The 56533-nt window shown below is 51.0% G+C and carries 57 protein-coding genes (2 of these 57 only partly in view); 41 read left to right on the top strand and 16 right to left on the bottom strand.

What is annotated here, in order from left to right:
* Together G5B47_RS18580 and G5B47_RS18575 are read left to right on the top strand one after the other, a co-directional pair.
* On the top strand, window positions 1-36 hold the final stretch of the coding sequence (locus G5B47_RS18580) for a DEAD/DEAH box helicase (RefSeq protein ID WP_165101159.1). 3144 nt of this gene lie to the left of the window's left edge; only the last 36 of its 3180 coding nucleotides appear in the window; the start codon falls outside the window, past its left edge; the stop codon is at window positions 34-36.
* 47 nt (window positions 37-83) lie between these two features.
* Entirely contained in the window at window positions 84-836 is a 753-nt protein-coding gene (locus tag G5B47_RS18575) for a hypothetical protein (RefSeq protein ID WP_165101156.1), read from the top strand.
* 304 nt (window positions 837-1140) lie between these two features.
* On the opposite strand, the gene G5B47_RS18570 is transcribed toward G5B47_RS18575, so the two are convergent.
* Window positions 1141-1722 carry a GTP pyrophosphokinase gene (locus G5B47_RS18570; RefSeq protein WP_407945235.1) on the bottom strand — a complete coding sequence of 194 codons (582 nt, stop codon included), beginning with the start codon at window positions 1720-1722 and terminating at the stop codon, window positions 1141-1143.
* A gap of 790 nt (window positions 1723-2512) precedes the next feature.
* Between G5B47_RS18570 and G5B47_RS18565 the strand changes: the two genes are divergently transcribed.
* The 4 genes from G5B47_RS18565 to G5B47_RS18550 all read left to right on the top strand — a co-directional run bounded on the left by G5B47_RS18565 (window position 2513) and on the right by G5B47_RS18550 (window position 5169).
* Window positions 2513-3265 carry a zinc ribbon domain-containing protein gene (locus G5B47_RS18565; RefSeq protein WP_165101153.1) on the top strand — a complete coding sequence of 251 codons (753 nt, stop codon included), beginning with the start codon at window positions 2513-2515 and terminating at the stop codon, window positions 3263-3265.
* A 36-nt stretch (window positions 3266-3301) separates the two neighbouring features.
* Window positions 3302-4141 (top strand): TrmB family transcriptional regulator, encoded by an 840-nt coding sequence (locus G5B47_RS18560; RefSeq protein ID WP_165101151.1) that lies wholly within the window; start codon window positions 3302-3304, stop codon window positions 4139-4141.
* Window positions 4142-4187: 46 nt separating this feature from the next.
* Complete coding sequence (locus tag G5B47_RS18555; protein WP_165101148.1) at window positions 4188-4493, top strand: hypothetical protein; 306 nt, start codon at window positions 4188-4190, stop codon at window positions 4491-4493.
* Between the two features lie 97 nt (window positions 4494-4590).
* Window positions 4591-5169, top strand: a complete 579-nt coding sequence (locus G5B47_RS18550) for a xanthine phosphoribosyltransferase (RefSeq protein WP_165101145.1) — start codon at window positions 4591-4593, stop codon at window positions 5167-5169.
* Window positions 5170-6330: 1161 nt separating this feature from the next.
* On the opposite strand, the gene G5B47_RS18545 is transcribed toward G5B47_RS18550, so the two are convergent.
* The 3 genes from G5B47_RS18545 to G5B47_RS18535 all read right to left on the bottom strand — a co-directional run bounded on the left by G5B47_RS18545 (window position 6331) and on the right by G5B47_RS18535 (window position 9018).
* Window positions 6331-7281, bottom strand: coding sequence for a diacylglycerol/lipid kinase family protein (locus G5B47_RS18545; protein WP_165101142.1), 951 nt, complete (start codon window positions 7279-7281; stop codon window positions 6331-6333).
* 109 nt (window positions 7282-7390) lie between these two features.
* Window positions 7391-7729, bottom strand: a complete 339-nt coding sequence (locus G5B47_RS18540; RefSeq protein WP_025332943.1) for a DUF4870 domain-containing protein — start codon at window positions 7727-7729, stop codon at window positions 7391-7393.
* Between the two features lie 266 nt (window positions 7730-7995).
* Window positions 7996-9018 (bottom strand): serine hydrolase domain-containing protein, encoded by a 1023-nt coding sequence (locus G5B47_RS18535; protein ID WP_165101139.1) that lies wholly within the window; start codon window positions 9016-9018, stop codon window positions 7996-7998.
* A gap of 547 nt (window positions 9019-9565) precedes the next feature.
* Here G5B47_RS18535 and G5B47_RS18530 point away from each other — a divergent pair.
* The 7 genes from G5B47_RS18530 (at window position 9566) to G5B47_RS18500 (ending at window position 16527) form a co-directional block, all read left to right on the top strand.
* Complete coding sequence (locus G5B47_RS18530; protein WP_019913840.1) at window positions 9566-9754, top strand: hypothetical protein; 189 nt, start codon at window positions 9566-9568, stop codon at window positions 9752-9754.
* Window positions 9755-10059: 305 nt separating this feature from the next.
* On the top strand, window positions 10060-11106 hold the full coding sequence (coxB, locus tag G5B47_RS18525) for a cytochrome c oxidase subunit II (RefSeq protein ID WP_165101136.1): 1047 nt from the start codon (window positions 10060-10062) through the stop codon (window positions 11104-11106).
* Window positions 11107-11226: 120 nt separating this feature from the next.
* Window positions 11227-13065, top strand: coding sequence for a cytochrome c oxidase subunit I (gene ctaD, locus G5B47_RS18520; protein ID WP_165101345.1), 1839 nt, complete (start codon window positions 11227-11229; stop codon window positions 13063-13065).
* A 7-nt stretch (window positions 13066-13072) separates the two neighbouring features.
* Window positions 13073-13699: a cytochrome (ubi)quinol oxidase subunit III gene (locus G5B47_RS18515; RefSeq protein WP_165101133.1), complete on the top strand. Its 627-nt coding sequence runs from the start codon at window positions 13073-13075 to the stop codon at window positions 13697-13699.
* Between the two features lie 3 nt (window positions 13700-13702).
* Window positions 13703-14026, top strand: coding sequence for a cytochrome C oxidase subunit IV family protein (locus G5B47_RS18510; RefSeq protein WP_165101130.1), 324 nt, complete (start codon window positions 13703-13705; stop codon window positions 14024-14026).
* Window positions 14027-15120: 1094 nt separating this feature from the next.
* Window positions 15121-16026, top strand: coding sequence for a cytochrome c oxidase assembly factor CtaG (gene ctaG, locus G5B47_RS18505; RefSeq protein ID WP_165101127.1), 906 nt, complete (start codon window positions 15121-15123; stop codon window positions 16024-16026).
* A 36-nt stretch (window positions 16027-16062) separates the two neighbouring features.
* Window positions 16063-16527, top strand: a complete 465-nt coding sequence (locus G5B47_RS18500; RefSeq protein WP_165101124.1) for a DUF420 domain-containing protein — start codon at window positions 16063-16065, stop codon at window positions 16525-16527.
* A gap of 267 nt (window positions 16528-16794) precedes the next feature.
* On the opposite strand, the gene G5B47_RS18495 is transcribed toward G5B47_RS18500, so the two are convergent.
* Window positions 16795-17370 carry an NAD(P)H-dependent oxidoreductase gene (locus G5B47_RS18495; RefSeq protein ID WP_165101342.1) on the bottom strand — a complete coding sequence of 192 codons (576 nt, stop codon included), beginning with the start codon at window positions 17368-17370 and terminating at the stop codon, window positions 16795-16797.
* A gap of 149 nt (window positions 17371-17519) precedes the next feature.
* Window positions 17520-17822 carry an ArsR/SmtB family transcription factor gene (locus G5B47_RS18490; protein ID WP_165101339.1) on the bottom strand — a complete coding sequence of 101 codons (303 nt, stop codon included), beginning with the start codon at window positions 17820-17822 and terminating at the stop codon, window positions 17520-17522.
* 173 nt (window positions 17823-17995) lie between these two features.
* On the opposite strand from G5B47_RS18490, the gene G5B47_RS18485 reads away from it, so the two are divergent.
* From G5B47_RS18485 to G5B47_RS18465, 5 genes are read left to right on the top strand one after another with little or no spacing between them, the layout of a single operon-like run.
* Window positions 17996-18724, top strand: a complete 729-nt coding sequence (locus G5B47_RS18485) for a hypothetical protein (protein WP_165101121.1) — start codon at window positions 17996-17998, stop codon at window positions 18722-18724.
* Between the two features lie 44 nt (window positions 18725-18768).
* The gene (locus G5B47_RS18480; RefSeq protein ID WP_165101118.1) at window positions 18769-19176 is read left to right on the top strand and encodes a GntR family transcriptional regulator; all 408 of its coding nucleotides are present in this window, start codon (window positions 18769-18771) and stop codon (window positions 19174-19176) included.
* 3 nt (window positions 19177-19179) lie between these two features.
* Window positions 19180-20109 (top strand): ATP-binding cassette domain-containing protein, encoded by a 930-nt coding sequence (locus G5B47_RS18475; protein WP_165101115.1) that lies wholly within the window; start codon window positions 19180-19182, stop codon window positions 20107-20109.
* 3 nt (window positions 20110-20112) lie between these two features.
* On the top strand, window positions 20113-21015 hold the full coding sequence (locus G5B47_RS18470; RefSeq protein WP_165101113.1) for an ABC transporter ATP-binding protein: 903 nt from the start codon (window positions 20113-20115) through the stop codon (window positions 21013-21015).
* Window positions 21008-22285: an ABC transporter permease gene (locus G5B47_RS18465; RefSeq protein ID WP_165101110.1), complete on the top strand. Its 1278-nt coding sequence runs from the start codon at window positions 21008-21010 to the stop codon at window positions 22283-22285. The genes G5B47_RS18470 and G5B47_RS18465 overlap by 8 nt, the downstream gene beginning before the upstream one ends.
* A 113-nt stretch (window positions 22286-22398) precedes the next feature.
* On the opposite strand, the gene G5B47_RS18460 is transcribed toward G5B47_RS18465, so the two are convergent.
* Window positions 22399-23793, bottom strand: a complete 1395-nt coding sequence (locus tag G5B47_RS18460; RefSeq protein WP_165101107.1) for an aminotransferase-like domain-containing protein — start codon at window positions 23791-23793, stop codon at window positions 22399-22401.
* 107 nt (window positions 23794-23900) lie between these two features.
* Between G5B47_RS18460 and G5B47_RS18455 the strand changes: the two genes are divergently transcribed.
* From G5B47_RS18455 to G5B47_RS18440, 4 genes are all read left to right on the top strand, one after another.
* Window positions 23901-24278 carry a RidA family protein gene (locus G5B47_RS18455; protein WP_165101104.1) on the top strand — a complete coding sequence of 126 codons (378 nt, stop codon included), beginning with the start codon at window positions 23901-23903 and terminating at the stop codon, window positions 24276-24278.
* 21 nt (window positions 24279-24299) lie between these two features.
* Window positions 24300-25073 (top strand): PhzF family phenazine biosynthesis protein, encoded by a 774-nt coding sequence (locus tag G5B47_RS18450; RefSeq protein WP_165101101.1) that lies wholly within the window; start codon window positions 24300-24302, stop codon window positions 25071-25073.
* A gap of 259 nt (window positions 25074-25332) precedes the next feature.
* The gene (locus tag G5B47_RS18445) at window positions 25333-26685 is read left to right on the top strand and encodes an RNA-guided endonuclease TnpB family protein (protein WP_165101099.1); all 1353 of its coding nucleotides are present in this window, start codon (window positions 25333-25335) and stop codon (window positions 26683-26685) included.
* Window positions 26686-26736: 51 nt separating this feature from the next.
* Window positions 26737-27105 carry a DMT family transporter gene (locus tag G5B47_RS18440; protein WP_165101096.1) on the top strand — a complete coding sequence of 123 codons (369 nt, stop codon included), beginning with the start codon at window positions 26737-26739 and terminating at the stop codon, window positions 27103-27105.
* Window positions 27106-27338: 233 nt separating this feature from the next.
* Here the strand turns inward: G5B47_RS18440 and G5B47_RS18435 are convergent, their stop codons facing one another.
* Window positions 27339-28133 (bottom strand): SDR family NAD(P)-dependent oxidoreductase, encoded by a 795-nt coding sequence (locus G5B47_RS18435; RefSeq protein ID WP_165101093.1) that lies wholly within the window; start codon window positions 28131-28133, stop codon window positions 27339-27341.
* A 224-nt stretch (window positions 28134-28357) separates the two neighbouring features.
* Here G5B47_RS18435 and G5B47_RS18430 point away from each other — a divergent pair, with 224 nt between their 5' ends.
* From G5B47_RS18430 to G5B47_RS18420, 3 genes are all read left to right on the top strand, one after another.
* Window positions 28358-29218, top strand: a complete 861-nt coding sequence (locus G5B47_RS18430; RefSeq protein ID WP_165101090.1) for a helix-turn-helix transcriptional regulator — start codon at window positions 28358-28360, stop codon at window positions 29216-29218.
* A gap of 140 nt (window positions 29219-29358) precedes the next feature.
* Window positions 29359-29664: a YciI family protein gene (locus G5B47_RS18425; RefSeq protein ID WP_165101087.1), complete on the top strand. Its 306-nt coding sequence runs from the start codon at window positions 29359-29361 to the stop codon at window positions 29662-29664.
* A 52-nt stretch (window positions 29665-29716) separates the two neighbouring features.
* Window positions 29717-30424, top strand: a complete 708-nt coding sequence (locus G5B47_RS18420; RefSeq protein WP_165101084.1) for an aspartate/glutamate racemase family protein — start codon at window positions 29717-29719, stop codon at window positions 30422-30424.
* 43 nt (window positions 30425-30467) lie between these two features.
* Here the strand turns inward: G5B47_RS18420 and G5B47_RS18415 are convergent, their stop codons facing one another.
* Both G5B47_RS18415 and G5B47_RS18410 read right to left on the bottom strand, forming a co-directional pair.
* Window positions 30468-30707, bottom strand: a complete 240-nt coding sequence (locus G5B47_RS18415) for an aldo/keto reductase (protein ID WP_328804578.1) — start codon at window positions 30705-30707, stop codon at window positions 30468-30470.
* A gap of 61 nt (window positions 30708-30768) precedes the next feature.
* The gene (locus G5B47_RS18410; protein WP_165101078.1) at window positions 30769-31230 is read right to left on the bottom strand and encodes an SRPBCC family protein; all 462 of its coding nucleotides are present in this window, start codon (window positions 31228-31230) and stop codon (window positions 30769-30771) included.
* A gap of 386 nt (window positions 31231-31616) precedes the next feature.
* On the opposite strand from G5B47_RS18410, the gene G5B47_RS18405 reads away from it, so the two are divergent.
* From G5B47_RS18405 to G5B47_RS18380, 6 genes are all read left to right on the top strand, one after another.
* Window positions 31617-32093 (top strand): PTS system mannose/fructose/N-acetylgalactosamine-transporter subunit IIB, encoded by a 477-nt coding sequence (locus tag G5B47_RS18405; protein WP_025332966.1) that lies wholly within the window; start codon window positions 31617-31619, stop codon window positions 32091-32093.
* Window positions 32094-32115: 22 nt separating this feature from the next.
* Entirely contained in the window at window positions 32116-32919 is an 804-nt protein-coding gene (locus G5B47_RS18400; protein ID WP_025332967.1) for a PTS mannose/fructose/sorbose/N-acetylgalactosamine transporter subunit IIC, read from the top strand.
* Window positions 32912-33730 carry a PTS system mannose/fructose/sorbose family transporter subunit IID gene (locus G5B47_RS18395; protein WP_025332968.1) on the top strand — a complete coding sequence of 273 codons (819 nt, stop codon included), beginning with the start codon at window positions 32912-32914 and terminating at the stop codon, window positions 33728-33730. The genes G5B47_RS18400 and G5B47_RS18395 overlap by 8 nt, the downstream gene beginning before the upstream one ends.
* Before the next feature lie 31 nt (window positions 33731-33761).
* Entirely contained in the window at window positions 33762-34184 is a 423-nt protein-coding gene (locus tag G5B47_RS18390; protein ID WP_025332969.1) for a PTS sugar transporter subunit IIA, read from the top strand.
* A 1-nt stretch (window position 34185) separates the two neighbouring features.
* On the top strand, window positions 34186-35871 hold the full coding sequence (locus tag G5B47_RS18385) for an alpha-glucosidase (protein WP_038595491.1): 1686 nt from the start codon (window positions 34186-34188) through the stop codon (window positions 35869-35871).
* 116 nt (window positions 35872-35987) lie between these two features.
* Entirely contained in the window at window positions 35988-36743 is a 756-nt protein-coding gene (locus G5B47_RS18380) for a MurR/RpiR family transcriptional regulator (protein ID WP_025332971.1), read from the top strand.
* Between the two features lie 84 nt (window positions 36744-36827).
* Here the strand turns inward: G5B47_RS18380 and G5B47_RS18375 are convergent, their stop codons facing one another.
* The 5 genes from G5B47_RS18375 to G5B47_RS18355 form a co-directional block, all read right to left on the bottom strand.
* The gene (locus G5B47_RS18375) at window positions 36828-39704 is read right to left on the bottom strand and encodes a YhgE/Pip domain-containing protein (RefSeq protein WP_165101075.1); all 2877 of its coding nucleotides are present in this window, start codon (window positions 39702-39704) and stop codon (window positions 36828-36830) included.
* A 7-nt stretch (window positions 39705-39711) separates the two neighbouring features.
* Window positions 39712-40203, bottom strand: a complete 492-nt coding sequence (locus G5B47_RS18370) for an RrF2 family transcriptional regulator (protein ID WP_165101072.1) — start codon at window positions 40201-40203, stop codon at window positions 39712-39714.
* Window positions 40204-40544: 341 nt separating this feature from the next.
* Window positions 40545-41975 (bottom strand): radical SAM/SPASM domain-containing protein, encoded by a 1431-nt coding sequence (locus G5B47_RS18365; RefSeq protein ID WP_165101069.1) that lies wholly within the window; start codon window positions 41973-41975, stop codon window positions 40545-40547.
* Window positions 41976-42583: 608 nt separating this feature from the next.
* The gene (locus tag G5B47_RS18360; RefSeq protein WP_165101067.1) at window positions 42584-43624 is read right to left on the bottom strand and encodes an NAD(P)-dependent alcohol dehydrogenase; all 1041 of its coding nucleotides are present in this window, start codon (window positions 43622-43624) and stop codon (window positions 42584-42586) included.
* A 132-nt stretch (window positions 43625-43756) separates the two neighbouring features.
* Window positions 43757-44302 (bottom strand): TetR/AcrR family transcriptional regulator, encoded by a 546-nt coding sequence (locus G5B47_RS18355; protein ID WP_165101064.1) that lies wholly within the window; start codon window positions 44300-44302, stop codon window positions 43757-43759.
* 181 nt (window positions 44303-44483) lie between these two features.
* On the opposite strand from G5B47_RS18355, the gene G5B47_RS18350 reads away from it, so the two are divergent.
* The 3 genes from G5B47_RS18350 to G5B47_RS18340 are packed head-to-tail and all read left to right on the top strand — an operon-like array spanning window position 44484 to window position 47004.
* Window positions 44484-44813, top strand: a complete 330-nt coding sequence (locus tag G5B47_RS18350) for a carboxymuconolactone decarboxylase family protein (protein ID WP_165101061.1) — start codon at window positions 44484-44486, stop codon at window positions 44811-44813.
* A gap of 12 nt (window positions 44814-44825) precedes the next feature.
* Window positions 44826-45809, top strand: a complete 984-nt coding sequence (locus G5B47_RS18345; RefSeq protein WP_165101058.1) for an aldo/keto reductase — start codon at window positions 44826-44828, stop codon at window positions 45807-45809.
* A 22-nt stretch (window positions 45810-45831) separates the two neighbouring features.
* On the top strand, window positions 45832-47004 hold the full coding sequence (locus G5B47_RS18340; RefSeq protein WP_165101055.1) for an MFS transporter: 1173 nt from the start codon (window positions 45832-45834) through the stop codon (window positions 47002-47004).
* A 66-nt stretch (window positions 47005-47070) separates the two neighbouring features.
* Here the strand turns inward: G5B47_RS18340 and G5B47_RS18335 are convergent, their stop codons facing one another.
* Window positions 47071-47988 carry an AraC family transcriptional regulator gene (locus tag G5B47_RS18335; RefSeq protein WP_165101053.1) on the bottom strand — a complete coding sequence of 306 codons (918 nt, stop codon included), beginning with the start codon at window positions 47986-47988 and terminating at the stop codon, window positions 47071-47073.
* A gap of 192 nt (window positions 47989-48180) precedes the next feature.
* Between G5B47_RS18335 and G5B47_RS18330 the strand changes: the two genes are divergently transcribed.
* From G5B47_RS18330 to G5B47_RS18300, 7 genes are all read left to right on the top strand, one after another.
* On the top strand, window positions 48181-49164 hold the full coding sequence (locus G5B47_RS18330) for an aldo/keto reductase (protein WP_165101050.1): 984 nt from the start codon (window positions 48181-48183) through the stop codon (window positions 49162-49164).
* Between the two features lie 192 nt (window positions 49165-49356).
* Complete coding sequence (locus G5B47_RS18325) at window positions 49357-50832, top strand: family 43 glycosylhydrolase (RefSeq protein ID WP_165101047.1); 1476 nt, start codon at window positions 49357-49359, stop codon at window positions 50830-50832.
* On the top strand, window positions 50833-52194 hold the full coding sequence (locus tag G5B47_RS18320; protein WP_165101044.1) for an ABC transporter substrate-binding protein: 1362 nt from the start codon (window positions 50833-50835) through the stop codon (window positions 52192-52194).
* A gap of 84 nt (window positions 52195-52278) precedes the next feature.
* Entirely contained in the window at window positions 52279-53160 is an 882-nt protein-coding gene (locus G5B47_RS18315) for a carbohydrate ABC transporter permease (RefSeq protein ID WP_206107432.1), read from the top strand.
* 2 nt (window positions 53161-53162) lie between these two features.
* Window positions 53163-53996, top strand: coding sequence for a carbohydrate ABC transporter permease (locus tag G5B47_RS18310; protein WP_165101042.1), 834 nt, complete (start codon window positions 53163-53165; stop codon window positions 53994-53996).
* Between the two features lie 76 nt (window positions 53997-54072).
* On the top strand, window positions 54073-55818 hold the full coding sequence (locus tag G5B47_RS18305) for a sensor histidine kinase (RefSeq protein WP_165101039.1): 1746 nt from the start codon (window positions 54073-54075) through the stop codon (window positions 55816-55818).
* 30 nt (window positions 55819-55848) lie between these two features.
* Window positions 55849-56533 carry the start of a response regulator transcription factor gene (locus G5B47_RS18300; protein WP_165101036.1) on the top strand. The gene runs 899 nt beyond the window's last position, so 685 of the gene's 1584 nt are visible here — the first part of the coding sequence; the start codon lies at window positions 55849-55851; its stop codon lies beyond the right edge, outside the window.

Raw genomic sequence — 56533 nt, 5'->3', positions numbered from 1 at the left:
GAATTGATCGAGCTGCAGAATCAGGATTGGATGTAGCCCGGATCTCCAATAAAACAAGGTGAAGCAAGCCGCGGAGGGATGATATGACGGAGACGATGAACATGGTGCTGAAAGCCGCGCCGGGAGTGCTGACGGCCGTATGGACGCCCGTATCCGGCCAGGCCGCCGTTGACGATGCCGGCGGTGCGGGGACGGCGGGCTCGCCGCAGGCATCCCCGGAATTCCGGCAGGTCCTGAAGATGGAGGTATGGCCGCTGTCCCGGCGCCAGGAGGCGATCAAGCGGCTTGCCGGGAGTCCGGGGGAATTGTACGGCCTGCTCAAAGGGCGTCTCCCGGCATGGCTGGCCGAATTCGGGCTGTGGCCGGACGAGTCTGAGCTTGCGGTCCCGGATACGAATGACGAAGCCGCGAATAAAGAGGCAATAGCGAAGGTGAGGGAACGGTTGGCGAAGGAGCCGCTGACCGCGCTCGCGCTTCGCGGCCTGCCAAAAGGCGAGCTGACAGACGAGATCTTCGCGCTCTGGTCCCAAGGCACAGGCGGAGAAGCCGGGACGGGGCTGTCTGCCGAGCTGGGCAGACTGGAGAAGAAGGGGCCGGCGGTGTCCGCCGGAGAATGGCTGGCGGAGGCCTCGGCCGAGGGTTCGCTTCATCAGCCGGGCCCCGCGTTCCTTGAGGTTCGGGACCGGTCTGTTCCGGACTCTTCCTCCATCGCTCCTTCGATGGAGGACTGGAAGGCGCTGCTGCCGAATGTGCCGCGCGCGCAGGAGGGGCTGGAGCTGATTATGCGGCGGGCCGCCGAGGCTGCTGCCCGGAGGGCAGCGAAGCTGGTGAAGTGAGCCTGTTCTGCAGCTTGCGGCCGTTCCGGGACACAAGCGCATGCTGGAACAGGAAAGCCCCGCGGCTGTGGAAACAAGCCGCGGGGCTCTTTTTTGAAATATAAGAATGTATAAGCTGAGCGCTTATCCATTTGTCTTATAGTTCAACGAGAAACGGTACCTAAAAGCGATACTTGTATCACCGCTTCGGAAGCTTTAGCTCCTAAAAGGACGGCGAAGCCGTTTCTTCTTGTAAGGTGGAATTCAGCCAGCTTTCCCGGCGTTCCGGCAAGCCTCAGACCTTCCGGTCATAATCTTGTCCGCCTCAAGACAGATCCAAAATCTCCCTTCGCAGGCGAAGCATTTTCTTGTCCAGCTCGTCGGCGGCTCGTGCGGCGCTCTTCAGCTCATCCGCAACATGGGCCGGCAGCTGCTTGTCGTATTTATAATAGAGAATGTGCTCCATGCTCGCCCAGAAATCCATGGCTAGCGTCCGCAGCTGGATTTCGGCCTTTACCCATTTCGTTCCGTCCAGAAGAATGAGCGGCACGGCGACGATCACATGCAGGCTCTGATACCCGTTCGGCTTCGGCTGGTCGATGTAATCCTTGATTTCCAGCACGCGGATATCTTCCCTGGCGTTAAAATGATCGGCGAGCCGGTAAATATCCTTCACAAAAGCGCAGACAATCCGCATGCCGGCGATATCGTGAATATGCGTCTCAATATTCTCGAAGCTGAGGGCGTACCCTTTGCGTTCCAGTTTTTGCAGGATGCTCTTCGGCTCTTTGACCCGGCTCTTGATATGTTCAATCGGACTGTAACCGTCCCGCATCTTCCATTCGGTCTTCAGTGTCTCGACTTTGTTCTCAAGCTCTTTGAGGGCCAGGCGGTAAAGGGCAGGCATTTTCTTGAATTCGCCAAGCTGTCTGGACAGATCCTCGTTTAATTCCAAACGGCCCAAGTCCTGAACGTGAACCTGCAGTTGATCCAGTGTTAGCATTCTGCGATCTTGTTCTTTCACGGATACTCTCCCGAATTTAGTATTTATTCGCCCCTTCATTTTAACCGATGTGAACCACTGGATGCAAAATTTTCCATCTGTATCCAGTTTTTCATCCGCCCCTTTGAAGGCGCTTCGCGCTTATATTAGGAATAACGGCCGCGGGTTCGTCAAAAAAGCCCCGCTATTATAAGCAAAAAGCTTCCCGATGATCAGACTAATGCCAAACGGGCGCACACGGAAGCTCTCTAACCGAAAAGAAAAATGCAATCCGGGAAGTGGGAACGCTTACTTATTTATGGGCATTTATGTGCGAGTCGTCCTCTCCGTATCCCTTGTCGCGGCAGACCGTATCCTCCAGATTGACCTCGAACTCTTCCGCTTCGCCCTGCATATCCTGAACCAGCCTGTGTTAAAGGATACATAGTAGCTTTTTTTATCGTTGTCCGGCATGACAATCCCTCCAGCTTCGGCAGGATTTGTCAGCCTTGTTTTTATGTAATATACACGAGACGACAAATAATGAATCTGGCCGTCACATTTGGTATGATAGAGACATAGTTTCCGGCGGCGCCGGGTGCGAAGATTGTTTGACCCAGAGATCAAGTGGAAACGGATACCCTCCTGTAAGGCGGGCAGCCGTTTCATTTTCGCCGGTGCTATGTTTGGCTCATTGTGAGAAGGGGGACTATCTATGAATCTGTTGCAGCGCATTAAAGACGGAGCCACCCGGGTTAGCGAAAAAGCGCAAAACTCCGTGGAGATCGGCAAGCTGAACAGCCAAATTTCCGATATTGAGCACGAAATGGAAATGGAATTTCTGAAGATGGGCAAGATCTTTTATGAGGGATACCGCTCCAGGGATTTATCGCTGGCTGAAGGTCAAATGACAGAAATGTCCCGCTCTTGCCTCAGACTTCAGGATAAAATCGACGCTCTGCGCTCGCGCATCGCCGAACTCAAACATGAACGACTCTGCAAATGCGGATTTATTGCCCCGTTGGACGCAAATTTCTGCCCGCACTGCGGACGCAAAATGGAGCAGGCCGCAAGCGCTCCCGCTCCGGTTATTTACGATCCGGCACCGGATCGGCACACGGACGAACCGGACAGACCGGGGGCTTCGGCGGGGCCGCAAGAGGAACCGGAGCTTTATGACTACAGCCATGAAGACAGCGAGGAGGAGCTTCCGCTCCCGGCTCCGGTGGCGGAGTATGCCGGGAACGTGCAGGATACGGAGCGTGAACGCCGCCTGGCCGATGAGCTGGAACGGGAGCGGGAAAGGCAGCTTGAGCTCGACCGGCGTATCCGGGATTGGCAGGGTAAGGGTCACGAGGAGACGGAAGAAGACACCGGCCCGCGCGAGACGGTGAAATGCCAGATTTGCCGGGCGGACCTGCCCAAAGGCTCTATGTGGTGTCCGCGCTGCGGATCGGAACAGATTTAGCCTTGAACTCAGCCGGCCTTGGGAGGGATGACAGAAATGGAACAATTGCTGCTGCATCTGCGCAGTCTGGGCTTTACGGAAATGGAGTCCAAAATTATGGTGGAGCTGGCGGCGATCGGTCAATCCTCCGGATATGAGGTGGCAAAACGCCTTGGCGTCTCCAGGTCCAATGTGTATGCCGCGCTTCAGCGCCTGACCCAGCAGGGTTATGTGCGCTGCGGCGACGGAGAGCCGGCCCGGTATAGCGTTCTGGCCCCGGAAGAGCTCTCGAAGATGATCTCCGGGCGGGTTCAGGCGTCCCTCGCCTTCGTTCAGAGCGAAATGCCGCGCGGCGGCTCCGTCAGCAGCACCTTTTATAATGTGGAAGGCGAGCGCAATGTCATGGATGCGCTGATCCGCCAGCTTAACACGGCGGAGCATGAGATTGTCGTCGACGTATGGCGGGAGGAAGCCTCGCTGCTGCGCAGCGAGCTGGAGCAGGCGGAGCGGCGCGGGGTGAGGCTCCTCTGGGCTTTTGACGGCGGCAATGCCGCAAGCCCGTACTTGCAGTGGCCGCCTCTTGCCGGGATGGAGGAAGCCGAAGGCCGCAAGTTCTCATTCGTGGTCGACCGGCGCTGGTGCATGCTCGGCATGCGCGGCGGCGGGGATGGAACAGCCCAGGCGGTCGTGACCGAGCACCGGGTACTGGTGGACCTGCTGCTGGGCCATTTCATGCAGGAAATGGTGCTGTTCGAGCTGGAGCAGGATATGGGGCCCGAACTGGAACGGCGATACGGCCATCGCTACCGGAGCATTTACGGTAAATATATCGGAAGCGAAGACGAAGCGGAACGGATGGAGGCAGGGGCTCCGGGGAACACTCGGGATGGTGACTAGCCTTCAGCCGCAAATAGGCCAAACCATGCCAGGGAGGTGAAGAAGAATGGAGTGTATCGTTCATTTTGAAGTGCTGCATTCGAAAGGGCCCAAAGCGCTGCGGGGGCTGCTGTTTCTTGACGAGGGAGCGGCTCCGACCGAGAGCCAGCTGATTGACATGTTTAAGGACATGAAGTTCAATGTAAGGCTCAGCGACCGAGAGAAGCTGATATTCATCCCGGTAGACGCGGGGGCCGAATATTCCGAGATCCGGATCACCGGCTATGACGCGGACGGCAAAAAATCCGGAGAGGATCATGATTTGAAATCGATCGTCAGCAATCTGCTGCCGCCGAAGCCGTCAGGTCTTTGAACCGGCCGCGAAAGGCCCATTTTCTCCTCGCCGGACCTGAGGAAGAATGGGCCTTTCCTGCAGCCGCATGAATCAGGATACAGAAGGAGGAGTACATATGGAGCTCTTGAAGCAAAAGGTGAAGAACGAAGGCATTGTGCTCGCCAAAGGGGTTTTGAAGGTGGATTCTTTCCTGAATCACCAGATGGACCCGTTCCTGATGCGCGAAATCGGACGCGAGTTCAAGTCGTTGTTCGCGGGTGACAAGATTACGAAGGTGCTGACGATCGAATCCTCCGGTATTGCTCCGGGAATCATGACGGCGCTGGAGCTTGAGGTTCCGCTTATATTCGCCCGCAAGCAGAAGTCGCTGACCTTGACGGAGGATATTTACGTGGAGAAGGTCTACTCTTTCACCAAAAGAGAGACCAATGAAATTACCGTCTCCAAAAAATTCATCGAACCCGGCGAACGGGTGCTGATCGTCGACGATTTCCTGGCCAACGGCGAGGCCGCTTTCGGCTTGGCGCGGATTGTGGAGCAGGCCGGCGCGACGGTGGCCGGGATCGGTATCGTGATTGAGAAGTCGTTCCAGCCGGGGCGCGAGCTGCTGCTGAAAGCGGGCTACCGGGTGGAGTCGCTGGTGCGTATCGCGTCGCTCGAGGACGAGAAGGTGGCTTTTGTCGGGGAAGAGTAGGGCTCTTGGGGCCGTGTACCGGTGAGGTGCGGGGCGGAGCTAGGGAATGACGCGTCCCGGCCTGTTAGGCTGGCTGGCCGATGTGCTGGAGGGTGCGTCGGGTGAGGCCATAGGAGGCTGATGCGCGGGAAGGGCGCTGATTGAGGCGATGCGAAGGCCGATGCGGAGACCGATGCGGGGAAGGCGCGCCGGGTGAGAGGTCGGGATGGAGAAGCGCCCTGGCTTGTTAGGCGATCTGAGAGCCGGAAAGATGCTGGAAGAAACGGACCGGAAGGGCACCTGGTGAGGTGATGCGGAGACCAATGCGCGGGAAGGCGCGCCGGTTGAGAGGCCCGGGGGGAGAAGCACCCCGGCCTGTTTGGCGGGCCAGCGGTGGGCTCCGAGCCGGACCGACAGACAGGCTGACTGAAGCACGCGAGGGAGCTGATGAGGCGATGTGGAGGCCGATGCGGGGAAGGCGCGCCGCGGGAGAGGCCCGGGGGGAAAAGCGCCCCGGCTTACTAGGCTGGCCGAGCGATACGCTCCGAGCCCTTTGATCCGGCGCACTGCGAACTGGGCGTTGGTCGTTCATTTGGACAACGGGCGAAGAGCCCTCCCTATGTGCGGTTTCAGTATATTAAAGGGAAAAAGTCCCGTTTATTTCAGAGTAAACAGCCCTTATTGGAGAATAAAAGGGGATTTCTCCACTTTATTTTAGATTACAGCCTCTTTTCGAGCCTTTTGTCCGAATTAAGAGGGAGAAATTCCAGCTTAAATAATAAAAAAGGGATAAATGCTAAATTAAAAGGGAGTTTTTCCCTCTTAGTTTCAAGCCGGCCTCTAATTAAGCCCGGAAAGGGCCGATGGTCATCACCCGCCAAGTAAAGGGAGTATATGCAGTATAATGAATCGGGTGAAAAGGAGATCCTCCTTTAATGAGGATTGGGCCGCCGGACACCGGAAAAATAAGCAGCCGTTATAGCCGGGTGAAGTGGCCCGCTATAACGGCTGCTGTTTTGTTATCGCTTCCGGAGAGGGTGCCGCACTCGAGGAAGGCGGGAGGTACCCCGGGGGGCCGGGCTGGAGGCCTCCCGGCCCCCGGCGCGTGCCCGGGCGTGCGCCAGCGGCATCTGGCGCACCTGGCCGCTCCGCCGGCCGGGCGCCCGCCTCTCGCCGCGGGCGTCAGGCGCCGCCCGCGCGGCTGCCGGCGCCTTCCCGGGGCGCCGGGCCCCGGGCTGGGGGCGCGAGCACGGCCAGCGCCCCCGGCTCGCATCGCACGGCCAGCGCGCCGCGGCCGATGCTCTCGCCGTCGCCGATCGCAGGCTGCTCGCGATCGAAGTGCACCGCTGCGCTTGTCCCGCGCAGCATCGTCACGAAGGGCAGCGAGACATGGCTGCCCTTCAGCACCGTCGGGAACAGCCGCAGCAGCTGCATGCGGCTGCACCCGTGGACGACGCAGACGTCGAGCCAGCCGTCGTCCGGTCTCGCCTGCGGCGCGATGAGCAGCCCGCCGCCGTAGCTCGGCAGGTTGCAGACCGCCGCGAGCCAGACGTCCTCGAAGCGATGCTCCTGCCCGTCGCAGAGGACGCTGGCCCCGCAAGGCTTAAAGGTGATCAGCGTATGCAAAATGCCGATCAGATAGGCCAGCTGCCCAGCGTGAAGGGCGTTGCACAGCCGCTTGTACCGACTGGAATTGACGTTCTCAGCGACCTGGGCGTCGAATCCGCTGGCGACGGCGGTCAGCGTATAGACGCCGTTTGCGGCCAGCAGGTCGGCCGGAACGCGGATACCGGCCAGCGCGGCATCCAGTGCAGCCTCCGCCTCCAGCGGAATGCCGAAGGCGCGCGCGGTGTCGTTCCCGGAGCCCGCCGGAATGATGCCGAGCGAAACGCCGCGTGTCCTAAGCGCTTCCAGTACGCTGTGGATCGTTCCATCGCCGCCGACTACGACGCAGGCGCTCCACCGCTCCCAGCGGGAGAGCGCCTGCATGACATCGCTTCCTGCGCTTGAAGCGCTCCCGGTGAGCAGCGCTTCATACTCCGCCCCCCGCTCCTTCAGCATCCTCTCGATCCGCTGCCAGACTTTCCGCCCGGCTCCTCCGCCGGAACGCGGATTGATTACAAACAAGTACATTCCTTTTCCCCCAGGCCCAGATTCATGCTGTTGTCCTCTTTCATTGTACTGAAGGGAGATGGCAAATGGGAATGCTTTTTCATAGGCCGAAAGTTAGAGCCCAAAGAGCTTACAGACGCCGCAGCTGCCGCTCCGCGATATTGCCGGCCCAGGGCAGCTTATACCAGTTACCCCGGAGGGCGTGATAGGTCATCAGCAGCCAGATGCCGAAGCTGCACAGGAAGATGAGCGCCGCAAGCAGCGCGCCAATAAAAGGCAGCAGACCGGCGAGGACATGGCCGATCATGAGCGCGCCGTAGGCCAATAACGATTGGAGGGAGTGGAACAGCACGAACCGGCTGCGTTTCTCAAGGGCAAGAAAGACGATGCCCCCGGCAAAAGGGAACAGATAGCACAGCGCAGCCGCGATATAATCCGGCAAGCCGACGGATGAACGAAACGGGGACAAGGGCTTCACTCTCCTGTCATATGGACAGAAAGCGCCCGCGGGCACAGGCCTTGCACGGGCGCTTCCTCTATACAAGCGTATGAGCGGGCCGGACAAAGTATGAGCAGCGTTTAGGCTGCAAGCGGCTTTCTGCCAACCCGCCAAGCCTATGCTGCCGATCTATTTTGCCATTCCGCCTTATCCATCCAGCCGACCGATCCTTCCGATCCGCTTATCCCATTCATCCCAGTTCATCATCTCGCTAATTTAAGTCCGTTGCTCTCATTTCAGCCGTCTGCCATTGCCGGAATAATGTATTGTTCGACCAGTTTTCGGGGATGCTTCCAGTGACTGGTCTTACTCTCCGCTGTAAAGACGATGGCGCCTGAGAGCTTCGGCAGCAGCAGAATCTGCTGCCCGCCGTGCCCGTGAGCCAGCGAGAACGGCTGCCTGGACATGGTGCCTGTCCAGAACTGAAAGCCGTAATCGCCGTATGCCGGGTAGCCGGCGGTCTGGGCGGCCAGCGCCTGATCGAGCCAACCAGCCGGGATGACCTGCCGCCCCGCATACCTGCCGCCTTCCAGCAGGCACAGGCCGATCTTGGCCATATCCCGTGAGGTCAGATGCAGGCCGATATGGCCCATGCTGTGGCGTTCGGGACTCGGCAGCCAGGCGGCGTGCTGGATGCCGAGCGGGGCAAACAAATGCTCCATCGCATAGGCGAAGGCGTCCCGCCCCGTCGACTCCGTCAGTATCATCGAGATCAGATGCGAATCGGGGCTGCGGTACTGAAAGGTGCCGATGTTCTCCGGCACGATCGGCAGGCCGAGGGCGAAGGAGGCCCAGCGGCGGCTGCGGTGAAACTTGTGGATCAGCGGCTCGCCGAGCCTTTTCCCGGTTTTCCAGGCGAAGCCCGAGGTCATTGTCAGCAGATGGCGGAGCGTAATCTCCGGCAGCTGCTCCGAATGCAGATGCGGGACATGCTTTCCCAGCACCTCGATTACGGGGACGCCGGGTTCCGGCATTTCGCCTCTCCGGGTGGCTATTCCGGCCAGCAGGGAGGTCACGCTCTTCGTGGCGGAGCGGAGGTCGTTCAACCGGGCGGCGTGTCCTTCGCCGTAATACCGCTCCCAGATTAACCGGCCGCGGCGCGCGATCAGCATGCTGTGCATTTTCGGATATTCCCGCAGCACGGCCTGGTGGGCCTGCTCCAGCTTTTCCGCGCAGGTTCCCGTATCTTCGGGCTTCGCCATCGGAATATAGGGAACGGAGGAGTGGGGCGAGCGAAGCAGGGTAACCGCCGGCTTCATGGCGCGCTCCCTATGCCAGATTTTATTAATAAAGACGGAGGTTGCTCATGCATGGCATTCCCCTTCCAAGCCCTTAGGTTTCTGTTCACTATTAGGTTAACCAAATGTTTTCGGAATTTCTCACACTTGACTAATCCGGTGCGGGGAATTTATGCTGAAGTGGAACGTATGTTCCAAACGATTTGTAAAAAAAATTTACCATTTAGGCTTTACACGGGAAAGGTGGAAGTTGGGCGAGAATATGATACAATAAAACGATAAAGCCCGAAAGGAGTGATTCACAGACTTGGCTTTTCGGGTAATCACAGTGTCAAGGTGTTCTTTAGCACCTGAACTTTCAGCCCAAATCGCGACGAACCTGCTTCACAGATTCCCGATTCGTAGGCCCGGCTTCTGCCGGCTTATCACGGAGAATCGATAAATGCAAGCGGCATTCGGTCTTAAGGCATTTGCGAGCGCCCTTGCATTTCGAAGTTATGGCGGACTTTTCATCATGCATTCTCTACAACGGAGCATTCATTTTCAATGTTTTGGGAGGGAACTGATCATGGCAAGTAAAGGTCACAACGAAGTCAAGGAAAGTCTGCGGGAAATGACACGTATTTTCCGGCCCAAGGATCCGAAGAAATTCGTCAAAGAGTATGTCCGTAAATACCGGATAACGGGAGGCTATGAGGAAGAACTCACCATGGTTGTGGAGCATGAGCTCGTCAGAATGAATTCGTCAGTCTCTTAACCGTTCAACTTATCATTCCGAAAGGATTTTATAAACCGTGATTTGCGAATGCCGCAAAGAACGGTTTTTTTGTGTCGTCACACAAAGTTCCTGGATTCATAACCCGATCAAAACAAACCTTACTACTAATAATAACGCTTACAGAAACCGATTGCAAATGTTGATTTGACAAGCTTTTTTCTTATTTTGAAATAGATGTGAACGATTGACAAAACAGACCCTGAAAATTATATTAATAGTGATTGTTATAATTGACAGCGCAGGATAAGTGACCTAATTGAAATCGGAAAAAGCGGGGTTGATCTATGATGAGAACATGGCTCTCTGCAAGGCGGCTTCTTCCCCTGATCGCGGTGTTCGGAACGGTTCTCGCCGGCTGCGGCCGGGAAGACCTCTCGGTTCTAAGGCCTCAAGGTCCGGCCGCCGAAAGCTCTCTGGGACTCATGAAGCTTGCGATTTCCATCATGATTGTCGTGCTGCTGATCGTTTTTTTTATCGCGGCTTATGTCTTGATCCGTTTCCGCCGCAAGCCTGGGCAGGATGAAATTCCGGAGCAGATCGAGGGCAGCTTCAAGCTGGAAGTACTCTGGACGGTCATTCCGCTCATTCTCGTTATTGTGCTGGCGGTTCCGACGGTGAGGACGGTGTTCGCCCTGGGCGACAATCATTCAGGCGACAAGAACGCGATTAAAGTCAAAGTGACAGGCCACCAGTATTGGTGGGAATTTGAATACCCCGATTTCGGCATCAAGACGGCGCAGGATCTCGTTATTCCCGCAGGCAGGAACATTGCCTTTGAACTGACGACAAACGATGTGCTCCATTCCTTCTGGGTCCCCTCTCTATCCGGCAAAATCGACACCAATCCGACCGGAGCAACTAACCGGTTCAGCTTCAGCGCGCCAAAGGAAGGCGTATACCGCGGCAAATGCGCCGAGCTGTGTGGACCTTCCCACGGATTCATGGAATTCAAAGTGAAAGCGGTTAGCAATGATGAATTTAAGCAGTGGATCGAGGCGCAGCAAGCGCCCGCGGTGCTTCCCGAAGATCCGGCGCTCGCCCAGACCTTTAAGGATCAGTGCCTGAAATGCCACGCGGTCGGCGATCAGGGGCTGGCGGTAGGGCCGAATCTGACCGGAATTGGTTCCCGCGAATCGGTGGCCGGCATTCTGCTCAATGACGATACCCGTCAGGACGGCGCTCCCGTGGAGGAGAATCTTAAGACGTGGCTGCATGACACGCAAGGCGTAAAACCGGGCAACCGAATGCCTGACCCCAGCAAGGATATGGGCCTGACGGACGATGAAATCGACCGGATCGCCGAGTATCTGGCCAGCTATAAACTGAACTAGTTACGTAAGCCCTTACCAAGCGATACATTTGAAAAGGGGGTACGAACCTTGGCTCAAGCAGCGCATACCTTGGATCAACCGAAGCCTCTGGGGCATGGCGTCAAGCGGTATACCGGGCTGATGGACTGGATTACGACCGTCGACCACAAAAAAATCGCCATTCTGTATCTTTGGGCCGGCGGATTATTTTTCGGCATCGGCGGAATTGAAGCGCTCCTGATCCGGTGGCAGCTCATTAAGCCCATGAATGATTTTGTCGACGCCCAGACCTTCAACGAGCTGATTACGATGCACGGCACGACAATGATTTTCCTCGGCGTCATGCCGATTATCTTCGCGCTGATGAACGCGGTTATTCCGCTGCAGATCGGCGCACGCGACGTCGCTTTTCCTTTTCTGAACGCGCTGGGCTTCTGGACGTTCCTGTTCGGCGGCCTGCTGCTGAACCTCAGCTGGGTTATGGGCGGAGCGCCTGACGCGGGTTGGACGTCCTACACGCCGCTCTCTACATCGGCTTATAGCGGAACGCACGGCGTCGATTTTTACACGATCGGCCTGCAAATTGCCGGCCTGGGTACCCTGATCGGCGGCATTAACTTTCTGGCGACCATCATCACAATGCGCGCGCCGGGCATGTCGTACATGCGGATGCCGATGTTTGCCTGGACGACGTTTATTACGTCCGCCATTATTCTGTTCGCTTTTCCCGCGATTACTGTCGGCCTGGTGCTGCTGACCTTCGACCGGATTCTCGGCGCGAATTTCTTCGAGCCCGGAGCGGGCGGCAGCCCTGTGCTCTGGCAGCATATTTTCTGGATCTTCGGCCATCCCGAAGTCTACATTCTCATTCTCCCGGCCTTCGGCATCATCTCCGAGGTCATTCCGACCTTTGCCCGCAAGCGGCTGTTCGGCTACAGCTCCATGGTGTTCGCGACGATTCTGATCGCCTTCCTCGGCTTCATGGTGTGGGCGCATCATATGTTTACGACGGGTCTTGGCCCGGTGGCGAACGCGCTCTTTGCCGTATCGACGATGCTGATCGCCGTCCCGACAGGGATCAAAATATTCAACTGGCTGTTCACGCTGTGGGGCGGATCGGTGCGTTTTACCACACCCAATCTGTTCGCATCCGGCTTTATTCCGACATTCACCATGGGCGGCGTAACCGGCGTTATGCTGGCGTCCGCGCCTGCGGATTTCCAGTTCCATGATACGTATTTCGTTGTAGCGCATTTTCACTATGTGATTGTCGGCGGCCTGGTGATGGGCCTGTTCGCGGGGCTGCATTACTGGTGGCCGAAGATGTTCGGGCGCATTCTGAATGAGACCTTGGGAAAATGGACCTTCTGGACGTTCATCATCGGCTTTCATCTGACCTTTTTCGTCCAGCATTTTCTCGGCCTTATGGGCATGCAGCGCCGGGTGTTCACCTACCTGCCGAACCAGCATTTCGACACGCTGAACCTGGTCAGTACGATCGGGGCCGGGCTGATGGGGATCGGCACGCTGATTTTTCTGGCCAATATTGTGATCACATCAAGAAAGCCTCCGGATGCGAAGGACGATCCCTGGGAGGACGGACGCACGCTGGAATGGAGCATTCCATCGCCGCCGCCGGAATACAATTTCAAGCAGACGCCGCTTGTGCGCGGGCTTGACGCTCTTTGGAAGGAGAAGATGGCGGGGAACAAGGGAATGACGCCGGCCGAGCCGGTCGGATCGATTCATATGCCTTCGGCGACCCCGCTGCCGTTCATCATGTCGGTGGGCATCTTTATCGCCGGGTTCGGCTTTATGTTCAGCCGCGATGATTTCGGAAGCGGATTCGTGAGCTTTTTGTTCAATAACTATATTGTGACCGGACTGGGTCTGCTGATTACGTTTGGATCGATGCTGCTGCGCTCGCTGGTAGACGATCACGGCTGGCATATCGAGCCGGAAGAGCTGGAAGGAAGGTGAACCGGGTATGACAACTTCGCATGCAGAACCTGTCCACGGCGGCCTGCCGCATGAACCGGAAAAAGCGACCGCCGAAGGCCGCAACAAAGTCCTTGCCTTCTGGCTGTTTCTCGGCGGCGAGGCCGTGCTCTTCGGCACCTTGTTCGCCACCTTCCTGGCGCTGCGGGGGCAGACCAACGAAGGCCCTACGGCCAATGAGCTGTTCCATCTCCCGCTCGTTGCGGCGGCGACCTTTTTCCTGCTTATCAGCAGTCTGACCAGCGTCTTCGCTATCCAGGCGATGCATCGGAACCGTCCGGCGCTGCTCCGGAATTGGCTGCTCGTCACCGTAGTGCTCGGCCTATGCTTTCTGGGCCTGGAAATTTATGAGTTTAGCGAGTATGTAAGGCATGAACAATTCGGCATGACCACAAGCGCATTCAGCTCGGCGTTCTATACCTTGGTCGGGTTCCACGGCGCACACGTCGCTTTCGGTATTTTGTGGATTTCGCTGCTGATCGGCCAGTTGGCCTATAAGGGCTTGACTGTAGTGACCGCGCCCAAAATCTACGTATCCGCCATGTATTGGCATTTTATCGACGTGGTGTGGGTCTTCATCTTTACGGTTGTCTATCTGCTTGGAAAGGTGGGCTAGACTATGACTGCTGAACAGCAAACCCGGGATAGCGGCGTGAAGCGCCGTCACCGTCAGGAAGGTCCCCAGAAGCATGTTATGATCTTCGTTCTTTCGGCTGTGCTGACGCTCATCGCGTTTGCGGCGGTGGCGGCCGGAGACGTTAACCCGGTCTTTGCAGTCATTCTTCTGCTGGTCATGGCCGTGATGCAGGTCTTTGTGCAGATGGGCTACTGGATGCATTTGAAGGATAAGGGGCATATGATGCCGATTATTTTCATGCTGGGCGGTTTCCTGATTGCCGGAACGTGCATTATTATGGCCTTGTACTGGGTCTGGTGGGATTAGCGGGGAAAAGGGGCGGGCCGCGGGCCTGCCTTTTTTCGGAATGGAGCTCTGTCCGGATTCTATTGTCAAAGGGGCTGAGCTAGCTTGTGATGGCGGGGGCCTCCGCTGGGGGAGACTCTTGAAACTTGTTCTATGGGAAAAGCCAGTTCCTAACCAGAGCTAAGGGACTTTGCTGAATCTGCAGGAGCCGGTAGGGACCATAGTTCGCGAAAGCCTGAGCGATAACGCGATGACGCGAAAACGGTCGTTCGGTTCAGCTGAACGGGAAATTCTCCGTCTTAATTGAGGGGAATGGGCCGGAATTGTGGATTATGGCGGAAAACCTCCGGTTTAATTCACCAGAAACTGAAGTTTTGGCCGTTTTCACTTGAATGAGAGGGAGGAATTCCAGTTTAATGGCGGAAATCGTTCGGAAAGGCGAAATAAGCAGGAGGTTTTCCCTGATATTCGAAAGCAGCTTCGGGAATGAGGTCCGCAGCCGCGGCAGAGGTAGGTTGGTATACTGTGCATACAGGAGAGTAGTGGCAGAGTTAGCAGATATGCAGTTACGGGTGGTGCTGGTGTGCTGTGCATACGGGAGAGTCGTGGCAGGGTTAGCAGGAATGCAGTCACGGATGGAGCGAGTGTGCTACGGATTCGGCGAGCGGCGGTCAGGTAGGCTAGTATGCTGTGCATACAGGAGAGTAGTGGCAGAGAGTTAGTGGGTTTGTAGTCACGGATGGAGCGAGTGTGCTACGGATTCGGCGAGCGGCGGTCAGGTAGGTTGGTATACTGTGCATACAGGAGAGTAGTGGCAGAGTTAGCGGATATGCAGTTACGGGTGGTGCTGGTGTGCTGTGCATACGGGAGAGCCTGGCAGATGTAGTGGATTTGTAGTTACGGATGGAGCTGGTATGCTGCACATTCAGGAGCGGTGCGAGGTAGGCTGGTGTACTGCGTAGTCGCGGCAGAGTAGCGGGTTTACAGTTACGGATGGAGCAGGAATGCTGCGCAAACGGCGAGCGCCCGCTAACCCATGCAATGGCTTCGGGTATCCGCCAGCGCCGGAACAGGCGATTCATTGACGTACATCCTAACGCGGGGAGGCTTGAACGATGCTCGGACTGAATGCATTCAGCTTGGCCGATATATGGAGCCCGCTATTTCTAGCGGGGATGCTGGTGGCGGTCTCGGGTTATTTTGTGCTGATCGGCCCCATGTCCGGCCGGTTCGGGATGGCGGCTCCGGCGGTTCCAAGGCAGCGGATCTTCTTCGTCACCGGGATGGCGGCGCTCTATTTGGCTCAGGGCGGGCCGGTCAGTCTGCTGGGCCATCTCATGTTCTCTTTTCACATGCTCAGCATGGCGCTGTCCTATTATGTCGCTGTCCCGCTCATCATGCTTGGTATTCCGGCGGAGCTGTGGCGAGCCGCTCTTAAAGTCAATCCCTTCGGGCGGCTGGCCTTTCTGGCCCATCCGGTCACAGCGGCGCTGCTGTTCAATGGCCTGTTCTCCCTGTATCATATCCCGGCGGTCCATGATTATGTGATGCTGCATTTTGCCGTTCACCGGCTGTATTACGCCGCTTTGTTCGTCGCTTCGGCGCTGATGTGGTGGACGCTGATCCGTCCGCTGCCGGAAGGGGATCGCTGGAACGGGCTAGCCAAGACGGGATTCATCTTCCTTAATATGGTGCTGCTGACGCCCGCGTGCGGGCTGATTATTTTTGCCGACAAGCCGCTTTATGCGACGTACAGCGACCCGGATGCCTGGGCCAGAGCGATGGGCTACTGCGTTTCGGGCGGCGGCGCTGCGCTGCTGCGGTCTTTTGGCGGACCGGCGTTCTTTGAAGTGTTGTCCCCGAGAGTAGATCAGCAGGTCGGCGGCATTGGGATGAAATTCATTCAGGAAGTTATTTTTGCCTCCATGCTTGCTTCTGTGTTCTATCACTGGTATAAAAAAGAGAACAGGCAGGACGACGACGAGCTTCCGGACTCTTCCGGGGTGAAAGCCGCGAACTGACCTGTGCATCTGCCGGTGAGGTCTAGGAGGACGGACATGGATATATTTACAGTGTTTCCAACGATCAGCACATCTTTCATCGTCATCAGCGCGGTGCTTGTGGCTATCGGCTGGGGGCTTATCATTAAAGGTAAGCGCGAGGCACATAAGAAGACGATGATTGCCGCTGCAGTGTTTGCGGTGCTGTTCTTTCTTGTGTATGCGTCGAGAACGGTATTTGTAGGCAACACGTCATGGGGCGGACCGGAAAGCCTGTCGGGGCTGTATCATGTGTTTCTCATTTTTCATATCGTGCTCGCATCTGTCGCTGCCGTATTCGGCATCACCACGCTGACGCTGGGCTTTAAAGAAAAGTACGCCAAGCACCGCAGATGGGGAAGAGTCACCTCTGTGATCTGGTTCATCACAGCCATAACGGGCGTGGCGGTTTATGTGCTGCTGTATTTGATTTATCCGGGTGGGCATACGAAGCCGGTGTGGCAAGTGATTATGGGCGCGTAAAGGCGTCCGTCAATAAATAGTTAACAAAAAATCGCCGCTCTATCCGTTTGGAGGATTAGAGCGGCGATTTAGATTTGCCGATCAAACAGGGCGGTTAACAGCCGATTGATTTATCGGAAGCAGGCCGCCCATGCCGCTATCGGGGTTAGGTTACCCGTACAGCTATCGCGGCGCCGGTCCTTCACGGCCGCTGGCCCCTTCCGGCTCTCCTGTCTACTGCAGACAGAATGGGGCCGGCGCGTTATCTCCGGGATACGCGGCTTTCGGTTAACCCCGCTTGCGGGAGAGGGCAAGCTGTCCCTCTACATAGTCGGCGTAATCCGCCGCATACTTCTCGAGCTGTTCGTCGGTCACTTCGCGAATTCCGCCCACAACAAAGGGCGAAAGGTAGATCATTCCGGCCAGGTTGGCGGTCTGCTGGAACGGCCGCAGCAGCTCGCTGTAAGAATAATTATGAAAGCCTCCGGCTTGGTACATATTCTCTGCGCCGCCCGAAGAGGTGGCAATGAGGAGTTCCTTGCCATTCAGCTTATCGCCGCCTCTGCCGTGCGCGAAGCCGAGCTCAAATACTTCATCCATCCATTTCTTCAGCAAGGAAGGCGAGCTGTACCAGAACAACGGGAATTGAAACACGATACGGTCATGAGTCGTGAGCAGCGCCTGCTCGTGGGCGACGTCGATCTTTTCGTCCGGATAAGTCTCGTACAGCCGGTGAATGGTAACTCTGCCTCTTCGTTCAAGCTCGGCCGCGAGCCTTTTGTTAATCCGGGATGACTCCAAATCCGGATGCGCAACGATAACGAGTGTTGCAGCGCTGCCGGACGGGGTGGAAGGGTTGGATATAGGGAACAGCTCCTTTTTTTGGGTGTTGACAATTCGGGAAATGTCGATATTTTGGATAAAGATAAAAAGATTTAGTTACAAATCTCGAATTATCGATTTATTTTGTATATAAAAACTGAATTCAACGGTTTGAATCCAGTCCTTATGATTTAAAGGTCGTGCTGAATGTAGGAAGCAACTTCTTTGATTGCCTCTTCATCTCTTCTATAATATGTCCATTTGCCCAGCCGAGTCGCATGTACGAGTCCCGCCCGCTGCAGAACGGATAAATATTGAGATGTAGTCGATTGGGTCATATTCAGTTTCGATGTAATCTGGCTGACGCATACCCCAACCTCGATAAGATCTACGCCTCCCTGGGGTCCAAAATGGGCTTTAGGATCTTTCAACCAATCCAAGATTTGAAGACGCGCTTCATTAGACAGTGCCTTGAATACTTCAATGGGGTCAATTGGCTTCATGTAAACCATTATATCGACGTTTTGCGATATGTCAACGGCTGTAGCTGCGCCAGGAAGAAATTTCAATCCAATCATTGACAATGGAAAAATAAGGACATATACTGTGTATATAGATATATACAGTAATCACACATAATCACTTGATTAAAGCGAGGTTAACCTTCATGCAGACATTGAAAGATTCCTGGTTTATGATCCGGGGGGATTTGCGGGACGACAAAATAAGGCTGATGTTCACCGCTTTGTTCACTATCGTCGTTATGTCCTATCTGGGGGGGCTGGTGGGATTGCTCGTCAATGAATCGGCGGAGACCCATCAGCGAAGCGTTTTGGCCGACTATTTGCTGCTGGCTATGATTCCGTTCCTCGGCTATGCGTATTCCCGCCGTGCGATGAAGTATTGGAGCGCGGATTCTTACACGAAAATGCTGGCGTACCTGCGAAGCCTGCCCGTCCCGGTAAATGCCGTCATGTGCAAAAGAAAGCTGCAATCCATCATATGCTTCGCGCTGAACGGCGTATTGTTCTTCGGACTGGTCTACGCGCTTGCCGGGCATCTCAGAGCTTTCATTTCTCCGCTTGGGTATATAGTGTTTTCCTTTACCTGGATCGGCTATGGATTGGCAGTAACGGGTTTGTTCATTTTTATAGAGTTTCTATACAGCGGCAAAGCCTATTTCTGGCTCCTACTGCTGATCATGCTGGGTTCCTTTGGAGTGGCTATGCTGGTCAATTTTACCGGAGGCAACCTGCTGTTCTACAGCCTCGCCTGCTCGAAGGAGTGGGGGCTGCTGTCTCCCCTGATGTGGGGAACGCTGCTTACGGGTACAGTGTCCATGCAACTGTTCTCCAGATGGACGATTCACAGATTGAAGAGCCGGGACCTCGTATGATGGCGGGAGACAGATGGGCCGGCGGGCGGAAGGCGGTGTGAGCATTGTGGATTCCTATACAAATTGATGACAAAAGCCCCGAGCCGCTGTACCACCAGATTGAAACGCAGCTTCGGTCGCTGATTATCAGCGGAAATCTTGCGGAAGGGACACTGCTGCCCTCGATAAGGGAATTTGCGGGGGATTTAAAATGCAGCGTCATTACAGTCCGCCGGGTGTACCAGGATCTGGAGGGCGAGGGATTGCTGCGGACGCGGCAGGGAACCGGAACCTTTGTCTCCCATGTCGGAGACGGGGCGAGAGAGGAATTCAGGCGGGAGACGGTCCGCAAAGCGCTGGAGTCGGCGGTGGATGCCGGGCGTTCCGTTCAATTCGGCGTGGAGGAGCTGGAGGAGCTTTTTCAGGAAATTGTAAAGCGCAAATACGGGGAAGAGGACAAAAAGGGGGAGTGAGGCATGGTTCGACTGGCGGTGGAGATGCGGAATGTGATCAAGAAAAGACGCTCCAAAACGATTGGACCGATCAACCTGGAGCTGCCGGAGGGGCATATCATTGCGCTGGTGGGGCAGAACGGTTCGGGAAAAAGCACGCTTCTGAGCATGCTGCTGAAGCTGGCGCTTCCGGAAGAAGGGACCATAAGCTGGTTCGGGAATAGCGCCGAAGGCGAGCTCCCGATGGAAATCCGGCGGGGTATCGGGTATGTGCCGGAATCGCCAATCCATGAGGAGAGCCACTGGACGCCGGAGGAGGCCGCCTGCTTTCGCAGAAGGTGGTACCCGGACTGGAATCCGGCGTATTTTGAGGCGCTGCTGGACCAATTCGAAGTGCCGCGGGGAGTAAGGCTCGGCAAAATGTCCAAAGGCGAGCGCCGGAAATTCGAAATCGCCGCCGTTCTTGCCGCCGGCCCGAAGCTGCTCCTGCTCGACGAGCCTTCGTCGGGGCTGGACCCTTTTGCCTGGAAGATCATGATCGAGACGTTCCAGCGCTATATGGATGAGCGGCAGGCCACGATCGTCATCTCCACGCATATTGTAGAGGAGGTGCGCCGGCTGGCCGACTACATCGTCCTGCTGCATAAGGGGGAGCTGCTCGGCATGGCCGAAAAAGACGCGCTGCTCGGCGCATGGAGCGAAGTTTGGGTAAGCGCGGCGGATGAAACGGAACTCGCGGAGCTTGCGGCTGAGCTTCCGGAGGCGCTGGAGCTGAAGATGCAGACCCCGGGCATGGCAAGGGTGATTACCTCGCGGATGCAAGATTTGGAGAAACGCTTTTCAGATTTGGGCGTAAAGATGATCAAGAAACGCAGCCTGGATTTGGAAGAGATTTTGAGTTTGTGGACCATGGGACACCGTCCCGAACTTACCGATTCAATGAGAGGAGATTAGAGAATGGAAGCACTAAAGCTGGAAAGGGTAGTTAAGCAGTACGGCGACAAAACCGCGGTGAACGGAATTAGCCTCAGGGTGGAGCGGGGAGAGATCTACGGTCTGCTCGGGGCCAACGGCGCGGGCAAGACGACGACGATGCGTATGGTGCTTGGCCTGATTTATCCTGACGAGGGGGATATCCGGTATAACGGCAAGCCTTTCAGCAGCGAGCTTCAGGCCATCATGGGCTATCTCCCCGAAGAGCGGGGGCTGTATCCGAAAGTAAAGGTCAGCGAGCAGATTAACTATCTGGCGCGTCTGCGAGGAATGTCCGCAAGCGACGCCGACAAGAGCCTGCGGTACTGGCTGGACCGCTTTGACGTGCCGGACTACTATAACAAGAAAATCGAGGAGCTCTCTAAAGGCAATCAGCAAAAAATGGGCTTCATCGCCGCCGTTGTACATAAGCCGCAGATCCTCATTCTCGACGAAGCCTTCAGCGGCCTCGATCCGGTCAACGTCGAACTGCTCAAAGATACGGTCAGAGAGCTTCGCGACCAGGGAACGAGCATCTTGTTCTCCACGCACCGGATGGAGCATGTCGAGGAGCTGTGCCGCCATATTACGATTCTGGACCGCTCCAATACGGTCGTGCAGGGCGACCTTCGCGAGATCAAGCAGGGCTATCCGCGGGAAGAGGTGCTGCTGCGGACGCCTGGCGAGGTGACCGGGCTTGACGCCATTCCGGGCGTGACCGCAGTGGAACGCCAGGAGCGGGGCTATCTCGTTCGCATTACCGAGATCGGCGCCGCCCAGCGCATTCTGAAAGCGGCGCTGGAGCAGGGAGAAGTGGAGCATTTTGAAATCAAGGAACCGACGTTAAACCAAATCTTTATCAGAGCGGTGGGTGAGTCTCATGAATAAAATGGGCACGATTATCGGATTCACGTTCAAGAACAAAGTGAGAAACAAGTCCTTCCTGATTACCACACTGATTATGGTAATTCTGCTTAGCATCGGAATGAATATCCCTTATTTGATTAAAGTATTCAAAGGCGAGGACGGAAACGGCGCTCAAAGCTCGGGCGTTCACATCGCGGTCATTGCGGAGAACGGCAGCGCCGCCTCGCAGCTGCTGCAGGCTTACGCCAAGCAGCCGGGTGTGGACGCGACCGTCACCCCGTATCCCGCCGCCGATGACGCCGGCTTGAAACAGGCGCTTTCGGACGGCAAAGTGGACGGATATCTCACCTACACGGAGCAGAGCGGATCGGGACTAGGATCAGTCGTCTTCCATTCAACGGACGATAGTGCCAAAACCAAGAGCTTCCTGCAGTCTGCGCTTCAGCAGGTTAACGCGCAGCTGATCGCGGGCGACCGGCTGACGCCGCAGCAGATCGCGGCCATGAACGCGCCGGTGCCGCTTGGCACTGAGAAAATCAGCGCGGACGGGGAAGCGGCTCAGGATAAATCGCATCCGTTAATCAACTATGTCATTGTTTACGTCATGCTGATCCTGTTCTTTATGTCGATTATGATGACCGGCAATATGATCGCAGCGGAGGTCACCTCGGAGAAAAGCTCGCGCATCATGGAGATTCTGATTACCAGCGCCGCGCCGCTCGCGCAAATGTTCGGTAAGGTCATCGGCATATTCCTGGTCGGCCTGCTGCAAATCGCCATTATCGCGGCCGCCATCGCCGCCAACCTGATGCTGCCGCATAATTCGGGCGTTCTGCAGGATTTCAATCTCGACCTTGGACAGCTCAGCGTCAGCCTGCTGGTGTACGGAATCGTTCTCTATATTCTCGGCTACTTCATGTTCGCCCTGATGTACGCCGCCGTCGGCTCCATCGTCAGCCGCACCGAGGACCTCGGGCAGGCTGCGATGCCGGTCATGATGCTCGGCTTCGTGAACTTCTACGTTCCGCTGTTCAGCATCTCGACCCCGAACACCCTGCTGATCAAAGTTACCAGCCTTATTCCGTTCACGTCGCCCCTCAGCATGCTGCTCCGGATCGGCGTCGGCGATGTGGCCGCATGGGAAATTATCCTGTCGCTCCTGCTTCTGCTCGTTACCATCTTCGGCCTCGGCTGGCTGGCCGCGAAAATTTACCGCACCGGCGTGCTGATGTACGGCAAGCGCCCGAGCATCAAGGAGCTGCGCAAGGCGATGAAGGCTTATAAGATTTAAAATAGTTTGAGACAATTAAGAACCCTTGATACGTCAAAAACACTGATGTATCAGGGGTTTTATATATTGGTGAACAGAGTATGCCGGAGCGCTGAGTTCTTCGTCGTCTTTGTTCATGTTTCCAGATATTCTTTTAAAATGGATAATCCTTTTTCAAGTTTGCTCATACTACCTGCATCAGAAAGAGAGACTCGAAGGAATTGTTTATCCGCTTGATTTCTGACAATAAATCGGTCTGAGTGATAGACTCTGATACCAGCTTGTTCTAATTCTTTTTCCACATGGAAGGAAGGTTTGGTGTTTGGAATCGGCAGCCAGCGATAAAAACAATACGGTGTTGTTGGAGGAGGACATTCTGGAAAATACCGTTTAAAAATTGCACCTGCTTTTGCAGCAAGTTCACGCTTTTTTTCCACAATAGCATAGGCATTTCCATTCAAAATTAATTCTGTAATAATCTCTGCATCTAATGAAGAAGTCTTGATATTGGTATTGAATAGACCGTGTAATATTTTTTTGCGGAAATTCTCGGCGAATGCTAGATAAGCGATACGCATACCACTACAAAGAGTTTTGCTCATACTGCTTATATAGAGAGTCTGCTCCGGAACCAAACTGAACAACGGTATGGTTTCATAATTCTTTAGTCCAGAAATCATGGATGCGAAAATTTCATCTTCAATTAAAATCAGTTTGTGGCGCCTGATGACCTCGGCCAGTTCCTGTTTTCTGGACAATGAAATTTGAATGGTGGTCGGGTTTGCACAGCTTGGCATTAGATAAATACCGTTAATTTTCATCTGCTTACACTGTAGTTCCAATAAATCAGCCCGCATTCCATTTTGATCTCCGGAAATAGGTACTAATTGAATGTTTAATAGTTTAGCCAGTTCAATAAAATTGGAGTAGGTATATTCATCTGTGGCAATTTTATCTCCTGGCTCGAATAAGGAAATAAGTGCAACAGTTAATGTGTTTTGTGCACCAGAGAAAATGGCAGCGTGGTTGCTGTCAACATGGACACCCATTTGTTCCAGCCAGCGGATTGCGGCAGCCAGTTGGTGGGGATGGCCAGTCGGATGTGAGTATTCATAAAGATTGTTTAGATAACCTTTTTCTACGACTGATTTTGTTGCCTGCACCACCAGTTCATTGTATTGTTCGAAACCGCTTACCATGCCCATCTCAATACAACGGGGAGAAAGGTCAGCACCGGTAATTGTAATGGATTCATTTACGTGGGGGGAAACAAATGTACCTCTACCCGTTGTACCGTAAATCAGCCCCTTTTTTTTACAGAGATTATACGCACGTGTAATGGTTGTAAAGTTTAAGTCAAGATAATCCGCAAGTTCACGTTGTGGCGGCAGTTTGGTTCCAGGAGCCAGACTGCCATTTTTTATATCAGATTCCAGCTGATCTGCTAAAGACGTGAAATATGGTTGTTTCATAAGAGATTTATCCGGTTTCCAAGACATTGGGAAATTGTCGAATGAATTAATTGGCATAGCGTTACCTCCAACAACATTGTAATACATACAATTGATTTATTGTATGCATGATAACATGATTATATAATGAATGCGAATTAAAAATTGTATGGAGGAGGATGGAAATGCAAAAAATTACTACAAAAGAAGCACCGGCAGTTATCGGCCCCTACTCGCAGGCATATGCAGCTGGTAATTTCCTTTTTACTTCCGGACAAAGCGGACTTAACCCTCAAGATGGGACGGTCGTTAGAGGCGGAATTGAAGCTCAAGCGGAGCAAACGATGAAAAACCTCGGTGAATTGTTTAAGGAAGCTGGAATAGATTACACAAAAGTAGTTAAAACGACGTGCTTTCTGACCGATATGTCTGACTTTGCTGCTTTTAATGCGGTTTATGAAAAGTATTTTACTGAGAAACCGGCCAGAAGCTGTGTAGCCGTTAAATCCCTTCCTCTTGGCATATTGTGTGAGGTAGAAGCTATTGCCTATTTAGGAGAATGATTAGAAGGGGAGGATAAACTAATGAAACAATATGTAGTTGATGCTTTTACAGATAAAGTTTTTGGAGGCAATCCTGCAGCGGTATGTGTTTTGGATGAATGGCTTCCGGACGAGCTGATGCTGAAAATCACTGCTGAAAATAATCTTTCCGAAACAGCTTTTACAGTGAAAGAAGGAGATCATTACCGGCTCAGATGGTTTACACCGGGTGGGGAAATTGATCTTTGCGGCCATGCAACATTGGCAACAGCTTATGTTATTGTTAACTATTATGAAGAAAATGTGGAGAGAATCACGTTTCAGACAATGAGCGGGGAACTTGTTGTATTAAATAAAGATGATATATTTGAAATGGACTTTCCTTCATATGATTTAAAGCAGGTGGATGTGACGGATGAAATGGCAGAGGCCATTGGTATAAGGCCGCTAGAGGCATATATGGGCAGAGACCTGGTTTGTATTCTGGAAACAGAAGAACAAGTCCGCAACATAACTCCTGACCAGGATAAGGTAAATAAACTGGATGGACTTTTATTGCATGTTACAGCTGAAGGACAAGATTATGACTGTGTATCCAGATCATTTGCACCAAAATGCAATGTACCTGAAGATCCTGTATGCGGCAGTGGGCACTGCCATATCATTCCGTTGTGGGCAGACCGGTTAAATAATAAATCACTGGTTGCTTATCAAGCATCAGCTCGTGGAGGAGTCCTATATTGTGATTATGAAGGACCACGTACGAAATTAAGCGGAAAGGCCGCTTTATATTCCATAGCAGAGCTATATATTTAAATTCTAAAAATGACAAAGGATTTAAACAATGAAAAAAGGAATTTTCTTATTAGTTGTAGCTACTTTTTTTTGGGCGGGCAACTATATTTGTGGTCGTTATTTAGGTTCAGCGTTACCAGCAACGTTATTGAACAGATTTAGTATCGCAGTCCTCCACCTCTAAGCCAACAGCGAAGGTGGGGGTTAGACATGTCTGCTTAACAAACATATGTTCTTATGTTATGCTAGATCCATCAAACTTGCGATGGAGGCGTATCTCATGAAGGTGGTCAAAACACTCAAACATCCGATTACGTCTCACCACCGCATGCTAGATGCGACTCTTCATGTGTATCAAGAGGCGCTGTCGTTCTTGATTACGGTCATTCAAGAGCAGTTTATGGTCTTGGAATCGTTATCCACCCAAGCGGTGGTGACGGCGGTAGAACGGCTGATTCACCGTACCAAGCACAATCCGAATCCGCTCTACGCCGAATTCGATCAACGCTTCTATAAGTTTCCTTCGTACTTCCGCAGAAGTGCCATTGCCGAAGCGTTTGGCATTATGAAAAGCCATCATTCCCGTTTTCAGCTTTGGCAAGCCGAGCGGCAATACGCCCAGCAAGAAGGGAAACGCTTTTCGAAGAAACCGCCGACACTCCAAGCTCAGCATCAGGCATTCCCTTGCTTGTACAAAGGCAATATGTTCATTCGAACCTCCGATCGGGCAGCCAACATCAAAGTATTTCATCAAGGCGATTGGGTCTGGCTCCCCATTACCTTTAAAGGGCAAGACCTATTCAAACGTAACGTATGGAGCATGAAAGAATGCAACCCCACATTAGTCCGAAAAGGAAAACGCTATGCCCTTCATATCGCCTATGAAGGGGATGTGAAGTTGACTCAGCCGGAACGTTCCAAGCAGCGGGTGTGTGCCGTTGATTTAGGATTAACAAATTCCGCAGTCTGTTCCGTGATGGACGCTAACGGCACTGTCTTGGCGAGGACCTTTATCAACCAAGCCAAAGAGAAAGACCGGATGCGCCAAATCACAGGCAAACTAAAACAGGCCCAGCGTCAATCCGGTATAGGCATAAAACCGAATTTCTGGCGGCGGATGAACGGCTTACAGACGCATATCGTCCACGATACCGCGCATCAAATCCTCGCCTTTGCCCAAAAGCACAGCGCAGATGTCATTGTCATGGAGTATTTAGGGAAGATGCGTCTGCCTAAAGGAACATGGGGAGCCAAGCGGCTTCGTGCCAAACTCCAGTTTTGGGCCAAGCGGCGCATCCAAACGAAAGTGGCCGAAATGGCGCATTTCTTGGGAATGCGGGTTTCCATGGTCAACCCTGCAAATACAAGTGCGCTTGCTTTTGATGGCAGTGGATTTGTAAAACGAAACACGAAGCGTGATGTTGCTGTATTCGCAACAGGCAAAACGTACCATGCGGACCTTAATGCCTCGTATAACATCGGCGCACGGTACGTGTTACGCAGTATACACAAAGCCACATCTGAAAAGATGTGGTTGTCCTTGGAGGCAAAAGACCCTTCATTGGCAAAACGAACGTATTGGACGTTGGCTTCCCTCATTCGGGTGCAACAGGCATTGAGTCTTCAAACATGAAGCTCGTAGCGTGTGCAACCCTGTATCGATGCCAACAGAAGCCCCCACTTCATGCGTAAGCTAAGTGGGGGAGAGTTCACTACAATACGCTGGGCAATTTCAACCATTATACTTTGGGGATTCCTAGCTATTAATAAAAAACAACTTCCCATCTTTTTGAGATGGAAGGAATTTATGATATTAGGATTCTTAGGTATATTCGCCTTTTTGACCTTGAATTATTTGGGATTAAGATCCATTAGTGCATCACAAGCAGGAATGATCTCAGCTGGTATTCCAATTACCATCTTGGTCTTCACCCCATTTTTTCTTGAAGAAAAAATTAAAAGGGTATTCGGATTTTGTGGTGGAATGAGCGAAAGCCGAAATCCAATATTTCAAGAAAATGGTTGCGGGAAAAATGGTTTTCTAAACGGATAAGAAGATTGAATGCCTAATGAAACGAGAACTGAAAATGATCCTTACCTGTGGGGATTTTTTAGGAAGAATCCCCCTTTTTTTGGGGCGGTACTTATGTAGCTTATACCACCGAAATACTGTAAGGAATGATCAACACTCGGTATCCGCACCCCTAATGTAAAAAAGCCCTACATCCATTTTGAGGACATAGGGCTGTGTGGTTCTTATTGGATTAACATTGTAGATCCATAGGATCACGCCCTTGCACCACCGTCAACCGGTAGTACGACTCCTGTCACATAGGAGGCACGATCGCTCAGGAGCCAAGCAGCCGCCTGCGCCACCTCATTCGGATCGGCTGCGCGTCTAAGAGGTGTAATGGAGTTAAGTTTTTCGAGAATTGTAGGATCTTGAGAAACCCATCTCTGGATCATCTCGGTCATGGTGGTGCCAGGTGCAACAGCATTTACGCGAATGCCCATAGGTCCGTACTCAATAGCGGCAGTTTCGGTGAGACTATTGACCGCCCGTTTGGCTGCTCCGTACGCAGCAAGACCCGGATTGCCTCTAAAGCTACCGACGCTGCTGTTATTGACAATAGCTCCGGAACCGGCAGTGCTGAGGATAGCCTTGATTTCGGCAATCATCGATAACCAGACTCCCTTGTAGTTCACGGAGTGGATGAGGTCGAAGTTTTCTTCCTTGTCATCAATCATCGGTGATAAGCCGATGGCAATACCAGCGTTATTGAATGCGATATCGAGGCGGCCATGCCGCTCCACCGTCGTCTGGACCGCCTGTTCGATACTTTTCGCGTCTGCAAGATCGGCTATAACGTAGTCGGCACTTCCGCCTTCCGCCGTAATTTCATCCACTACTTTGCGCAGTTCCGATTCCGTTCTCGCGACAAGCGTCACTGTGGCTCCCTCCAGCGCGAACAGCTTGGCTGCGGCGGCGCCGATTCCCCGGCTGGCACCTGTAATCAGTGCCACCTTATTGGCCAGCAATTGTCCCGTGGCGTTTGAGTTATTGGGATGTATTGTTATCATATGAATTCTCCTTTTTGCCGTATTGTTAGATGTATCAGTGTTACCGCATTATTGATGTTTTATTTGTCATTTTTGAAGGAAATGTCGGTCCGTCCATTTATCCCCCCCCATGCTTCTTGTTAGATTGATTCACTTGCTACGCATGAGTATACTTATTAAAAAATCTTAAGACTAGAGGTTGCTTAATCATAGGTTTCTGAGTACTAGGATGAGGAGGGGTTGAGATGAACGATAGCGAGCGTCGCTCTGCTCTCGGTGATTTTTTACGTAAACGGAGGGCTTGCCTTTCTCCTAATGATGTTGGATTACCACTTGGCACTCGCCGCCGAACACATGGGTTACGGCGCGAAGAAGTAGCACAGCTTGCAAATATCGGCACCTCTTGGTACATGTGGTTGGAGCAAGGACGTGATGTCCATCCCTCGGTGCAAGTGCTGGAAAGTCTTGCTTTGGCTCTCAGACTCAGTCCCAATGAACGCCGTCATCTTTTTCTTCTCGCCGGAGAATCGCTGCCTCCTCACTTGTTTCCTCCCGAAGAAATTATCGAACCAGCACTCCAAAGGATGTTAGATGACCTCAATCTGACTCCTGCATATGTCTTAGGAAGACGGTGGGACTTTCTGGCATGGAATAAAGCTGCAAATGAGGTTTTCTCTATTTCCCAACCGTCGCCGCCTCATGATTTCAATTTAATCTGGCGTCTTTTCACCAGCCCAGCAAGGAAGGAACGCTTTCGAGATTGGGAACAGCTCGCACGGGGGGTAGTAGCGGAGTTCCATACTGCAAGAGCTCGCTATGTTGAAAACTCGTCGTTCGAGGGATTAATCGAAGATCTTAAACGGGAAAGTCCTGAGTTTAACCAGTTATGGCCTCTTCATGAAGTTCCCAGTTCTCTTGAAGGAAATAAAGAAATGGAACATCCTATAATGGGACACTTGGAGTTTGAGCATATTACCCTCCAAGCCCCCAATGATCCCGATATAAGAGTGATGATTTACACGCCTCTCACAGTAACAAGGGTAAAACTGGAAAGATATCTGTCAACGGTATCAGGAACCACTGTTCTCGATCTCCATAATTGTTAGGGATAGGTACAATGCTGGAATTATAATCCCAATTCCCACCACAAAATCCGAATACCCAATTAAAACAAAAGCATGGATAGGAGCAATCATTCAATAGTCTACGTTAAATTGATTTATTTAGGGAAAGGGAGATTTGAATCATGCAATACATTATTACAGCTTATGATGGCACTGATGAAAATGCAATGGAAAGAAGATTAATGGCAAGGGAAGAACATTTAAAATCGGTAGAAAGTAGATTTAAAGAAGGACAGCATTTGTATGGTGGAGCTATCCTTGATGATGCAGGGAAAATGATAGGCTCAATGATGGTAGTGGACTATTCATCGAGAGAAGAACTGGATAATTGGCTGAAAATTGAACCTTATGTCGTCGGAAATGTATGGAAGAAAATAGAAATACAACCTTGTAGAGTGGCACCTATATTTATGAAACTTTATGAATGAAGAAATATACAAAAGTATGAAATGTAAAAATATCTGATAAGGGACTGATAGGATGAAAAAGGTTGGAATTGTTGGAGGTACGGGACCAGAATCAACAGTAGATTATTACCAATCCATAATTTCTAAATTTCAAGAAAAGATAGGTAGTAAAGAAGAATTACCGGAACTCTTTATTAACAGCATTAATATGTATAAGATGTTTAATTTGCTTATGAATGGACAGACACAAGAGTTAATTAATTACTTAACGGATGCCATTCAAAAATTAGAAAGTGTTGGGGCTGATTTTGTGGTGTTTACTGGTAACACACCGCATATTGTTTTTGAACAAGTTCAAGAAAAAGTCCAAGTACCTATGATAAGCATTGTAGAAGAAACCTATTTAAAAGCACAAGAATTGAGCTTAGAAAAGATAGGTCTTATAGGTACTAAGTTTACGATGGAAAATGATTTTTTCAAACAACCATTTGTTTCTCATAACATAGAGATGGTAGTACCGAATCAATCGGAACAGGAATACATTCATAGAAAAATTGTTGAAGAATTAGAAAATGGCATCGTGAACAACGATACAAAAAAAGGTTTTTTAAATATCATTGAACAAATGACAGATAGAGACGGTATACAAGCGATCATATTGGGTTGCACAGAACTCCCTATGTTAATCAAAAATGAGGATTTAAATATTCATTCATTAAATACAGCAGAAATTCACATTAATAAGATTATGGATACCATTTTTATGGACACAACTCGTTGACCTTTAGGGTGCTTTTATGAAGTTACTAAAGTCTAATTCTCACTTACAACACCGAGAAATTAGACTTTTTATATTTGAGCTTGAATCCGAATACCCCTTCTTGATCAAGATCGTCCTGATTCAGTCGACCTGTGAGCAATCCGCGGGAAAGGGGGCTGTAAGCAACAAAACCGATGCCCAATTCTTGCAAAGTCGGCAATATCGTGTTTTCTACAGCTCTAGCCATAAGCGAATATTCCGATTGAACGGCCGTCAATGGATGAACGCTGTCAAATTCGCTCATTCCCATACAGCCTATCCAATGGCAGAGATAGTTGGCCCTTATGTTCCCAAGGTTCTTTTTTTCATAAGAGAAGCTCCTTTGCCTTAATATTAGTGCTTCCGTTCTCTTCCATCAGAGTTTTTAATACGTGCAGGTTATTGTTTACTTCACGTTGTATATTCCCTTTTAGCAGCTTAAGCAGAATACCGCTGGCACCGGAAGGCTTCATGATGACATGATTGGCAAGTAAGGTTTTATTTTCAAATGTTTTGAGCTCATATTTAGATTCGTAATCAAATCTGCCGCCGGCTGCTTGCAAATGGAGGAATTGGTCTGTCCGAGCCTCAATGACCGTAATGGTTTCTATTTCTTGCGAGTGGACTAAATCTCTTGTCAATCTATAGGTATCTTTACGATCTCCCGTCGGCTCTACGGTCATGACAGCATAATTCCAAGATGAAAAGTTCTCCACATTTCTTAAAAATTCATAAACCCGTGCCACAGTGCAGTCAATGATTAACTCATTGCTAAATGAAAGTTCCATTGTTAACTCCTCCTTTGCTCGTGCCAAGCTCTTCTTTTGAAAATATGTAAATAAAATTAGATGACACATCATTTATTTAGAATAGATGATGTATCATCTATTGTCAAGAACAAATCTGCAATCTGACTGCGACCGTTTCCCGGTATTCTACCGGGGAGCGGTCGTTTCGTTTGCCCCTGATTCGTCAGAAATACTGATGGGTCAGGGGTTTTCTATTTGCGTCCGCCCGTGTGGAGGACAGTGGGAATTTTCCCTTACATCTGATACTTTTCCCGGTTTAATAAGCGCTTTCCTAACTTCCTCCAAACGTATTGTTAGCGTTTTCTCATGGTGATATCCTCTGTTCATGGCCATAAAGAAAACACTTACAAAAGGAGATTAGAGATATGGGTATCGTACTGGCGCGAATTGATCAACGTTTGATTCATGGAATTGTGGTAACGCAGTGGGCAGGACATACAAGAGCCAAACGGCTGATGGTCGTGGATGATGTTGTAAGTCAGGATGAAGTCCAAAAAACGGCGATGCGCATGAGCAAGCCTGCCGGAACCGGGATGTCGATCATTGATACGGATACGGCCATTACCAACTTCAATGCCGGAAAATATGACGATCATAATGTTTTGCTGGTTGTCCGGGAGCCTGAAACGCTGTTGAAGCTTGCTGCGGGCGGCGTTCAAATTCCGAAAGTTAATGTCGGGATCATCTTTGACGGCGAAGGCAAAACAACGGTTAAGAAGATGGTTTCTGTCAATGAAAAAGAAGTAGCCGATCTCAAAGCATTAAAAGAAAAAGGAATTCCGGTCACCTTTCACTTTGTGCCGGGAGATGCAGAAGAACCACTGGAAACCTATATCAAATAACCAAGCAGGAAGAGGATAAAACATGGAGATTATACAAGCGATACTCATTGTTGCATTAGCTTTCTGGATGGTTCTGGACCAGCAGGGTTTTGTTATCACTACCTGGTTCCCATCCATTATCGGAATGATTGCCGGAGTTATTATGGGCGATGTCCCTACGGCCATGGTCATAGCCGGGACTTTCCAATTAATGGCCCTGGGGGTAGCCAATATAGGCGGGTCCTCGGTACCCAATTACGGTCTTGCGACGCTTGTCGGGATTTATGTAGCCCTCCGCACAACCGGTGATATTGAAAATGCGAAAGCCATTGCCTTGGCGGTCGGGGTGCCTGTCGGAATGCTTGGTATTCAATTGGATGTTCTGGGCAAGATCCTCAATTCCTATGTGTCTCATGCGGCTCAAAAAGCGCTGAACGAAGGAAAATTCGCCAAAATGAACCGTATTTTCTGGATTGGGCCCCTTATTTTTGGTTTAACCACAGCGATTCCCACCTTACTTTGTGTAATCTTCGGAGATAAGATCGTGAAGGTGCTGCTGGATGTTGTTCCGAAATGGTTTACAGACGGATTATCCATAGCCGGGTCCATGCTGCCGGTAGTCGGGATTGCCTTGTTGCTTCAGTTTATGCCAGTGAAGAAGTACCTGACGATGCTCTTGATTGGCTTTGTGATTTCCGCGTATCTGGGCTTGCCGATTCTGGGAATTGCCATTTTAGGCTTCGCCTTTGCCTATTATTTCTTCACCCAAAAAATAAATAGTACACCTGCGGCGGCGGCGGCGGGGAACGGCAATACCTCAGTTGAAGGAGACGAATTCGATGAGTAACACAGAACCGGCAACAAATCAGGTAACGAAAAGAGACATTCGGTCAGCAGCCATCCGGTATATGTTCATGGCTTGTAACACCTTTAATTACGAGAACCAGCAGGCTCCGGCGGTAGTGTTTGGACTGAACAAGGTTTTACGCAAAATCTATAAAAAAGATGAGGATTATAAAGCATCTTTAAATAATCATTTCAACTACTTCAATACCACGACCTGGATGGCCAATCTCCTCCTGGGAGCCTCGGTGGCGATGGAGCAGAAGGATGGCATCCAATCGAAGGAAGCGGTTCAAGCTTTTAAAACAGGGATGATGGGACCGCTTGCCGGTGTTGGAGACACGCTTATTTGGGTACTGTACCCGACCATCATGGGGTCAATTGCCGGATATATGGGGTTACAGGGAAATCCGACAGGTGCGATTATTTGGTTGCTGCTCAACATCGTCTTTTTCTTTTTCCGTATTAAATTGTTCGACGTGGGCCACACCTCCGGCTTGAAATTAATCACTGCCCTGGGCGACAGATTAAATGTTTTTACTGAAGCCGCCTCCATCATGGGGTTAACGGTAGTTGGCGCATTAATTCCAGCCGTTGTCAAAATGAATGTTCAGCTTAAATATCAAACGGGAGAAGTCACGCTACCCATTCAAACCGAAATTCTGGACAAGATTATGCCGGCGCTGCTGCCTGCGGTATTAACCATTATCGTCTATAAGTTGATCGGATCGAAGAAGATCGGCCTTACAAGCATCATATTTTTGATTATTGGTTTAGCATTAGTCTGCTCTTACCTTGGAATTCTGGGCGTTTAATTGATAAAGAAAGAGGAAGGAATCGAAGTCTATGCGAAAAATAATCATAGCCAGCCACGATCGAATGGCAGAAGGCGTAAAAGACACTTTGAATTATATCACTAAAGGTATCGGTAATGTTCATGCCCTCTCAGCATACCTGACCAACACACCGGTTAAGGAAGAAGTCAAGGGATTACTGGAGGATGTAGGGGAAGATGATGAAGTAGTGGTATTCACGGACCTGCTCGGGGGATCGGTGAACCAGGCATTTGCAGCGTATTTAAGCCGTCCGCATTTTCATATTATCGCGGGAATCAATCTGCCGGTTATCATTGCGGTACTGGTGCAGCCGGAGGATGAATATTTAACGGCGGATCAAATTCTGTTTGCCGTGAATGAAGCCAGACAGCAGTTAGTATATGTGAATGATTTTGTCGCCAATATGCCAAAAGATGATGAAGATGATGAATAATATGGCGAACGAAAAAGATTGGTGGAAGAAAAGTGTCGTTTATCAGGTTTATCCGCAAAGCTTTAAAGATACGACCGGGAGCGGCATAGGCGATTTAAACGGAATCATTGAAAAGCTCCCGTATTTGGCGGATTTGGGCATCAGCGTGATCTGGCTGAATCCGATTTATCAATCGCCGCTGGTGGATAACGGGTATGACATTGCAGATTACTACAAGATTAATCCCGAATATGGGACAATGGATGATTTTAAACGGCTGTTGGATCAAGCGCATCGCTTGGATATCAAGATTATTATGGACCTGGTGGTTAATCATACAAGCGATCAGCATGAATGGTTCAAGAAGTCTTGTGAATCCCGCGACAATGAATTTTCAGATTTTTACATTTGGAAAGATCCGAAAGAGGATGGAAGCGCGCCGACGAATTGGGGCTCGACTTTTGGCGGTCCGGCCTGGGAGTATGTCGAAAGCCGCGGACAATATTATCTGCATCTGTTTGCTAAAGAACAGCCGGATTTGAACTGGGAGAATCCCAAGGTTCGTGAAACGATTTATGATATGATGAAGTTCTGGTTTGAGACGGGAATTGACGGTTTCCGGATGGATGTCATCAGTTTAATCAGTAAACGTCAGGATTGGCCGGATGCGCCGGATGACGCGATCTATACCAAGTCTTATTATATCGGCGCCTCCAACGGGCCGCGCGTTCACGAATTTCTCCATGAAATGAATCAAGAGGTATTGAGTAAATATAATATTATGACCGTGGGCGAGACAGCCAATACCAATAGTGACCAAGCGGTTTTATACACAGACCCGGATCGCAAAGAATTAAATATGGTCTTCCATTTCGATCACATGCACCTGGACTACGGACCCTACGGAAAGTTCTCGGACATTCGTTTCAAGCTGAGTGATTTACGGGACGTTATGACGGAGTGGCAGGACAAATTGGAAGGCAGGGGGTGGAACTCCCTTTATTGGAGCAATCATGATCAGCCGCGTGCGGTTACCCGCTTTGGGAACGACACAACCTATCGGGTAGAATCTGCAAAAATGCTGGGAACACTCCTTCATATGATGAAAGGCACGCCTTATATTTATCAGGGAGAAGAGCTGGGAATGCGCAATGTCCGCTTTGCTTCTTTTGATCAGTATAAGGATATTGAAACCTATTGTATGAAGGAAGAATTTGAGGAAAAAGGACTTCCGGAAGCGTACATCAAAGAGTCCATCTTCTTGAAGTCACGTGATAATGCGCGCACACCGATGCCATGGAATGGATCGGATAATTATGGATTTACAAGCGGAACACCGTGGATTGATTTCAGCCCGGATAACGACTGGATCAACGTGGAGGATTGCATGGCCGATCCAAACTCGGTGTATTACCATTACAAGGAACTGATCCGTCTACGGAAAGAGCTGCCGGTCGTGGTTGACGGAATCTATGAGCTGATTAATCCGACGGATTCCGCTGTCTACGGGTATACGCGTACTCTGGATCAGCAGAAACTAGTCGTCATCTGCTCCTTCTCCGAGAGCAAAGTCAATTATAAATTGCCTGAGGAGCTGAAGCACTCATCCGGCAGACTGTTATTATCCAATTATCCGGATACCCGGAAAGAGCTGGGCAATCTGGAGCTTCGCCCGTATGAAGCGGTAATTTATTATATTGAAGAATGAAGAACTGACAAAAGGATTAGACTAGTGGAGCATCTCCTCTCACTAGTCTTTTTTTGCAGTATACTATTTTTAAAACTGATGATACTTAGTAATACTACATAACGAGGAGCAGCTATATGGATTTTGACTTGCGTGTAAAGATAAATTATGACGATTTGACCGATTCTGAAAAAGAAATGGTAAGATTCATAACCAATCGGCCCCAAGATGTCATAAGCATGAATATCGTCGAATTGGGCGAGGCATTGCTTAGTTCGAAAAGTTCGGTGCTTCGCTTGGCCAAAAAGCTGGGATATCATGGATTTTCAGAATTGAAGTATGCTCTCAGGTCGGACATGACCCTATCCTCACTAGAGCCAAGTGATCTGACTCAACTATTAAAACAGGATTTAGACCGGATTTTTCGATATGTGGAGCAAACAAATTTCCAGCCTTTCCTGGTGAAGTTGAAAAATGCACGCATGGTCTTTTTATACGCCACCGGTTTTTCACAGAATAATTTCACTAAAGAATTTTCCAAGGATTTAATGATTGCGAATCGACAAAATATATTGATTTCAGGCGAGACTAACTTGGCGATTAACAGCTCTATTATAACGGAAGATGATTTGGTTATATTTACTTCGTTTAGCGGCGAAACAGAAATGATAAAAGATGTCGTCCGGGAGTTAAAAATAAAAAACGTAACAATCGCAGCCATTACGAAATTCGGAAGTAATTTTTTGACCGAGCATGCCGACTATGCATTCTTTTTTGAAGCAACCCCATTGCCAAGTTATCAAAGGCAAGTCGTTTATTCGTTGATTGGGTTAGAAGTGATACTGGATGTCATTGCACGAAAATATCGTGAGTTTATTCTCTTTGATGAGTAATAAGAGCTGCACTTCACACACGAAAAACCCAGGCAAGATCATTCTCGCCTGGGTTTTTCGTTAATTACTTACCTCATAATCTTTTTACATAGTCGTTGCATTCGATTCAGTGGTTTCGATCATGGATGAATCCTTTCGTGCTTTACCAAACATGGCGCCGAAGAGAAGCACATTGAACAATATCATGAACCCGCTCAAAACCATCATACTCTGAGTGTACTGCCCGGAGGCCATGCTGGAAGAAAGGACTTCACGCATTCCTTCAACCGAATAGGTCATCGGAAGATAAGAATGCAGAGATTGGAAGAACGAGTTGCTGAGTTGCATCGGGAACATGCCGCCGCTTGCGCCGAGCTGGATAACTAACAGAATCATAGATAGCAGCCGGCCCAGGTTACCGAACGCAACATTGAGAAGCATGACCAAGAACATAAAGGTAATGGATGCAAGAACCGACAACAGGACAAATGGTCCCAGGTGGTCGACTTGAAGGTCCATACCATACAGCATGATCACATTCATGACCAGAGCCGCGAAAGCGGCCTGCAATGCTCCGACGGAGAATTTGCTTAACCACCAAGAAAACCCTGTAGCTTTGACTTCTGTCGGACGCGAAAGAGGAAAAACCAGATTAAATGCGATTGCACCGACAAAAAGGCCTAACACAAGGACGTAGGGTGCGAGGGCATGCCCGTAATTGGGAACTTCGCTGTATTCGTTCTTCTCCAGGTTAATCGGGTTGGCAATCATCCCGGCATTGGCTTCCGTCTTATTTACATTCTGGATCTGAGCAGCTCCGTCGGTCAGCTTGCTTGAAAGTTCAGCCGAGCCGGAATTCAGCTTTTCGATTCCTTCGCCTAAACTTTGAGAACCGTCAAGCAGGGAAGAAGACCCGCTGTGTATTTGTTCCGCGCCTCCGGAGAGCTTCTGGACTCCATTGGCCAGAGCCGGGAGATTCGAAGAAAGAGTACCGATGCCCTGAAGTAACGACTCGGCGCCTCTAGACAAATCCCCAGATTTGGAGGCTAATTGATCCAACCCTCCTCCAATTTGCACTGCTCCGCGGTTAAGCTGCTGCAATCCTTCCGAATACTTGGTGACTCCCGAGGAAAAGCTGCTTGCACCGGTTCCAAACTGTGCGGAGGCATCCGCCAATCGCCCGCTTCCATCGGCGAGCGCGGTAAGGCCTTGAGTCAGCGATTGGCTTCCTTGATAGAGTTGTTGAGTGCCGCTTGCGAGTACGGGCATTTGGCTGTTTAATTTTTGAACACCGCTAACGAGCTGGCTGCTTCCCGCAGCAGCTTGCGTTAAACCATGATTGAGCGCGGTTGAGCCTGGCAGCAGCTTATCGTTAATCGCCGAGGCAATTGCAGAGTAACCGGATATAGCTGCCGACGCTTTAGGATTTACTTGGTTCACAGCTCCGTTTAGCTTCTGAAGAGCCGAAGGAAGTGTGTTTAAGCCTTGAACGGCAGTCAGCACCTGGTTATTTAAGGTTCCGGACAAGTCAGTCAGAGACGCTGAAAGCGACTCTAACCGGGACTTTTGCTGCTCACCTTGCCGGGATAATTCATCGGATAACGCAGTGAGCATTTCCTGCTGCTGAGTTGTGTTTAAAGCTTGATAGGCACTCGTACTTGTAACCGAAGCAATAATGTCTTGTCCATTGGTCTGAGCTTGAGCCGATAGAGCTTTAACAGCGTTCTGCGCGGACTCCAGGCTCTTTTTTACCGAAGGCACAGCAGCTGACATATCGCTTCCCGCTGAGATGGATTGGGATAACCCGTTGATTCCTTTTTGGATATCAGACAAGCCCTGTGTCAGCTGCTTCATTTGTTCCTCGGATGGCAAGCTGCCATTTAGCTGACCAAGTCCCTCTTGAAGAGCTGAGGATCCCGTCTGAAGTTTAGAGATCGCTGATTGAAGTGCGGATTGGCCATTGACTAAAGAGGGAACCCCGGTAGCGGCATCCGATAATTGGGAAGCGGCTGTGCTTAAACCCTGAAGGCCTTGGGTGAGGGAATGGCTTCCCTCCAGGGCCGATTGTGTACCTTTATTCAGACTCTCAAGCCCTGGTGCGATTTGTTCTACTCCTTCCGAAAGCTTCCGGGCCCCGGCAATCAGAGCGGGAGTGCTGGAAGCCAACTGATCTGCCCCCTGTGTGAATTTGCGGCTTCCCGATTGAAGTGCGCTCACTCCGGCAGTATAGGCTGAGACCCCTTGGTTAAGCTGTTTCGCTCCCGTATAAAGGCGATTTGCACCGTTTTGTACGGAATTTACCGCTACAACGATTTGATTGGCTCCTTCGCTAAAAGTAAGGGTACTGTCCGCAAGCTTTTGCAGGCCATCGGTTATCTTGTGATTTCCTTCTTGTACGCGGATAATCCCTTCTTGAATTTGTCTCGATCCGCTGGCCGCGCTGCTGAATCCATCGCCAATGGTCCCAAGCTGATCAAGAAGGGCTTGAGCATATTCTTCCGTCACGTTGGTAGCGATCGAGTTCTTGACGGAAGCTGCTGCTTGTGAGGAAACCACGCTGGCAAAATAGTTTCTGCCCGGATTCGTTTCATACGTCAGGTTCATAGGCTTGGGATTCGTATCCAGAACGGTAGAGGCATTGGCCGAAAAATCAGCGGGGACGGTTATGACCATGTAATACTCACCATCCTCAAGGCCTTGTTCCGCTTGCGCTTTCTCAATAAAGTGCCAATCCAAAGCCGTATTATCCTTAAGCTGGTTAACGAGCTCTTCACCCAGGTTCAAGGTTTTGCCGCCGTATTTGGCAGGCTGATCGAGATTAACGACGGCTACTGGAAGGTTCTCTGTACGGCCGTATGGATCCCAGGCGGAACTGAGAAAGATCCCGCTGTACATAATCGGAACCAGCATTAGAACGATAAGGCTTCCCAGCAGTATTCGGTTTGTAAAAATATTCTTCCATTCCAGTTTGAATACTTTCATCGGATATTCACTCTTCTTTCAAAAATTCTGCAAGTGTCATTGTGTTCCAGTCCAGCTTCGGAAGAGCCGTGTTACCCATACTTTTCTCAAGAAGATCAGCTGCGGTAATGGAAGAAAAATACTGGGACAAGAGGTGATTAGCGCCTGCAAATACCGATTTGACTACTTCGGTACCATTTTCGGCATATCGCCCATCCTTAAAGGCATGATTTAGAAGCCCGGTGTCTTTATACATGTCAATTGGCCCTTCAATGGCTTCGATCAAATCCAGCATGCTTAACTCTTCAGGTTGCTTGGCTAGCGTAATTCCGCCTTTGGTTCCAGGAACAGAGTTTACGATTCCTTGAATGACCAGCTTGCGAATAAGCTTCTTCAGATATGAAGGAGATACTTCAAGAATCCGGCTAATCTCATCGGAAGCAAGCGGCAGTTTGGTATCTTGTGTGGCTAGTAAAACCACAATAGCCGCAGCCTGCTCCAGACCGGCTGTCAGTTTCATAGGTTCACCTCCTGATTTGAATATAGATAATAGATATCCATAATGGATTTGTGATATCTATATTACAACTGCTCGATGGACATATCAAGTTTTTTTGAAGGAAAGGATACTAAAGTTCGGAAACGAAACATAAATAGCCAGTCGCCGGTTAATTTCCGGCGACTGGCTATTTAATTTGAGAAGGGGTTTGATTTGTCTTGCGTTATGGGGTCAGTCCCCGAAGAAGCCTGCGGCTTATTTTAAAACATTAGACTTTATAAGCTTTGCGCCTATCGTTTGGTCTTATATTTCTACGAGAAACGGATGCCCTCCTCCTGAGAGGACGGCACAGCCGTTTCTTCTTAAGCCAAACGGCTGCCTGCAGGCGCCCGGGGACAACGGGGATCTGGAGCGTAGTGCTGATCCAGTCCGTAAGCTTTAAGAGCTTCTCTGACACATCTTCCGAGACCTTCATGACACTGCTGGAAATCAGAGCAATCCCGGCAAGGTCCGTTGGAAACGGCAGCCTGATCCGGGTAAGCAAGTTCCAAGGCTTTTGGCGAATTCCATACCTCCAGCAAAGTCTGTTGCGTCAAATCGCCGATAATAAAATGTTCATGATTGTACAGCTCTTCGCAGATGGTTACCTTACCGTCGGGCAGCACAACAACACCGCGCCGGTTAGCCGTACAATAAGCTCTTTCCCAAAAGTTTTTCTTCCTTAACGATTCCTCTCCGGCATAGGGATTATCATTGGCGCCGCTGAAATTTATTTTGTCCGGAAATTTCTCTTTGATCTTGCTGAATTCTTCCTCGAAGATCTCTAATTCCGCCGGGGAACAAAACAGGCTGTCGTCATGGCGATATAAGGAACGTCCGTAGCAAGTAAAATTGCTCCTCAGCACATAAGGCTTGTCCATCAAATACCGCGCAAGGGATACGGCATCCTTGATGTTAACCGGGGTTAGCACCGTGTTGGTACGGACCTTGATTCCCGCTTCACCCAAGTAATCGAGGGTTTGCAGTATTTTCTCCCCATAGCCGGTAAGACCCATGAGACGGTCAACGATTTCCGGGTTAAGCGCGTCGATACTAACCTGGATGGTGGATAGTCCGGTTGCCGCGAGCCGCTGGGCCATACTTCTGGATAAAGGATACTTCGTGGGGATATTGAGATACATACCTGCAGACAGAGTACTTTCAATGAAATCAAAAGCATCCTCCCGGCAAAAAAAATCGCCCCCCGAGAACTCGACGGTTTCTATACCGCACTCACGGACCTCTTTCAACAGGCGGCGGTACAGATTTAAATCCAATTCCTGTTTGCCTCTAAAACCCTCACGATCAGCATAGCAATACCTGCAATTGGTCACACAACGCATGGTCGGAAGTACCAGCAAGGTGTAGGGCATTTTGCACCGGGTATCATCCATGTCAATCATCTCTTCCGGAACAATGAAAGTCTTGGGATCGTATATCCGTGCCTGATCCGGGTTGATGCCGGAAGCTTCGATGATCAAGGATTCCATGGTCTGTTCATCATTTACCCGCACAGCCAGCAGGGCATCCACTTGCCGAGACGCAGCTTCCATATCCAGATCGAAGATATAGGCCACGGCTTCACGAACGGCAGTCAGGTCTCGTTTCCCGTCAAACAAGGAGAGGATTACAGCCTGCTGCGGGAATAGAAATTTAAACACATCCTGCTGGCTATCCCCCGGATTGGCGGTAAACAAGATTGACCTTCCCCCGTCAGGCCGCAGCTTCACTTCGGGGCTTAGAAGAAGTCCCATAATGATAACCTCCGTATCATTTAACTGTTCCTCCGTTGGAGCATCCTGGAGAACATGATGTGCAGCGCATGGAGCATCCTATCGTACATCTTGCGATTTCCTCCTCATCCTCCGTTACAGCATCAATAATAAGCTCTCTTAAAAGCTCACGCTTCGAGAGACCGGTTCCGGAAAGAAGAGCCCTGATTTCACTTAACCCATTCATTAATGTCACCTCATCCTCTATGATTTGAAGTCCTTAAACCAGCGCATCACTTTGCTGTAGGTCCGGTATTGCAGCCTGTTTGACAATTGATACACCCGGCTTCACACTGCCCGCATATTGCCCTATTGTCCGTGACAGCATCAATCAGCTCTTTTAGAAGCTGACGCTTGGAGAGACCGCATTCGCACAGAAGAGCCTTGAGTTCCTGTAATTCACTCATCACAATCACCTCGTCTTTAGCTATATTGTATATTTTTTCACATAAGCCGATTTTCATACCCTTTTTCTGGAAAAAGAAAACTAAGTTGTTCCGCTTCCCTTTGAAAAAGCCTTTGGCAAAGCTCTGGCGGCAAACAAAAAAAGGGCCAACCCATTAAGTGGGCTGACCCTCCTTTTTTACAAATTACAATGTAGATACGTCAATAACGAACCGGTAACGCACATCGCTGCGGAGGACACGCTGATACGCTTCGTCTACCTGGTCCGCGCGGATCACCTCGATTTTTGGGGCAATGCCGTGCTCCGCAGAGAAATCGAGCATTTCTTGCGTTTCCCGGATTCCGCCAACGAGTGAACCTGCGATGCTGCGGCGGCCCATGATCAGGGAAAATACCTGGTACTTATCCGGCTCGGCCGGCGCACCGACATTGACAAGCGTTCCATCGATGCGAAGCAGCGATAAATACGCATCAACGTCAAGATTTGCAGACACAGTATTTAAGATGAGATCGAATTGATTGGCCAATGTTTTGAATGTAGCGGGATCGCTGGTTGCAAAATAATGATCGGCGCCAAAGCTCAGGGCTTCCTCTTTTTTACCGATCGACCGGCTCAAGACGGTGACTTCAGCACCCAGGGCATGCGCGTATTGAATGGCGAGGTGGCCAAGACCCCCCATACCCACAATGGCAACTTTTTTGCCCGGGCCGGCGTTCCAGTGCTTCAAAGGAGAGTATGTCGTGATGCCTGCACACAGCAGCGGGCTTGCCACATTCAGCTCCAGACTGTCCGGAATACGGACAACGAATCCTTCCGTTACCACTATTTGTTGGCTGTATCCGCCGTATGTTGGATTACCGTCATAGTCGAGGGAGTTATAGGTGGCGACAACACCTTTTGTACAATATTGCTCCTCGCCGCTAAGACAGTATTCGCATTCTCCGCAGGAGTCAACAAAGCAGCCGACGCCAACGCGATCGCCAACCGCGAATTTGGTAACTTCTGTTCCTACTGCAGCCACAATACCGGCGATTTCGTGACCGGGAACCATGGGGAAAATTCCGCCGCCCCACTCATCGAATGCGCTATGGATGTCGGAGTGGCAAATTCCGCTAAACTGAATATCGATCAGGACGTCATGAGGCCGTAAGGCTCTCCGCTCAATCGTGGTTTTTTCGAATGGCGCTTTGGCGCTGGAGACACTTAATACTCGAGTTTGGCACATGTTTGTTCTCTACTCCTTTTCTCTTGAAGATAAAAAACATGGATACTTTAATGCACACCCGTTTAGTATTATAAACGTATTCATACGAGACGCAATTGTTAAATCCGCTGTATTTGTTTATTAATGAACAGATCATACATTTCTTTCTAATAAAGCCCCCAGTTGTCTGGCCAAAACATCCTGCGGGAACGGTTTTTCATTCATGAACCACCATTCAACCACTCCTACGTAAGCCGACGCAACGAACCTGACGATAAGCTCTTCATTTAATCCCTGGTTTTTTCCTCCGTTTATGTCCACTTCTTTTCGGAACTCTTCGATTAGAAAGTTAAGGAACCGATTGCGGAAATAAGGAGCCCCTTTACTCGCCAACATTAGCGAAAAGAAGGAATAATGACTTTCGAAGTATTCGCAGAAGATCAGCGTCGCCTCGATAAAATCCAATTGACATGCCGATTCGCACAGCTTCCGCAGCTCGTCAATATGTTCTTCAATCAGCTTATCCAGCAGATCAAATTTATCCATGTAATGAAGATAGATGGTTCCGCGGCTCACATTCGCCCTGTCGGAAAGATCCTGTATCGTAATGTCATCAAAATTCTTTTCGGACATCAATTCAATTACAGCTTTTTTTAACGCTTCCTGCGTTTTGAGTATTCTACGGTCCACTTTGGACATTGGAGGGTCACCATGCTTTCTGAATTAATTAACAATTTGCGAGCATCTGTTCAGTAGTTGACAAATCGCACTTATTTAACAATTGAAGATATTCTTTATCCTCTTATAATTATAGACGGATGTATATTAATGTATCAATAATCATTATTTCCTTGAAAATTAATGAAAGAGGGGATAGTTAATGACCAACGAAAAAGAGCTTACAAGCGCACAAAAAGTGATCGGAGATTTCGCCCCGAAACTCGTGGAGCTTACCGACAATATTCTGTTTGGCGATGTATGGGAACGCAAGGAGCTGGCTCCGCGTGACCGCAGTTTGATTACCGTAGCCAGCCTGATCGCTGGCGGAAACACGGAACAACTGGGATTTCATTTGAACAAAGCCAAAGAGAACGGACTGTCGGAAGAAGAGCTTAAAGAAGTCATTATCCATCTTGCTTTTTACGCGGGTTGGCCAAAAGCGATGTCTGCCATTATGGTAGCCAAAGAAGTGTTCTCAAAAGGGAAGTAGGGAGGTTTGATCATGAAATACCGCACAGTAGGAAAAACGGGAATCCAAGTCTCGAATTTATGCTTTGGTACGATGTCTTTTGGCGGCAACGCGGATGAAGAAACGTCCAAAGCCATGTTCAAGCGCTGCCGTGAAGCTGGGATTAACTTTTTTGATACGGCGAATGTTTATAGCGGGGGGCGTTCTGAAGAAATACTAGGAGAGTGTATCGCGGATTGCCGGGATGAGATTGTACTGAGCACCAAAGTGTTCTATCCCATGGGAAAAGATATCAATGCCGGTGGGCTCTCCCGTCGTCATATCCTGCTCGAGGTTGAAAATAGTCTGCGGCGCTTGAAGACGGATCGCATCGATTTTTACTTTGTGCATATGTTCGATGAGAAGACCAAGGTGGAAGAAACACTCCGCGCGCTTGACGATCTTCAGGCGCAGGGCAAAATTCTCTATCCGGCAGTAAGCAACTGGGCGGCTTGGCAGATTGCCAAGGCATTGGGGATTTCCGCAAAAGAGCAGCTTGCCCGTTTCGAGTTGATCCAGCCGATGTATAACCTGGTTAAACGTCAAGCCGAGGTGGAAATTTTACCGCTCGCCGCCTCCGAACAAATAGGTGTGATTTCCTACAGCCCGCTCGGAGCCGGGCTTCTTACGGGCAAATACGGAGTGAACAAACGGCCGGAGCAGGGACGGCTTGTTGAAGAGAAAAGATATACGGACCGCTATGCGGACGAAATGAATTTTGCCGTAGCCGACCGGTTTAATGCCTATGCCACGGAGCGTGGCGTGAAGCCCTCGACGCTGGCCGTCGCCTGGGCAATGTCGCATCCTGTGATAACGGCGCCGATTATTGGGGCAAGAAACCTGGAACAGCTTGAGGATTCGCTCGCCGCAGCCGATGTGGACATGACTCCAGAGTGGCGCGATGAAATCTCTTCGCTTTCGGTTACTCCTGCGCCCTCAACGGACCGGGGAGAAACGCTGCTGCCGATATGGACATAACTCCAACAGTGGCGAACAAAATATGAACAACACCTGGAAAATTTACTTGCTGGCCTTCATTACCTTCATGACCGCTACATCGGAGTTCATCATTGCAGGTATTCTGGACAAGGTAGCGGCCTCCGCTCATATTTCGGTATCGTCGGCAGGACAGCTAATCACGGTATTCGCGATTGCCAATGCAATTGGCACGCCTGTTGTGATGATGGCGATGGCTAGAATGGATCGGCGCAAGCTATTAATGCTTTCTCTAGGCGTCATTGCGCTCGGCAGTGTTTTGACTGTCGTCCTGCCTGGCTTCGGTTTTCTCATTTTCTCTCGCGTTCTGCTTGCTATAGGAAGTGGGGTTTTTGCCACCATCGCCAAGACGCTCGCGTCAAGGCTGGCGCCGCCCGAACGCCGGGCCGGGGCGATTGCCACCGTTATAACGGGGGCCAGTGCAGCCCTCATTGCCGGCGTCCCCATTGGCCGTGTTGTGGCCGCAGCTTACGATTGGAAGGTCATCTTCTGGGGGATCGGTATTCTCAGCCTGCTGGCCATCTTCACTGTGGCTCGAATGATTCCGGCCACAAATGGTGAGGAAGTCGTCCCTCTCGGCAAGCAGCTCGCTCTTTTGAAGAATCCCAAAATCTTAATCGGCCTTGCTGTAATATTCTTCTGGCAATTAGGATATGCGGTACTCTTTTCATATATCGCCCCCTTCCTGTTAACCGTCCCACGGATGAGCGAACGGGAAGTGAGCGCTGCTCTCTTTGCCTTCGGCATCGCTACGTTGATAGGCTCCAAGTTCGGCGGATTCCTGACGGACCGGATCGGCATCCCCCGGACGCTTGTGGGCGGCATGGTTGTCCATGTCATCGCTCTTGTGCTGCTGTCCACAATTGCCGGATCAGCCTCTGTTGCCATTCCGCTCTTGATGCTGTGGGCTTTCTCGGCATGGTCGTCCGGCCCGGGTATGCAGTATAGTCTGGTCTTGCTCGCTCCGGAAGCCTCAGGAATCATGCTCAGCCTGTACGGTTCCATCTTACAGCTCAGCATAGCCGCAGCCGCCGGAATCGGGGGGATTGCCGTGAGAAACGCATCGATGCTGGCGGTCAGCTGGACCGGGGCTGTCTCCGTTGCGGTTGCTCTATGTATTGCGGCCGTCTCGTTCAGCTCTGCCCGCTCGTCCCACAATAGTATAGAGATGAAGTGACAGGGGGATTTTCCCGCTGTTACAGGCTACTGCCCCAAATGAGTTTAATTCATTTGGGGCAGTTTTTTATGCGTCCAGCTGGTGGTCATATTTTTCCTTCAGACGCTTGATGTCTGCTCTGGGAGGAGCGCCGAACATACGGGAATATTCCCGGCTGAACTGGGATGCGCTCTCGTAGCCTACCCGGAATGCAACATCGGCGGCGTCCGCCGACTCGGATAGCAGAAGGCGCCGGGCTTTCTGCAAGCGCAGCTGTTTCTGAAACTGAATCGGGCTCATCGCGGAGACCTCTTTGAAGTGCCGGTGAAACGTAGAAATACTCATATTGGCTGTTTCGGCAAGCTCTTCAATGCGCAAAGGCTTATCACAGTTTTGGATAATTTGTTCGATCGCGTCCCTTATTCGGTAGGTGCTGCTTCCCTCCATGGCGATTTGCGCCAGCGCAGCTCCATACTGACCTTGCAGAAGCCTGTATAGAATTTCTTTCGTGTAAATTGGAGCAAGGAATGGAATGTCTTTCGGATTGTCCAGCAGACGGGTTAAACGGAGTATCGCATCCAGAATAGAACTCTCAATCTTGCCGACAAACAATGCCCGCTTGGCATTTTCTTTCGAAGCGATTTGAATGTCGGAGTCATTGATAACCTCCAAAATCTGGCTCTGTGAAAATTCAAGCCTGAAGCTCAAATACGGAATGAGGGGAGAAGCTTTGATGACCTGGCTGATCACCGGCAGATTCATGGATGAAATCAGGTAATTTGCCGGACCGTATTCGAACCGCTCCTGTGCCAGCAGTACTTCTTTTAAACCTTGAGCGATGAAGCAAAGGGAAGGGTTGTACACCCTGTGGGCCGGCTTGGTCAAATTAGAGTTGCGAAAAAAATATAAAGAGGGAATCGCGGTCTTGTGAACTCCGTCCCGGCCGGTATGACGCTCGATCCGTTTGACGAGTTCATCCCTCTGGTCTCGCATTTCCTCAGACATAGGCTCCTCCTTGTTGGTGTTCTCTTGCTCAATTATAAAGCATCTGCGCAGGTAGAGTTAATGGGAGTGAGAGGATTAGGCAAAAATTTGAGACGAATGGGATAGCGGCCCTTTTTCATTTATTGGATAATAAGGGTATGCCCGATTCGGGGCGGAGTGAAGCCTATACCAAACAAAGGAGTTGTGCCATTTATGGATTATGTAAAGCTTGGCCGTACCGGTTTGGAAGTCTCGAGAATTTGTCTTGGCTGCATGAGTTATGGAGTGCCCGAACGCGGAATGGCTCCCTGGTCGCTGAATGAAGAGGAAAGCCGGCCCTTCATTAAAAGAGCGCTGGAGCTCGGGATTAACTTCTTCGATACGGCGAATGTGTACTCCGACGGAACAAGCGAAGAATTTGTCGGACGCGCCCTGAAGGAATATACCCGCCGGGATGAGGTGGTCATCGCGACAAAGGTATTTTTCCGTATGAGTCCGGGCCCAAATGGTGCTGGACTTTCCCGTAAGGCGATCATGACCGAAATTGATAACAGCCTGAAACGGCTGGGTACGGATTACGTCGATTTGTACCAGATCCACCGGTGGGATAATACGACGCCGATTGAAGAGACGATGGAGGCGCTCCATGACGTCGTAAAGGCAGGCAAGGCCAGATATATTGGAGCGTCTTCCATGTATGCCTGGCAGTTCCTGAAAGCCCAGCATACCGCTGAACGCAACGGCTGGACTAAATTTGTCTCCATGCAGAACTTCTACAATTTATTGTACCGGGAAGAAGAGAGGGAAATGCTGCCGCTTTGCCTTGAAGAGGGAATTGGCGTTATTCCGTGGAGTCCGCTTGCCAGAGGCAAGTTAACCCGGGATTGGGAGGAACAGACCGCCCGTTCGGAGAATGACGCAGCCGGACAGGCATTTTATTCGAAAATGGCCGATGCCGACCGTAAGGTGGTGGAGAAAGTGGCCGAGATTGCCGCCAAACGGGGTATTCCGCGCGCGCAGGTTGCACTTGCGTGGGTACTGCAAAAGGAGCCGGTAACCGCCCCGATCATCGGCGCAACAAAGCCCCATCATCTGGAGGATGCCGTTGCCGCGCTGTCAGTGAAGCTGGATGCTGACGAAATGGCGAGCCTTGAGGAGCCTTATGTGCCTCACCCGGTTTTGGGTAATCTTAGCTAGGATAGGCCGTTATTCACATTAATTAGTTAAGTTCGGTTCAGAGAGACTTACCGCCCCAAGGTCATTATTGATCTTGGGGCATTTTTTTCGCGGAACCCAAAAATATTGAACATCTGACAAAGAACTTAGAATTTAAAGCGCTTTCAAACCCCTTTATAATCAAGTCAGGACACAAGAAAGGGGCAGCGTACCATGTCGAACCTGTTTTACAAGCCGGAGGGGGCTTGGGTGGGAGATCTCATTCCCTTTTACAATAACGGTACATTCCGGTTGTTCTATCTCCATGATTGGAGGGAGAATAAGAGTATTCACGGAGAAGGAACCTCCTGGTTCGAGCTCCGCACAAGCGATTTCGTGCACTACGAGGAAAAAGGCGAAATGCTGAAGCATGGAAGCGTGAGCGAGCAAGACTTGAACTGTTATACGGGGTCCATTATCGAAGCCGAAGGCGAATTCCATCTGTTCTACACGGGCTTGAATCCGTACCCGGACTTCACGGAGGACGGCGAGCCGCTCCAATGCGTCATGCACGCCGTAAGCAAGGATATGGAGTCGTGGCGGAAAATTCCCGAGGACACCTTCTACTCGGACGGGATTCAATATGAAAGGCATGACTGGCGCGATCCCTTCGTGTTCTGGAACGAGGAGGAGAGGGAATACTGGATGCTGCTCGCCGCAAGGAACAAGGAAGGCCCGTCCCGGCGCCGGGGGTGCATCGCATTGTGCGCTTCCAAGGATCTTAAGAAATGGGAAATCCGCAAGCCGTTCTGGGACCCGAAAATGTACATTACCCATGAGTGCCCGGACTTGTTCCGGATCGGGGAATGGTGGTATCTGGTATACTCCACGTTCTCGGACCGGTTCGTCACCCATTACCGCATGAGCAAATCGTTAAGCGGGCCTTGGACGGCGCCGAGGAACGACGCGTTTGACGCCAGAGCGTTCTACGCCGCGAAGACATGGAGCGACGGAAACCGGCGGTACGCGTTCGGCTGGGACCCCAGCAAGGAGAACGAGGACGATTATGGAGATTGGCAGTGGGCCGGCAATCTGGTCGTGCACGAGGTTGTTCAGGAACCGGACGGAACGTTGACGGTGCGCATACCGGAGACCGTATCCCGGCATTTCGCAGATAAGCAGGCTGCGGAGTGGGGGGCTCGGCTCGGGGATTGGAAGGTGTCCGAGGGGAGCATTTCTGCGGGGGCTGACGAAACCTTTTCCTGCATCTCGGCCGGCTCCATGCCCGAAACGTGCATGATTTCGGCTCGGCTGTCCTTCTCCGAAGGGACGAGAAGCTGCGGCATCATGCTTCGGGCCAGCGAAGATCTGGATGAAGCCTACTATGTTCGCCTTGAACCGATGCATAACCGGCTCGTCTTCGACATGTGGCCCCGGCGGGTGAAGGGCGAAGCGCAGTGGCATATCAACGGCGACCGCCCCCACGCGGTCGAGCTGGAAGTGCCGATTGAATTGCAAGCGGATACGGTTTACGATATCCGGATCGTGGTGGAGAATTCCGTATGCGTCGTGTACCTGGCGGATAGGGTCGCGATGACGACACGCCTTTATAATTTGAAGACCGGAAGCTGGGGCTGCTTTGTCCAGGAAGGCCGGGCGCAATTCGAACAGGTAGCTTTATCCGTTCCAAGCGAACAGGAGGTCAAGTAGATGAAACGTTACGTTAAATGGCTGGTTCTCGCGTTGTCGCTTGTCGTGCTGACGACACTCATAAGCGCTTGCGGAGGCGGCAGTAATACGGGCAGCGCTGCGGAAAATGGTTCGGGAGCTCCTGAGAACGCGGGGCAAAAAGCAGAAAAGAAAACCTATAAATGGTTCGTGGCCCGCGGCGTAGACAGCCCTCCGGCCGTTACCTTGAAGGAAATCGCGGACGAGTTCTCTAAGACGCATCCGGAATTCGAGCTGGTTCTGGAAGGTACGGGCGACCGCCCGTCCTACTTGCAGAAGCTGCGGACATTGATCGCAAGCAACGAGATGCCCGCCATGTTCGACACCGATCCCGACGCCTACGCTTCCAAACTGATAGAGAAAGGCAAGCTCGTGGATACGAAAAAACTGCTGCAGGACCTTGGAAAATACGACGCGTTCCGTCCGGTTGCCCTGCAATATCAGCAGTTTGCGGACGGCAGCATGTACACGCTCCCGATCGAATACGGGATCGAGGTGTTCTGGTACAACATCAAGATGTTTAAGGATTTCGGCCTGCAGCCGCCGAAGACGTTTGACGAGTTCCTTAAGGTTGCCGAGACGCTTAAGCAGAACGGGATTACGCCGATTGCCGTCGACGGCAAGGACAAATGGCCGGTTCTCCGGTACCTGGCATTCGAGCCTTTCCGCATGACAGGCAATGATTTTATCGAGAACGTCAAGCAAGGCAAGGCCTCCTTCAAGGACCCGGCCGGCATGGCAGGCATTAATCTCGTTCACGAACTCGGCACCAAAGGGTACTTCCAGCAAGGATTTTCTTCAACGGATTATACAGCGGCTCGCGATTTGTTCCTGGCAGGAAAGACCGGTATCTACTATATGGGCTCATGGGAAACGATGAATTTCGCCAACGATAAATTAAGCGCGGACATGAAGGACAATATCGGATTTTTCCGGCTGCCCATGATGGAAGGCGCCAAGACGGCGGAGAACGATTATTTCATCAATTCAGGCATCGGCGTTGCGTTCAATCAGGAGACCTTCGATGATACGATGAAGGAGTTCGTCAAATTCCTCCTGGAGAAATACCCGGAAGCCTACACGAAAAAAGGCCAATTCTCGCCTTTCAATTATTCGCTGGATCAGGCGCAAGGGATGCCGGAGGTGTTCTACAAAATCCAGGATGAAATCGCGAAATCCGGAAGCGTCTTCGCCGTCCCGTGGGATACACGCCTCGACCCGGCCACCAATGAGCTGCTCGGAAATGAGCTAAATGCCTTGGCGCTCGGAGCGCATACTCCGGATGATTTTGCCGACCTGATGGATCAGGCGATTAAAGAAAACGCGCCGAAATATTTCAAATAACCGCGCTACAGCAGCCGGCCAGCCGCACCATCGGTTGGCCGGGAATGCAGCGGAAAAATAATAAAGTGGGGAATGAGCTAGGGTATGGATAAAATCCTCCGCAATCGCAAAGCCGTTCTCGTCTTCCTGCTGCCGGCATTGCTGGTGTATGTGTTCACCGTTCTGGCTCCCATCCTTTGGTCGATGTATTTCAGCTTCTTCTCCTGGGATGGGGTGTCCGACATGGTCTATATCGGCCTCGATAATTACACCAAAATGTTTGGCGGCGACAAGACGTTCTGGAAGGCGTTCAGCAATAACCTGATCTATGTTTTCATAATTGTGGCTATGCAGGTGTTTCTCGGTTTGGTGGTTGCCATTCTGCTGACCAGCATCACCAAAGGCAGAGAACTATTTAAAACGCTGTACTTCGCTCCCGCGATTATCACCTCGGTAGCCATAGCGCAGCTGTTCACAAGCGTATACTCGTTCGAGCCGGTCGGCATGTTGAACTTTATTCTGCAGCAGCTCGGTTTAGGAGCGTGGAGCAAGCCCTGGCTGTCCGACCTGAAGTGGGCGCTAGGCGCCGTATCGGTGCCCGAAGGCTGGCGTTATATCGGCCTTTATATGATCATCCTGTATACCGCGCTTCTGTCCATTCCTTCCGATATCGAGGAGGCGGCTAGAATTGACGGGGCTTCTTCCTGGGACCTGTTCTGGTTGATTAAAATGCCGCTGATTAAGCCGGTGCTGACGGTTTCGATCATTATGGCTACTACCGGTGCTCTAAAAGGGTTCGATATCCCGTATCTCATGACGAATGGGGGACCGGGGCGGGTAACGGAGCTGCTGCCGACTTATATGTACAAAACCGCATTCTCCAGTCTGGACTTCGGCTACGGCAGCGCGATGGCCGTATTTATCGTCATAGAAAGCCTCATTGCCGTCGCCTTTATCAGACGGATGATGGAGAGTAAGGAGACCTGACAATGAACTATTCCCGCTATTCCAAGGCGTTTCTGGCGGTCATTTCCTTCGCTTTGCTTATCATTCAAGTGTACCCGCTCGTGTGGGTGTTCATCTCCAGTTTCAAGGCGCCCACCGATTTTTCAAGCAGTAATCCGCTCAGCCTGCCCAGCAAGTTCACCTTCGAAAATTATCTCAGCGTGTGGCGCAAAGGGAATTTGGGCACTTATTTTTCCAACAGCCTCATCGTCGCCGTGACTACCATCGTTCTGGTGATTCTGTTCAGCGCCATGGCCGCTTTCGTGATTGAGAAGATGCGTTTTAAATGGACCCAAAGCGTGCTGTTCCTGTTCCTCTGCGGCATCATGATCCCGATCCAGGTCGTGCTTATCCCGCTGTTCATTCTGTATAACAAAACGGGTATTATCAACACGCTCACTTCCCTCATTTTGCCCCAGGTGGGATTTGCGCTGCCGATCTCGATCTATCTGTTCGTAAGCTTCTACAAATATATCTCGAACGAGATTATGGAAGCCGCCGTCATGGACGGATGCGGGATTTACCAGGTGTTCTGGCGGATGATTTTTCCGCTGTCGCGCAATACGATCGTCACAGTTGTCGTCATGAATCTGATTTTTATCTGGAATGAGTTTATCTTCGCCAATACCTTCATTCACGACCTGAGCTCGCGGACCATTCCGGTTGGTCTGATGGATTACATCGGCCAGTACGGCTTGACGGATTGGGGAGCGACTTACGCGGCAATCAGCATCACGACGATCCCGACCATGCTGGTCTACTTCATTTTTAACAAAAGCGTGATTTCCGGCATGACCGCAGGTGCAACCAAAGGTTGATCTACCATCCGCCCCCGGGCAAAGGTATACTGAAAGTACAGGTATTATACTTTTCTTCGGACAGAGGGACTTTTTCATGAAAATAACCCGGCCGTTCCTGTCGATCAGCATTCGGAGCAAAATCATCATTTTGTCCATCGGCTGTTCCCTGCTGCCGCTTGTCCTGATTGCCTCCTTGACCTTTGTCTATTTGAGCAAAGTGGCTGAGAACAAGGTGTCCGACACCACCTCCAATTTGCTCGGCTCCATCAACTGGAATATCCAGACTTTCGTGAATGACGTCGAAACGATTTCGAAGCTGATGCTGTCTTCCCGCGACGTTCAGAACTTCCTTTCTTATGACAAGAATGATTTCAAAAAAATCTACGACCTTCAGAATGACACCCGGAATCTGATCGTCAATATTTCCAACAACAAATCGTATATCCGTTACGTGTATGTCGGCAGTGAGCAAAGGGAGCTGATCGTCACGAACCAATGGGATCGGTTCACTTACGATCATATCTATCAGGCGGTCTCCCGGTCGAAATGGTATAAGCAGGTAGGCGACATGGGCGGCCGGGGATTGTGGCTGAACAGTGATGAGGTCCGTCTCGTCAAAAATAGTCCGGATTTGCTGCTGTACGGTAAACGCTTAAACAACCTGGATACGCTCGAACCGATCGGCATGCTGATTATCTCCATCGATAGGCGGGTATTCGACGAAATGTTCAAAGACATCACGAATGCGGAGAACGGGCATCTGATGATTCTGGATCAGAATCAAGTCATCTTTTACAATTCCCGGACCGCCGATTTACAGCAGATTCCGCAAAAGGAACTGAACCTGCTCTACGATCTGCCTGAACGGGGCACCCGCATCGATACGATCAATGGAGAACGGTATGTCGTCACCTTCGATACGAATCCGGGGACCCGGTGGAAGGTGGTTAGCATGATCCCCTATTCCAACATCAATTCGGAAGTAGTCCTGATCCGCAATGTCACGCTCACCTTGACGCTGGTGGCTTTTCTGCTCGCCGCCTATGGTTCGTATCTGATCTCCAAACGGATTACCAAGCAGCTGACCCTGCTCTCTTCCGTCGCCCGAAAGGCAGCCAAACGGGAGGAAATCGAAGGCATCCTCTTTGAGGAGAAAGACGAAATCGGGAAGATCGGCAATCAATTCCTGCGGACCTTCCGCACCAACAGCGAATTATCCGACAAACTGATCGAAGCCAAGCTGAAGGAGAAGGAGGCCGAGCTGCATGCGCTGCAGAGTCAGATCAACCCGCATTTTCTGTACAATACACTGAATTCCATCTATCTGATGGCGGAGCGAATTAGCGCCAAGAATATTTCCAAAATGGTCATGTCCCTCTCCAATTTCTTCAAATTGAGCTTGAACAACGGGGATTATATAACGACTGTCGGCAACGAAATCGACCAGGTGAAAAATTATCTGGAGATTCAAAATATCCGCTACAACGGAAAATTTGAGGTGGCTATCGACCTCGAGCCGGGAATCGAGCGGATCCGCATGCTGAAGCTTCTGATCCAGCCGCTGGTGGAGAATGCGATCTTTCATGGAATCGAGCTAAAAGAGGATAAAGGCAACATTGCCATTCGAGGCCGAAGGGAAGGAGAGACGCTGATATTCGAGGTCGAGGATGACGGAGTCGGGTTTGATGCCGCGGGTGCGGGTATGCGGCCAAGGGGATATGCTTTAAGGAATATTCAGGAGAGAATCCAGCTGCATTACGGCCAGGATCGCGGGATTCGCATAGACAGCGTTCCGGGCGCCGGAACCAAAGTTACCCTTGAGATCGGCATCATCGATTAACATCTGGCTATGAAGGTGGGGGGACACATCATGTATAAACTGTTTATAGCGGATGATGAACAGCTTGTGGTGGAAACGCTATCAACCATGATCGACTGGAACGCATCCGGGGTGCGGATTGCGGGGACGGCCAACAACGGCAAGCAGGCGCTGGAACGGATTCTGGAGTCCGACCCGGACGTTGTCCTGACCGATATCCGCATGCCCGGGATGAGCGGGCTGGAGCTGATTCGCGGCTTGAAGGAGAAGGGCTGCAAAGCGGAGTGTATCATCGTGAGCGGATATTCCGAGTTTGAATACGCCAAAGAAGCGATTGAGCTGGAGGCGGTGGACTATCTGATCAAGCCGGCCGAGCTTGAGGAAGTGTCCCGGACCGTCACTAGAGCGATCGAGCGTCTGGAGCGTAAAAGGGACCCGGCGGGGAATCGCCCGGAGCTGCGGATTGCCAAAGCGCTGGACCGGGCGGTGTTTACCGATCTCATCGTCCATGCCAAGCATCCGTCGTTCGATAGGGCGCCTTACGAGCGGTACGGCCAGTTTGCCGCCATCGTGATCGGAAGCCCGGCGGCGCTCTGGCTCGAACGGATGAAGAGCAGCGGCGTTACGGATGCGCTTCTTGGCTTTTTGGCGAATCAAGGAATCGAAGTGGAGCTGCTCTATGAGCAGCAGAAAGTCATCTTGTTATGCATGGCCGCTCTGGAGGAACCGGGGTCAT

The organism is Paenibacillus apii, assembly GCF_011043685.1.
Classification (GTDB): domain Bacteria; phylum Bacillota; class Bacilli; order Paenibacillales; family Paenibacillaceae; genus Paenibacillus_AQ; species Paenibacillus_AQ sabinae.
Note: the sequence above shows the minus strand (reverse complement) of the source record. Positions and strands in the feature narration are given on the sequence as shown.

Excerpts from the sequence above, each read along its gene's own strand:
- G5B47_RS18355 (WP_165101064.1), bottom strand. The coding sequence starts at position 44,302 with ATGTCCAAAGTGGACCGTAGAATACTCAAAACGCAGGAAGCGTTAAAA.
- G5B47_RS18575 (WP_165101156.1), top strand. The coding sequence starts at position 84 with ATGACGGAGACGATGAACATGGTGCTGAAAGCCGCGCCGGGAGTGCTG.
- G5B47_RS18435 (WP_165101093.1), bottom strand. The coding sequence starts at position 28,133 with ATGATAACAATACATCCCAATAACTCAAACGCCACGGGACAATTGCTG.
- G5B47_RS18375 (WP_165101075.1), bottom strand. The coding sequence starts at position 39,704 with ATGAAAGTATTCAAACTGGAATGGAAGAATATTTTTACAAACCGAATA.
- G5B47_RS18455 (WP_165101104.1), top strand. The coding sequence starts at position 23,901 with ATGCAAAAAATTACTACAAAAGAAGCACCGGCAGTTATCGGCCCCTAC.
- G5B47_RS18310 (WP_165101042.1), top strand. The coding sequence starts at position 53,163 with ATGAACTATTCCCGCTATTCCAAGGCGTTTCTGGCGGTCATTTCCTTC.
- G5B47_RS18430 (WP_165101090.1), top strand. The coding sequence starts at position 28,358 with ATGAACGATAGCGAGCGTCGCTCTGCTCTCGGTGATTTTTTACGTAAA.
- G5B47_RS18415 (WP_328804578.1), bottom strand. The coding sequence starts at position 30,707 with ATGAGCGAATTTGACAGCGTTCATCCATTGACGGCCGTTCAATCGGAA.
- G5B47_RS18340 (WP_165101055.1), top strand. The coding sequence starts at position 45,832 with ATGAACAACACCTGGAAAATTTACTTGCTGGCCTTCATTACCTTCATG.
- G5B47_RS18420 (WP_165101084.1), top strand. The coding sequence starts at position 29,717 with ATGAAAAAGGTTGGAATTGTTGGAGGTACGGGACCAGAATCAACAGTA.
- G5B47_RS18335 (WP_165101053.1), bottom strand. The coding sequence starts at position 47,988 with ATGTCTGAGGAAATGCGAGACCAGAGGGATGAACTCGTCAAACGGATC.
- G5B47_RS18320 (WP_165101044.1), top strand. The coding sequence starts at position 50,833 with ATGAAACGTTACGTTAAATGGCTGGTTCTCGCGTTGTCGCTTGTCGTG.
- G5B47_RS18365 (WP_165101069.1), bottom strand. The coding sequence starts at position 41,975 with ATGGGACTTCTTCTAAGCCCCGAAGTGAAGCTGCGGCCTGACGGGGGA.
- G5B47_RS18325 (WP_165101047.1), top strand. The coding sequence starts at position 49,357 with ATGTCGAACCTGTTTTACAAGCCGGAGGGGGCTTGGGTGGGAGATCTC.
- G5B47_RS18530 (WP_019913840.1), top strand. The coding sequence starts at position 9,566 with ATGGCAAGTAAAGGTCACAACGAAGTCAAGGAAAGTCTGCGGGAAATG.
- G5B47_RS18475 (WP_165101115.1), top strand. The coding sequence starts at position 19,180 with ATGGTTCGACTGGCGGTGGAGATGCGGAATGTGATCAAGAAAAGACGC.
- G5B47_RS18315 (WP_206107432.1), top strand. The coding sequence starts at position 52,279 with ATGGATAAAATCCTCCGCAATCGCAAAGCCGTTCTCGTCTTCCTGCTG.
- G5B47_RS18305 (WP_165101039.1), top strand. The coding sequence starts at position 54,073 with ATGAAAATAACCCGGCCGTTCCTGTCGATCAGCATTCGGAGCAAAATC.
- G5B47_RS18470 (WP_165101113.1), top strand. The coding sequence starts at position 20,113 with ATGGAAGCACTAAAGCTGGAAAGGGTAGTTAAGCAGTACGGCGACAAA.
- G5B47_RS18510 (WP_165101130.1), top strand. The coding sequence starts at position 13,703 with ATGACTGCTGAACAGCAAACCCGGGATAGCGGCGTGAAGCGCCGTCAC.
- G5B47_RS18330 (WP_165101050.1), top strand. The coding sequence starts at position 48,181 with ATGGATTATGTAAAGCTTGGCCGTACCGGTTTGGAAGTCTCGAGAATT.
- G5B47_RS18380 (WP_025332971.1), top strand. The coding sequence starts at position 35,988 with ATGGATTTTGACTTGCGTGTAAAGATAAATTATGACGATTTGACCGAT.
- G5B47_RS18555 (WP_165101148.1), top strand. The coding sequence starts at position 4,188 with ATGGAGTGTATCGTTCATTTTGAAGTGCTGCATTCGAAAGGGCCCAAA.
- G5B47_RS18390 (WP_025332969.1), top strand. The coding sequence starts at position 33,762 with ATGCGAAAAATAATCATAGCCAGCCACGATCGAATGGCAGAAGGCGTA.
- G5B47_RS18385 (WP_038595491.1), top strand. The coding sequence starts at position 34,186 with ATGGCGAACGAAAAAGATTGGTGGAAGAAAAGTGTCGTTTATCAGGTT.
- G5B47_RS18405 (WP_025332966.1), top strand. The coding sequence starts at position 31,617 with ATGGGTATCGTACTGGCGCGAATTGATCAACGTTTGATTCATGGAATT.
- G5B47_RS18395 (WP_025332968.1), top strand. The coding sequence starts at position 32,912 with ATGAGTAACACAGAACCGGCAACAAATCAGGTAACGAAAAGAGACATT.
- G5B47_RS18360 (WP_165101067.1), bottom strand. The coding sequence starts at position 43,624 with ATGTGCCAAACTCGAGTATTAAGTGTCTCCAGCGCCAAAGCGCCATTC.
- G5B47_RS18440 (WP_165101096.1), top strand. The coding sequence starts at position 26,737 with ATGCGTAAGCTAAGTGGGGGAGAGTTCACTACAATACGCTGGGCAATT.
- G5B47_RS18550 (WP_165101145.1), top strand. The coding sequence starts at position 4,591 with ATGGAGCTCTTGAAGCAAAAGGTGAAGAACGAAGGCATTGTGCTCGCC.
- G5B47_RS18445 (WP_165101099.1), top strand. The coding sequence starts at position 25,333 with ATGAAGGTGGTCAAAACACTCAAACATCCGATTACGTCTCACCACCGC.
- G5B47_RS18535 (WP_165101139.1), bottom strand. The coding sequence starts at position 9,018 with ATGAAGCCGGCGGTTACCCTGCTTCGCTCGCCCCACTCCTCCGTTCCC.
- ctaD (WP_165101345.1), top strand. The coding sequence starts at position 11,227 with ATGGACTGGATTACGACCGTCGACCACAAAAAAATCGCCATTCTGTAT.
- ctaG (WP_165101127.1), top strand. The coding sequence starts at position 15,121 with ATGCTCGGACTGAATGCATTCAGCTTGGCCGATATATGGAGCCCGCTA.
- G5B47_RS18450 (WP_165101101.1), top strand. The coding sequence starts at position 24,300 with ATGAAACAATATGTAGTTGATGCTTTTACAGATAAAGTTTTTGGAGGC.
- G5B47_RS18400 (WP_025332967.1), top strand. The coding sequence starts at position 32,116 with ATGGAGATTATACAAGCGATACTCATTGTTGCATTAGCTTTCTGGATG.
- G5B47_RS18345 (WP_165101058.1), top strand. The coding sequence starts at position 44,826 with ATGAAATACCGCACAGTAGGAAAAACGGGAATCCAAGTCTCGAATTTA.
- G5B47_RS18425 (WP_165101087.1), top strand. The coding sequence starts at position 29,359 with ATGCAATACATTATTACAGCTTATGATGGCACTGATGAAAATGCAATG.
- coxB (WP_165101136.1), top strand. The coding sequence starts at position 10,060 with ATGATGAGAACATGGCTCTCTGCAAGGCGGCTTCTTCCCCTGATCGCG.
- G5B47_RS18500 (WP_165101124.1), top strand. The coding sequence starts at position 16,063 with ATGGATATATTTACAGTGTTTCCAACGATCAGCACATCTTTCATCGTC.
- G5B47_RS18560 (WP_165101151.1), top strand. The coding sequence starts at position 3,302 with ATGGAACAATTGCTGCTGCATCTGCGCAGTCTGGGCTTTACGGAAATG.
- G5B47_RS18350 (WP_165101061.1), top strand. The coding sequence starts at position 44,484 with ATGACCAACGAAAAAGAGCTTACAAGCGCACAAAAAGTGATCGGAGAT.
- G5B47_RS18515 (WP_165101133.1), top strand. The coding sequence starts at position 13,073 with ATGACAACTTCGCATGCAGAACCTGTCCACGGCGGCCTGCCGCATGAA.
- G5B47_RS18485 (WP_165101121.1), top strand. The coding sequence starts at position 17,996 with ATGCAGACATTGAAAGATTCCTGGTTTATGATCCGGGGGGATTTGCGG.
- G5B47_RS18545 (WP_165101142.1), bottom strand. The coding sequence starts at position 7,281 with ATGTACTTGTTTGTAATCAATCCGCGTTCCGGCGGAGGAGCCGGGCGG.
- G5B47_RS18570 (WP_407945235.1), bottom strand. The coding sequence starts at position 1,722 with ATGCCTGCCCTTTACCGCCTGGCCCTCAAAGAGCTTGAGAACAAAGTC.
- G5B47_RS18565 (WP_165101153.1), top strand. The coding sequence starts at position 2,513 with ATGAATCTGTTGCAGCGCATTAAAGACGGAGCCACCCGGGTTAGCGAA.
- G5B47_RS18465 (WP_165101110.1), top strand. The coding sequence starts at position 21,008 with ATGAATAAAATGGGCACGATTATCGGATTCACGTTCAAGAACAAAGTG.
- G5B47_RS18370 (WP_165101072.1), bottom strand. The coding sequence starts at position 40,203 with ATGAAACTGACAGCCGGTCTGGAGCAGGCTGCGGCTATTGTGGTTTTA.
- G5B47_RS18410 (WP_165101078.1), bottom strand. The coding sequence starts at position 31,230 with ATGGAACTTTCATTTAGCAATGAGTTAATCATTGACTGCACTGTGGCA.
- G5B47_RS18460 (WP_165101107.1), bottom strand. The coding sequence starts at position 23,793 with ATGCCAATTAATTCATTCGACAATTTCCCAATGTCTTGGAAACCGGAT.